At 69.8% G+C, this 55895-nt stretch carries 54 protein-coding genes (2 of these 54 only partly in view); 26 read left to right on the top strand and 28 right to left on the bottom strand.

Annotation, left to right across the window (positions count from 1 at the left end; translation table 11 throughout):
• Positions 1-169: the start of a sterol carrier family protein gene (locus K0817_RS18150; protein ID WP_219983082.1), read on the bottom strand. The gene continues 200 nt to the left of window position 1, outside the view; only the first 169 of its 369 coding nucleotides appear in the window; the start codon lies at positions 167-169; its stop codon lies off the left edge, out of view.
• Positions 170-213: 44 nt separating this feature from the next.
• Between K0817_RS18150 and purD the strand changes: the two genes are divergently transcribed.
• The 4 genes from purD to K0817_RS18130 all read left to right on the top strand — a co-directional run bounded on the left by purD (position 214) and on the right by K0817_RS18130 (position 4102).
• Positions 214-1488, top strand: a complete 1275-nt coding sequence (gene purD, locus K0817_RS18145) for a phosphoribosylamine--glycine ligase (RefSeq protein WP_219983081.1) — start codon at positions 214-216, stop codon at positions 1486-1488.
• A gap of 87 nt (positions 1489-1575) precedes the next feature.
• Entirely contained in the window at positions 1576-2325 is a 750-nt protein-coding gene (locus K0817_RS18140; protein ID WP_219983080.1) for a DUF2306 domain-containing protein, read from the top strand.
• Positions 2322-3452, top strand: a complete 1131-nt coding sequence (locus K0817_RS18135; RefSeq protein ID WP_219983079.1) for a sensor histidine kinase — start codon at positions 2322-2324, stop codon at positions 3450-3452. Before K0817_RS18140 ends, K0817_RS18135 begins: the two co-directional genes overlap by 4 nt.
• Positions 3449-4102 carry a response regulator transcription factor gene (locus K0817_RS18130; RefSeq protein WP_219983078.1) on the top strand — a complete coding sequence of 218 codons (654 nt, stop codon included), beginning with the start codon at positions 3449-3451 and terminating at the stop codon, positions 4100-4102. Before K0817_RS18135 ends, K0817_RS18130 begins: the two co-directional genes overlap by 4 nt.
• Before the next feature lie 52 nt (positions 4103-4154).
• Here K0817_RS18130 and K0817_RS18125 read toward each other — a convergent pair whose 3' ends face one another.
• Positions 4155-4313 carry a hypothetical protein gene (locus tag K0817_RS18125; protein ID WP_219983077.1) on the bottom strand — a complete coding sequence of 53 codons (159 nt, stop codon included), beginning with the start codon at positions 4311-4313 and terminating at the stop codon, positions 4155-4157.
• Between the two features lie 110 nt (positions 4314-4423).
• Between K0817_RS18125 and K0817_RS18120 the strand changes: the two genes are divergently transcribed.
• The gene (locus K0817_RS18120; protein WP_219983076.1) at positions 4424-5389 is read left to right on the top strand and encodes a phosphoribosylaminoimidazolesuccinocarboxamide synthase; all 966 of its coding nucleotides are present in this window, start codon (positions 4424-4426) and stop codon (positions 5387-5389) included.
• A 107-nt stretch (positions 5390-5496) separates the two neighbouring features.
• On the opposite strand, the gene K0817_RS18115 is transcribed toward K0817_RS18120, so the two are convergent.
• Positions 5497-5679 (bottom strand): hypothetical protein, encoded by a 183-nt coding sequence (locus K0817_RS18115; RefSeq protein WP_219983075.1) that lies wholly within the window; start codon positions 5677-5679, stop codon positions 5497-5499.
• 248 nt (positions 5680-5927) lie between these two features.
• On the opposite strand from K0817_RS18115, the gene K0817_RS18110 reads away from it, so the two are divergent.
• Positions 5928-6404 (top strand): hypothetical protein, encoded by a 477-nt coding sequence (locus tag K0817_RS18110; RefSeq protein WP_253735495.1) that lies wholly within the window; start codon positions 5928-5930, stop codon positions 6402-6404.
• Between the two features lie 109 nt (positions 6405-6513).
• Here K0817_RS18110 and K0817_RS18105 read toward each other — a convergent pair whose 3' ends face one another.
• The 4 genes from K0817_RS18105 to K0817_RS18090 form a co-directional block, all read right to left on the bottom strand.
• Positions 6514-7263 (bottom strand): cytochrome c biogenesis CcdA family protein, encoded by a 750-nt coding sequence (locus tag K0817_RS18105; RefSeq protein ID WP_219983073.1) that lies wholly within the window; start codon positions 7261-7263, stop codon positions 6514-6516.
• Positions 7263-7799 (bottom strand): thioredoxin family protein, encoded by a 537-nt coding sequence (locus K0817_RS18100; RefSeq protein ID WP_219983072.1) that lies wholly within the window; start codon positions 7797-7799, stop codon positions 7263-7265. Before K0817_RS18100 ends, K0817_RS18105 begins: the two co-directional genes overlap by 1 nt.
• An 89-nt stretch (positions 7800-7888) precedes the next feature.
• Positions 7889-9466, bottom strand: coding sequence for a hypothetical protein (locus K0817_RS18095; RefSeq protein WP_219983071.1), 1578 nt, complete (start codon positions 9464-9466; stop codon positions 7889-7891).
• The gene (locus K0817_RS18090; RefSeq protein ID WP_301340067.1) at positions 9448-10284 is read right to left on the bottom strand and encodes an ABC transporter ATP-binding protein; all 837 of its coding nucleotides are present in this window, start codon (positions 10282-10284) and stop codon (positions 9448-9450) included. The genes K0817_RS18095 and K0817_RS18090 overlap by 19 nt, the downstream gene beginning before the upstream one ends.
• A 44-nt stretch (positions 10285-10328) precedes the next feature.
• On the opposite strand from K0817_RS18090, the gene K0817_RS18085 reads away from it, so the two are divergent.
• Together K0817_RS18085 and K0817_RS18080 are read left to right on the top strand one after the other, a co-directional pair.
• Complete coding sequence (locus tag K0817_RS18085) at positions 10329-10883, top strand: DUF6264 family protein (RefSeq protein ID WP_301340066.1); 555 nt, start codon at positions 10329-10331, stop codon at positions 10881-10883.
• A 142-nt stretch (positions 10884-11025) separates the two neighbouring features.
• Positions 11026-12357 carry a uracil-xanthine permease family protein gene (locus K0817_RS18080; RefSeq protein ID WP_219983069.1) on the top strand — a complete coding sequence of 444 codons (1332 nt, stop codon included), beginning with the start codon at positions 11026-11028 and terminating at the stop codon, positions 12355-12357.
• A gap of 162 nt (positions 12358-12519) precedes the next feature.
• On the opposite strand, the gene K0817_RS18075 is transcribed toward K0817_RS18080, so the two are convergent.
• From K0817_RS18075 to K0817_RS18055, 5 genes are all read right to left on the bottom strand, one after another.
• Complete coding sequence (locus K0817_RS18075; RefSeq protein ID WP_219983068.1) at positions 12520-13533, bottom strand: LacI family DNA-binding transcriptional regulator; 1014 nt, start codon at positions 13531-13533, stop codon at positions 12520-12522.
• A gap of 19 nt (positions 13534-13552) precedes the next feature.
• Positions 13553-15016, bottom strand: a complete 1464-nt coding sequence (locus K0817_RS18070; protein WP_253735493.1) for a glycoside hydrolase family 1 protein — start codon at positions 15014-15016, stop codon at positions 13553-13555.
• 40 nt (positions 15017-15056) lie between these two features.
• On the bottom strand, positions 15057-15968 hold the full coding sequence (locus tag K0817_RS18065) for a carbohydrate ABC transporter permease (protein WP_219983066.1): 912 nt from the start codon (positions 15966-15968) through the stop codon (positions 15057-15059).
• Positions 15965-16993 (bottom strand): carbohydrate ABC transporter permease, encoded by a 1029-nt coding sequence (locus K0817_RS18060; RefSeq protein ID WP_219983065.1) that lies wholly within the window; start codon positions 16991-16993, stop codon positions 15965-15967. Before K0817_RS18060 ends, K0817_RS18065 begins: the two co-directional genes overlap by 4 nt.
• A 131-nt stretch (positions 16994-17124) precedes the next feature.
• Entirely contained in the window at positions 17125-18396 is a 1272-nt protein-coding gene (locus tag K0817_RS18055) for an ABC transporter substrate-binding protein (RefSeq protein ID WP_219983064.1), read from the bottom strand.
• A 270-nt stretch (positions 18397-18666) separates the two neighbouring features.
• On the opposite strand from K0817_RS18055, the gene purS reads away from it, so the two are divergent.
• On the top strand, positions 18667-18915 hold the full coding sequence (gene purS / locus K0817_RS18050; protein WP_219983063.1) for a phosphoribosylformylglycinamidine synthase subunit PurS: 249 nt from the start codon (positions 18667-18669) through the stop codon (positions 18913-18915).
• Positions 18912-19619: a phosphoribosylformylglycinamidine synthase subunit PurQ gene (gene purQ / locus K0817_RS18045; RefSeq protein WP_219983062.1), complete on the top strand. Its 708-nt coding sequence runs from the start codon at positions 18912-18914 to the stop codon at positions 19617-19619. The genes purS and purQ overlap by 4 nt, the downstream gene beginning before the upstream one ends.
• 42 nt (positions 19620-19661) lie before the next feature.
• Here the strand turns inward: purQ and K0817_RS18040 are convergent, their stop codons facing one another.
• Complete coding sequence (locus tag K0817_RS18040; RefSeq protein ID WP_219983061.1) at positions 19662-20093, bottom strand: DUF1761 domain-containing protein; 432 nt, start codon at positions 20091-20093, stop codon at positions 19662-19664.
• A gap of 64 nt (positions 20094-20157) precedes the next feature.
• Between K0817_RS18040 and K0817_RS18035 the strand changes: the two genes are divergently transcribed.
• Positions 20158-21090 carry a 2-hydroxyacid dehydrogenase gene (locus K0817_RS18035; protein ID WP_219983060.1) on the top strand — a complete coding sequence of 311 codons (933 nt, stop codon included), beginning with the start codon at positions 20158-20160 and terminating at the stop codon, positions 21088-21090.
• Positions 21091-21112: 22 nt separating this feature from the next.
• Here the strand turns inward: K0817_RS18035 and K0817_RS18030 are convergent, their stop codons facing one another.
• The 6 genes from K0817_RS18030 to K0817_RS18005 all read right to left on the bottom strand — a co-directional run bounded on the left by K0817_RS18030 (position 21113) and on the right by K0817_RS18005 (position 30323).
• The gene (locus K0817_RS18030; protein WP_219983059.1) at positions 21113-22210 is read right to left on the bottom strand and encodes an NAD(P)-dependent alcohol dehydrogenase; all 1098 of its coding nucleotides are present in this window, start codon (positions 22208-22210) and stop codon (positions 21113-21115) included.
• 8 nt (positions 22211-22218) lie between these two features.
• A complete protein-coding gene (locus K0817_RS18025; protein ID WP_219983058.1) occupies positions 22219-23718 on the bottom strand; it encodes an aldehyde dehydrogenase in 1500 nt (499 codons plus the stop codon).
• 70 nt (positions 23719-23788) lie between these two features.
• A complete protein-coding gene (locus K0817_RS18020) occupies positions 23789-24508 on the bottom strand; it encodes an alpha/beta hydrolase (protein WP_219983057.1) in 720 nt (239 codons plus the stop codon).
• A gap of 132 nt (positions 24509-24640) precedes the next feature.
• The gene (locus K0817_RS18015) at positions 24641-26893 is read right to left on the bottom strand and encodes a LuxR C-terminal-related transcriptional regulator (protein WP_253735510.1); all 2253 of its coding nucleotides are present in this window, start codon (positions 26891-26893) and stop codon (positions 24641-24643) included.
• A 203-nt stretch (positions 26894-27096) separates the two neighbouring features.
• Positions 27097-29613, bottom strand: coding sequence for a phosphatase PAP2 family protein (locus K0817_RS18010; protein ID WP_219983055.1), 2517 nt, complete (start codon positions 29611-29613; stop codon positions 27097-27099).
• A gap of 191 nt (positions 29614-29804) precedes the next feature.
• A complete protein-coding gene (locus K0817_RS18005; RefSeq protein ID WP_219983054.1) occupies positions 29805-30323 on the bottom strand; it encodes an adenine phosphoribosyltransferase in 519 nt (172 codons plus the stop codon).
• Between the two features lie 62 nt (positions 30324-30385).
• On the opposite strand from K0817_RS18005, the gene K0817_RS18000 reads away from it, so the two are divergent.
• From K0817_RS18000 to K0817_RS17990, 3 genes are all read left to right on the top strand, one after another.
• Positions 30386-32068: a glycoside hydrolase family 13 protein gene (locus tag K0817_RS18000; protein WP_219983053.1), complete on the top strand. Its 1683-nt coding sequence runs from the start codon at positions 30386-30388 to the stop codon at positions 32066-32068.
• Positions 32069-32110: 42 nt separating this feature from the next.
• On the top strand, positions 32111-33130 hold the full coding sequence (locus K0817_RS17995; RefSeq protein ID WP_219983052.1) for a LacI family DNA-binding transcriptional regulator: 1020 nt from the start codon (positions 32111-32113) through the stop codon (positions 33128-33130).
• Between the two features lie 215 nt (positions 33131-33345).
• Entirely contained in the window at positions 33346-34596 is a 1251-nt protein-coding gene (locus tag K0817_RS17990) for an amidohydrolase (protein ID WP_219983051.1), read from the top strand.
• 139 nt (positions 34597-34735) lie between these two features.
• On the opposite strand, the gene K0817_RS17985 is transcribed toward K0817_RS17990, so the two are convergent.
• On the bottom strand, positions 34736-35800 hold the full coding sequence (locus K0817_RS17985; RefSeq protein ID WP_219983050.1) for a VanZ family protein: 1065 nt from the start codon (positions 35798-35800) through the stop codon (positions 34736-34738).
• Between the two features lie 119 nt (positions 35801-35919).
• Here K0817_RS17985 and K0817_RS17980 point away from each other — a divergent pair, with 119 nt between their 5' ends.
• Positions 35920-37203 carry a SufS family cysteine desulfurase gene (locus K0817_RS17980; protein ID WP_219983049.1) on the top strand — a complete coding sequence of 428 codons (1284 nt, stop codon included), beginning with the start codon at positions 35920-35922 and terminating at the stop codon, positions 37201-37203.
• Positions 37200-37652 (top strand): Fe-S cluster assembly sulfur transfer protein SufU, encoded by a 453-nt coding sequence (sufU, locus tag K0817_RS17975; RefSeq protein WP_219983048.1) that lies wholly within the window; start codon positions 37200-37202, stop codon positions 37650-37652. Before K0817_RS17980 ends, sufU begins: the two co-directional genes overlap by 4 nt.
• 26 nt (positions 37653-37678) lie before the next feature.
• On the opposite strand, the gene K0817_RS17970 is transcribed toward sufU, so the two are convergent.
• The 4 genes from K0817_RS17970 to K0817_RS17955 all read right to left on the bottom strand — a co-directional run bounded on the left by K0817_RS17970 (position 37679) and on the right by K0817_RS17955 (position 40909).
• Positions 37679-38461, bottom strand: a complete 783-nt coding sequence (locus K0817_RS17970; RefSeq protein WP_219983047.1) for an ABC transporter permease — start codon at positions 38459-38461, stop codon at positions 37679-37681.
• Positions 38458-39408 carry an ATP-binding cassette domain-containing protein gene (locus K0817_RS17965; RefSeq protein WP_219983046.1) on the bottom strand — a complete coding sequence of 317 codons (951 nt, stop codon included), beginning with the start codon at positions 39406-39408 and terminating at the stop codon, positions 38458-38460. The genes K0817_RS17970 and K0817_RS17965 overlap by 4 nt, the downstream gene beginning before the upstream one ends.
• Positions 39409-39497: 89 nt before the next feature.
• The gene (locus K0817_RS17960) at positions 39498-40373 is read right to left on the bottom strand and encodes a DUF4097 family beta strand repeat-containing protein (RefSeq protein WP_253735492.1); all 876 of its coding nucleotides are present in this window, start codon (positions 40371-40373) and stop codon (positions 39498-39500) included.
• Positions 40361-40909, bottom strand: a complete 549-nt coding sequence (locus K0817_RS17955; RefSeq protein WP_253735491.1) for a toxin-antitoxin system HicB family antitoxin — start codon at positions 40907-40909, stop codon at positions 40361-40363. The genes K0817_RS17960 and K0817_RS17955 overlap by 13 nt, the downstream gene beginning before the upstream one ends.
• 210 nt (positions 40910-41119) lie before the next feature.
• Between K0817_RS17955 and K0817_RS17950 the strand changes: the two genes are divergently transcribed.
• The 7 genes from K0817_RS17950 to K0817_RS17920 all read left to right on the top strand — a co-directional run bounded on the left by K0817_RS17950 (position 41120) and on the right by K0817_RS17920 (position 49158).
• Positions 41120-41260 carry a hypothetical protein gene (locus K0817_RS17950; RefSeq protein ID WP_219983043.1) on the top strand — a complete coding sequence of 47 codons (141 nt, stop codon included), beginning with the start codon at positions 41120-41122 and terminating at the stop codon, positions 41258-41260.
• Positions 41257-41346: a potassium-transporting ATPase subunit F gene (locus K0817_RS17945; RefSeq protein ID WP_219983042.1), complete on the top strand. Its 90-nt coding sequence runs from the start codon at positions 41257-41259 to the stop codon at positions 41344-41346. The genes K0817_RS17950 and K0817_RS17945 overlap by 4 nt, the downstream gene beginning before the upstream one ends.
• Positions 41346-43028: a potassium-transporting ATPase subunit KdpA gene (kdpA, locus tag K0817_RS17940; RefSeq protein ID WP_219983041.1), complete on the top strand. Its 1683-nt coding sequence runs from the start codon at positions 41346-41348 to the stop codon at positions 43026-43028. Before K0817_RS17945 ends, kdpA begins: the two co-directional genes overlap by 1 nt.
• A 3-nt stretch (positions 43029-43031) precedes the next feature.
• Positions 43032-45233: a potassium-transporting ATPase subunit KdpB gene (gene kdpB / locus K0817_RS17935; protein WP_219983040.1), complete on the top strand. Its 2202-nt coding sequence runs from the start codon at positions 43032-43034 to the stop codon at positions 45231-45233.
• A 22-nt stretch (positions 45234-45255) separates the two neighbouring features.
• Positions 45256-45870 carry a potassium-transporting ATPase subunit KdpC gene (gene kdpC / locus K0817_RS17930; protein ID WP_219983039.1) on the top strand — a complete coding sequence of 205 codons (615 nt, stop codon included), beginning with the start codon at positions 45256-45258 and terminating at the stop codon, positions 45868-45870.
• Between the two features lie 97 nt (positions 45871-45967).
• Positions 45968-48487, top strand: a complete 2520-nt coding sequence (locus K0817_RS17925) for an ATP-binding protein (RefSeq protein WP_219983038.1) — start codon at positions 45968-45970, stop codon at positions 48485-48487.
• Complete coding sequence (locus tag K0817_RS17920) at positions 48484-49158, top strand: response regulator (RefSeq protein ID WP_219983037.1); 675 nt, start codon at positions 48484-48486, stop codon at positions 49156-49158. Before K0817_RS17925 ends, K0817_RS17920 begins: the two co-directional genes overlap by 4 nt.
• A gap of 27 nt (positions 49159-49185) precedes the next feature.
• On the opposite strand, the gene K0817_RS17915 is transcribed toward K0817_RS17920, so the two are convergent.
• From K0817_RS17915 to K0817_RS17905, 3 genes are all read right to left on the bottom strand, one after another.
• On the bottom strand, positions 49186-50082 hold the full coding sequence (locus tag K0817_RS17915; RefSeq protein WP_219983036.1) for a TerC family protein: 897 nt from the start codon (positions 50080-50082) through the stop codon (positions 49186-49188).
• Positions 50083-50152: 70 nt separating this feature from the next.
• On the bottom strand, positions 50153-51133 hold the full coding sequence (locus tag K0817_RS17910) for an SRPBCC family protein (RefSeq protein ID WP_219983035.1): 981 nt from the start codon (positions 51131-51133) through the stop codon (positions 50153-50155).
• Between the two features lie 2 nt (positions 51134-51135).
• Positions 51136-51528: a metalloregulator ArsR/SmtB family transcription factor gene (locus K0817_RS17905; RefSeq protein ID WP_219983034.1), complete on the bottom strand. Its 393-nt coding sequence runs from the start codon at positions 51526-51528 to the stop codon at positions 51136-51138.
• A 271-nt stretch (positions 51529-51799) separates the two neighbouring features.
• Between K0817_RS17905 and K0817_RS17900 the strand changes: the two genes are divergently transcribed.
• On the top strand, positions 51800-52849 hold the full coding sequence (locus K0817_RS17900) for a S66 peptidase family protein (RefSeq protein ID WP_219983033.1): 1050 nt from the start codon (positions 51800-51802) through the stop codon (positions 52847-52849).
• Positions 52850-52895: 46 nt separating this feature from the next.
• Here K0817_RS17900 and K0817_RS18640 read toward each other — a convergent pair whose 3' ends face one another.
• Complete coding sequence (locus K0817_RS18640) at positions 52896-53153, bottom strand: substrate-binding domain-containing protein (protein WP_308211919.1); 258 nt, start codon at positions 53151-53153, stop codon at positions 52896-52898.
• A gap of 134 nt (positions 53154-53287) precedes the next feature.
• Between K0817_RS18640 and K0817_RS17890 the strand changes: the two genes are divergently transcribed.
• On the top strand, positions 53288-54493 hold the full coding sequence (locus K0817_RS17890; RefSeq protein ID WP_219983032.1) for an MFS transporter: 1206 nt from the start codon (positions 53288-53290) through the stop codon (positions 54491-54493).
• 43 nt (positions 54494-54536) lie between these two features.
• On the top strand, positions 54537-55895 hold the 5' portion of the coding sequence (purL, locus tag K0817_RS17885; RefSeq protein WP_253735490.1) for a phosphoribosylformylglycinamidine synthase subunit PurL. 990 nt of this gene lie beyond the right edge of the window; the window shows 1359 of its 2349 coding nt (coding positions 1-1359); it begins with the start codon at positions 54537-54539; its stop codon lies beyond the right edge, outside the window.

The raw sequence follows: 55895 nt of genomic DNA, 5'->3' as shown, positions 1-55895 counted from the left end.
GCACCCGCACCTCGACCGAGTTGCCCGGCGCCTTCTCGGCCAGCAGCTGCAGCAGGTACCGCACCGCGGTCGCGTTGTCGGTGCGGGCGGGGGTGACGGATGCCTCCGCCGCCGCACGCACCGCGCTCAGGGCCGAGCGGCCGTCGTCGGTCGATATTTTGCGCGCCACGCTCCCACGGTACGCCCGGGGTGACGCTGGGTAGGCTGGGCCGGGTGAAGATCCTGGTCCTCGGCTCGGGCGCGCGTGAGCACGCCATCATCCTCGCGCTGCGTGCGGAGGAGGCGGAGCACGAGATCTTCGCCGCCCCCGGAAACGCCGGCATCGCGCAGCATGCGCAGCTGGTCGCACTCGACGCCGAAGACCCGGCGGCGGTCACGAGTTTCGCGAACGAGAACCACATCGACCTCGTCGTGATCGGGCCGGAGGCCCCGTTGGTCGCGGGCGTGGCCGACGCCGTGCGGGAACGCGGCATCCCCGTGTTCGGTCCCGGCAAGGCCGCGGCGCAGCTCGAGGGTTCGAAGGCGTTCGCCAAGCGGATCATGGATGCCGCCGGTGTACCGACCGGACGGGCCGTGCGTGCCGCGAGCCGAGCAGAGGTCGAGGCGGCGTTCGACGAACTCGGTGCCCCGCACGTCGTGAAGGCGGACGGACTGGCAGCGGGCAAGGGCGTCATCGTCACCGACGACCGCGACGCGGCGCTCGCCCACGCCGAGGCCTATCTGCCGCTCGGCTCGGTGCTCGTCGAGGAGTTCCTCGCCGGTCCAGAAGTGTCGCTGTTCTTCTTGAGCGACGGCGACCACGTCGTGCCCCTCAGTCCCGCCCAGGACTACAAGCGCCTGCTCGACGGCGATGAAGGACCCAACACCGGTGGCATGGGCGCGTACTCGCCGCTGCCGTGGCTCTCGGAGCGGTTCGGCGGCGAGGACGAGTTCGTCGAGCTCGTCACCCGCGAGATCGCCGAGCCCGTCATCCGGCAGCTGGATGCCGAGGGCACGCCCTTCATCGGACTGCTGTACGCCGGCCTCATCCTCACCGATGCCGGGGTCAAGGTGATCGAGTTCAACGCGCGCTTCGGCGACCCCGAGACACAGGTCGTGCTGCCGCGGCTGGTCGACCCGCTGTCGGAGCTGCTGCTGGCCGCGGCATCCGGTCATCTCGAGGATCGGCCGCGCCCGGCGTTCGCCGAGGCCGTCGCGGTGACGGTGGTGCTCGCGAGCGAGGGCTACCCGGCGGCGCCGGTGACCGGCCGTTCCCTGACCGGACTGCACGCCGCGGATGCGGTCGACGGCGTGCACCTGGCGCATGCCGCCACCGCCGAGACCGACGGCGGGCTCGTCGCCACGGGCGGCCGCGTGCTCAGTGTGGTCGCACTCGGGACGACGTTCGCCGAGGCACGTGATCGCGCATACCGCGCAGTGGGCGAGATCGGCCTGGAGGGCGGCCAGCACCGCACCGACATCGCGGCGCGGGTGGTCGCGGAGCGCTGAGGCACCGCCGACACTCATCCGATCGGATGATGCGATTCCGGCCGCCCGGCCGAAGCCCCGGAATCGATCGGTCACGAGCATGGAGACATGGCTCAGACATCCCCGGAGGCGGACGCGAACGCGCCCCTGACCCGGCCTCACAGCCCGGCACGACCCCGACGCGGCCGCAGGGCGGAGTGGCTCGCACCCGCCGGCCTCATCGCTCTCAGCCTGGTCCCGATCCTGGCGGGAGCGATGCGGGTCACCAGCCTGACTGTCGGCGCGGACGTCACGCCGGAGAACGTCCGCTTCTTCGATTCCCCCGTGCCGGTGATCCTCCATATCGTCGGCTCCAGCGTGTACCTGGTGCTGGGGGCGCTGCAGTTCGCGCCGTCCCTGCGGCGGCGGCGCTGGCACCGCATCGCCGGGCGCATCCTCGTACCCGCCGGTCTCATTTCTGCACTGTCGGGACTGTGGATGACGATCTTCTACGCGATACCCGAGGCGATGAACGGTCCGGCACTCATCGTCATGCGACTGGTGTTCAGCACAGCGATGGCGGCGGCGATCGTCGTGGCCGTCGTCGCGATCCGGCGCGGCGATGTGTCCTCCCACAGTGCGTGGATGACGCGTGCCTACGCGATCGGCCTGGCGGCCGGGACGCAGGTGTTCACGTTCCTGCCCTGGACACTGGCCTTCGGGGCGCCGGGCCAGGCGATGCACTCGGTGCTGATGGGGCTCGGCTGGGCCATCAATCTGACGGTCGCCGAGATCGTCATCCGCCGGCGGGCGCGCCCCCGCTCGCGTCGCGCCGTCGGGCGTCCGGCCCGCGGCCACGCGCCTATCATGAGGGCATGACGAGCCCGGTCCGCGCGCTCTGGGACGCGCCTCCGGCCTCACCGGCCCCGCCGCGACGGGTCTGGCGCGACTGGGCGCTCGTCGGCGCGCTGGCACCGCTGATCCTGGTCGAGGCATCCGTCCGCCCCGACGTGGCATGGCGCTGGGTGTGGGCGGCGGTGCTGATCGCCCTCCTGCCGACGCTGCTGTGGCGGCGCGTGCGCCCCCTCACCATGATCGCGATCGCGTTCGCCATCGGCGCCGCGGCGGGAGTGGCCACGGGCAGCGACTCGCAGCTGTTCGCCACGGCGTACCTGCTCGTCCTGCCCTATGCGGTCTTCCGCTGGGGCTCGGGCCGCGCGATGGTGCTCGGTGGAGCGCTCGTGGCCGGCGGCATCCTCGTGTCGCTGACCGGCGCCCCTCCGCTCGGAGACGTCATCGGCGGGATCGCCGTTGCGGTCGCGACGGCGGCGCTGGCTCTGGCGTTCCGGTGGCGGGCCGGATCCCGGGCTCGGGAACTCGACCATGTGCGCCTGCGCGAGCGGGAACACCTCGCGCGCGATCTGCACGACACCGTCGCGCACCACGTGTCGGCCATCGCCGTCCAGGCTCAGGCAGGCACGGCGGTGGCGTCGGTGGATCCGGATGCCGCAGCCGAGGCGCTGCGCGCGATCGAGAGCGAGGCGACCCGCACGCTGCTCGAGATGCGGGCGATGGTGGGCGTTCTGCGCCGGCCGGGCGGCGAGACCGAACTCGCTCCGACGCCCGGGTTCACCGAGCTGCGCCGGCTCGAACGCTCCGGCGGCTCCGGTCCGGCCGTCGCCGTGCGCGTCGCGGGTGACACCGCGACCGTGCCGGCACCGGTCGCTGCAGTGGTGTTCCGGCTCGCCCAGGAGGCGGTCACCAACGCGCGGCGTCATGCGCGGAATGCGACCCGCGTGGACGTGGTGGTGCGTATCGAGGCGGACGGTGTACGGCTGGACGCACACGACGACGGGCTGGGCGCTGCATCCGCCCCGCCCGGCTTCGGCATCGTCGGCATGCGCGAACGTGCGGCGCTCCTCGGCGGCACCCTGGAAGCGGGCCCGGCGCCAGGGGGCGGCTGGCTGGTCGCGGCGTGGCTGCCGCGCAGGGAGCGGGCGACGTGACAGTGCGCGTGCTGATCGCGGACGATCAGGATCTGGTGCGAACGGGCCTGCGGATGATCCTCGACCTGCAGCCCGACATCGAGGTGGTTGCTGAGGCCGCCGACGGAGCCGCAGCCGTACGCCTCGCGCGAAGCATGCGCCCGGATGTCTGCCTCGTCGACATCCGGATGCCCGAGATGGACGGCCTGCAGGTGACGCGGGAGCTCGCCGGCCCAGGAGTGGCCGACCCGCTGCCGGTCGTCGTGATCACGACGTTCGACCTGGACGAGTACGTGTACGGCGCCCTGCGGGCCGGCGCGCGCGGCTTCCTCCTCAAGGACGCCGGTCCCGTGCTGCTCGGCGAGGCGGTACGGTCCGCCGCGCGCGGCGACGCGCTGATCGACCCGAACGTGACGGTGCGGCTGATCGAGACGTTCGCCGGGTCGGCCGGCGAAGGCCCCGCGCAGCCATCCAGCCCGCTCACCGGCCGCGAGGAGCAGGTGCTGGCCGCCGCGGCCCGGGGTCTCGGCAACACCGAGATCGGCCACGAACTGCATATCTCGCTCGGCACGGTGAAAACCCACGTGGCGAGCATCATGTCCAAGATCGGGGCGCGAAACCGCGTCGAGCTCGCGATCTGGGCCCACGAGCGAGGTCGCGCTCGGCGCTGACGCCGCGATCGTCCGATCACGGCGTCAGCGCCGGCGGATCGAGTCGGCGTCGTCAGGTCTGGCGGCGGATGAAGCGCATCAGCCAGGCGATCACGGCGATGACGATGATCACCAGGCCGATCCACAGCAGGAACTGCACCGCTTCGACGAGCACGCCGAACAGAAGAAGCACGATTCCGATGATGAGCAGGGTCACTGCGAGTGCGGTCATGGCTCCATGCTGGCGTAGCAGCACTGCGTGCTCCACTGGGTTGACAGACGGTCGCGATCGCGCAAAAGGGGGGCACGGTTGCACCCACGCGCCTCCGGGATAATGGGCGGGTGACGGACGCGAACCCCACTGCCCTCGACCTGCCCGGCTGGCGCCATGTCTACTCGGGCAAGGTGCGGGATCTGTACGTCCCCGCCGACACGGCCGATGACGCGCGTCCTGAGCGCATGCTCGTGGTGGCGAGCGACCGCGTGAGCGCATTCGACCACGTGCTGGAGCCCGGAATCCCGGGCAAAGGCGTGCTGCTGACCACGCTCAGCCTGTGGTGGTTCGATCGGCTCGCCGGCGCGGACGGCGGGCGCGGCATCCCGAACCATCTCGCCGCGTCGCACGTGCTGAACCTCGGAGTTGATGGCGAGGCCAACACCGCCGACGACGTGCAGAACCTGATTCCGGATGCCGTCACTGGGCGCGCCATGGTGGTGAAGAGCCTCGACATGCAGCCCATCGAGTGTGTCGTGCGCGGGTATCTCACCGGGTCGGGGTGGGCGGAGTACCGCGAGAACGGCACGGTCTGCGGCATCCCGCTGCCCGCCGGCCTGTCGAACGGCGACCGCCTTCCCGAGCCCATCTACACGCCCGCGTTCAAGGCGCCGATGGGCGAGCACGACGAGAACATCTCGTTCGAGCGCACCGTCGAGCTGGTGGGCGCCGAGCGCGCGGAAGAGCTGCGGGCCCTCTCGCTCGAGATCTACGCGCGAGCGGCGCGCACCGCCGAAGCCCGCGGCGTGATCCTGGCCGACACCAAGTTCGAGTTCGGCCTCGACGAGAACGGCGTCATGACCCTGGCCGACGAGGTGCTCACGAGCGATTCGTCGCGGTATTGGGATGCCGCGGCATGGTCGTCGGGCACGACGCCCGAGGAGCGCATGGCGAGCTTCGACAAGCAGATCGTGCGCGATTGGCTCGCCGCGAACTGGGACAAGAAGGGCGAGCCGCCGACGCTGCCGCAGGGCGTCGTCGAGCGCACCGCCGCGCGGTACCGCGAGCTGCTGGACCTGCTGACCTCCGCCTGACGCGGGGGCGCGAGGAAGCCACCCTTCGGCATGCTGCAGAGCCGCATGTCGAGGCGATCGCTCAACGCCCGCGCATCTCGCTCTGCACGCACGACGTCGGTCGTGAGCTACTCGCGCGATCTGCGACCCGCGATGCGTCCGGCGAGAAGCGCCAGGGCGAGCATCCCAAGCGTGAAGATGACCCAGCCCACGATGGTGACACGCGAGAGGACCACCGCTGAGCCGCCAGGGGTGAAGGTCGCATTCGCCAGCGGCTGGTAGGCGAACCAGCCGAAGGAGGCGACCCCCATCGGAGTGAGCAGTCCGATCGCGATCGGGTCGCACCTGCAACAGCGATCAGTGCCGCGCCCGCCATAGGAGTGCCGCTCGCCTACTTCTGCCAGCCATACGTCGACACTAGCTAGAGGCGGACGTCGAGCCGCCACCGGGCGGACCCCGGTCAGCTGCAACGCCGCTGGCGTCTGCCCACGAGGGTTCTTAGCTTAGAAGTGGCCGCTCGGTTGGCATCCGGCCCCGAGCGTCGAAGCTAAGGGAGCCAATGAGCTTACGCGCCCACCGTCTCGCTCTTGTCGTCGTCTCATCGCTTGCTCTCTGTGGATGCTCTGCAGCGACCAACCGCGAGGCGACGCCGCCGTCGGCCGAAGGAGTGATCGAGCTGGCCGTGTCCGAGACGTGCATTGAGGGGTCGGATCCGCAGTGCACCGCCGTCGGCGGCGATCACGTCATCGTTCCGTCTGAGTTCAAGCGAGCGGCTGTCGAGGATGCGGTGGTCAGCGATTCGCAAGAACAGAATGCTGTCGACGTCACCTTCACTTCTGAAGGGGCAGCGGTCGTCAATGAACTCACTAGTCGAGCAGCTCAGACCGGCGGCGAATCGCGCCTCTTGTTCAAGATCGGCGAGGAGGTTCGTGCCGCGGTTGTGGTGATGGAACCTCTCGACGGCGACCGAGTGACCATTGCACTCTCGCCGGAAGAAGACCCCTTAGAGGTCGTCGACCTGATTCGCGGCACCTGATCTCTGGCACGCAGCGGAGGAATCTGGTCGAGCTACCGCGGAACCTGCCAAAGGCTCGACGTCTGGACTTCCCGCTGACGCCTGCCCGCGGCACCCGTGGTCGCGCTCGTCAACCGAGGAGCATGTGCTCGAGGTTCTCGATCGGGCCGTACCAGCCCTGTTCGAGCACCCATGCCTGCAGCAGCCGATCCCAGCCGAGGGCCACGCCGAGTCCGACGAGGATGAGCAGACCGCCGACCACCCGGCGGAACACGCCGTGCGGGTCGGAGAGCCAGCCCAGGCGACGCACCAGCGCCGTGCCCGCCAGCGCGATCCCGAGCAGCGCCAGCGCGAGGCCGATCGCATAGGCCGAGACATAGAGCACCCCGGCGGCGAAGCTCGCCGGCAGCACCGTCGCGACGATCAAGGCGTACGTCGGGCTGCAGCTGCTGAAGGCGGGGCCGAGCGCCGCGCCCACCGCGATGTCGCCGGCGAGTCCGCCACGGCGATAGCCGCGATCGAGCAGGCGTCCGCCGCCGGCCTGCCATCCGGCGGCGACGGTGACCCGCTCCCACAGCCCCGGAAACAGCATGGCGACACCGAGCACGGCGACGATCGTGCCCGACGCGACCTGCCACACCCAGGCCGGCACGCCCAGCAGCGCCGTGGTCGCCTTGAGAAGGAGCGTGAACACCACCACCGAGATGGCGAGGGATGCCGCGATCACGAGCGGCCGGAACCATTGACGCTCGGCCAGCCGCGCCGTCGCCCCGGCACGCACGGCGGTTCCCCCGACGATCACCGGAAGAAGGGGAAGCACGCACGGCGCCAGCACCGTGAGCACTCCGGCGGCGAACGAGACGAGCGTCAGGGCGAGCATCAGCGGGTGAGTCCGAGACCGTCCAGGCCCGACTCGAGGGTGGGCTCGTCGTACGCGACGAAGACTGCCGTGGGGTCTGCAGCATCGTCGAGCGCGACGAGGGTGGTCTGGATCGTCACCCCGTACCGCTGACGCAGGTCCTGCCGGGAGTCGTAGTCCACCTTGAGCACGGTGACGCCATCAGGCACCCCGGAAGCGAGGATGTCGGCTTCGAGCGCGCGGCACTGCGGGCACCACGGCGCGTGGAAGAACAGCACGCGCGTACCCTCCGCCGCGGCGAGCTCGGCGTCGCCGTACTCGACGTACGCGCCCGGCGTCATCTCGCCGTCGTTCGCGGCCTGGTCGTCGGCGGGCATGCTGGGCTCCGGCGTCGCCGCATCGCTCGGCGCCGATCGGGATTCGGACGGCGCCGCCTGCGGCGTCTCGGCGGGGACGACCGGCGCCTCACCGCCGCCGAGCGACAGGGCGACCGCCGCGGCCACTCCCAGGGCCACCACCCCGCCGACGACGATCCCGACCACCGTGGCGCGCTTCATGTCCCCATCCTGCGCCCGTGCCCTCACGCGGCGGGAGCGGAAACGATGACGGTTCGGTGACGAAGTCGGTCAGGTGCTCGTCGTGATCCTCAGGCGTTCTTCATCGCCTTCAGACGCGCGAGGAGGACGGGGCCGGTGCGGTTGAGCATGTTCCCGCCGACGAGGACGCCCACGGCGAGCACCACCGTCCCGAGCACGATGCCGCCCGCGAAGGCGATCCAGCTCAGCACGGCGTTGTGCGTGAAGAACCCGATCGCGCCCACGATCACCGCGGGCGCCGACAGCAGGAGCGCCGCCAGCCAGATGCCGAAGAAGGCGAGCCCCTGCAGGAACGTCGAGCCCGGCACGCGCTTGAACGGGTTGTCGCCGGATGCCGCCACCGGCACGACGAGCTGCGCCGAGGTGACCGCGCACACGCCGTAGCAGACGAAGAGGATCGCGATCGACATGCCCAGGATGCCGGGGAACTGCTGCCACTGCCCCGAGAACGCGAACGGCAGGATCGCGGCGAGCAGCACGAGCGGCAATGCCACCGCCGCTGCGGCGAACGTGCGGCCGATCCGATCGGCGCGGCCCGAGGCGCCGGTGATCAGTTCGGTGCCGAACGCCGTCCCGTCGTACGAGATGTCGGCGTACACCACGATCCCGATCACGAAGGCGATGATCGGAGCCGAGAACGCGAGCGCCACGAACGGGTCGCCGTCGCGCGCGTAGAACCACAGCACCAGCGGCACCAGCGGCGCGCCCACGAGCTGCCGCAAGTACCGCGGGTCGCGCGTCCAGTACGTCAGCGCCCGCGCGAAGATCGCTCCCGCCGCCCCGGTGCGCACCCGGCCGAACCAGCCGAGCGCGCCCGGCTTCACCGCCGCAGCCGACGAGTGCCGCGGCCGCACGAGCGAGCGGGCGAGCGCCTTGCGCCACAGCAGCCACAGCACCGCGAGTGTCGCAAGCGCGATCAGCAGCTTGGCCGCCGCGGCGATCAGGTCACCGGCTGCGGCATCCGCAGGCACGGCCCACGCTGCTCCGAGCGGCGTCCAGCCGAGCACCGGCAAGATGTCCAGGAGCGCTCCGCCGCCCGCCGAGAGCCCCGTCGCGACGGCGGCGATGATGGGCCCGGCGAGGATGAGCGGGATGAAGATGAGGATGCCCGAGACCTCGCGGAAGCGCCGGCCGCTGCCGAAGCCCGAGGCGAGCGTCGCCACGGTGCGTGAGGCGACGACCGCCGTCAGAACGGCCAGCGGTGCGCTCACGACCCACGCCACGATCGCCGCGGGCCAGTGCACCCACGTCGCAATGGTCGCGAGGGTCGCCGCCGACGTGACGATTCCGGGGATGCCGCAGACACCCGCGAGGGTCAGTGCGACCATCATGCGCGCCTGCGACATCGGGAACACGACGAGGCGGTCGGGGTCGAGCGTCGTGTCGACGCCGAACGCGATGAGCGGGACGACCGCCCAGGCGAGTGTCACCAACGACCCCGCACCGACGATCACATTGGCGGCGAGGGCGAGATCGCCAAAGCCGAGGAAGACCAGCCCCACCACGATCGCGACCAGCAGGCCCAGCCCGTACAGCGCACCGAACACGAACCCGACCAGCTGCCAGGGACTGCGCATCAGCTGATTGCCGAGAACGCGGAACCGCAGCCTCAGGAGCGTCGCAACCATTCCGGCCCCTCCGTGTGGCGACGGCCCCCGACGAGCTCGACGAAGCGGTCCTGCAGCGACTCGCCGCCCCGCACGTCGTCCACCGTCCCGGCCACCAGCAGTCGCCCGGCAGCCACGATCGCGACGTGATCGCACATGCGCTGGACGAGGTCCATCGAGTGGCTCGAGACGATCACCGTTCCGCCGCCGGCGACGTACCCGGTGAGGATGTCCTGGATGTTCGCCGCAGACACCGGATCCACCGATTCGAACGGCTCGTCCAGCACCAGCAGTCGCGGGGCGTGCACGAGCGCGCACGCGAGCGCGATCTTCTTGGTCATTCCGGCCGAATAGTCGACGACCATGGTGCCCGCGGCATCCGTCATGTCCATCAGGGCGAGCAGATCGGCGGTGCGCTGCGCGATCTCGTCGTGGCTCAACCCGAAGAGCAGCCCGTTGTAGGTCACCAGCTGCTCGCCGGTGAGCCGGTCGAAGAGCTTCACGCCGTCAGCGAGGTTGCCGAGCATGGCCTTGGCCGTGACCGGGTCGCGCCACACGTCGACGCCGTGCACGAGGGCTTGTCCGGCATCCGGTGCCAGCAGTCCCGTGGCCATCGACAGGGTCGTGGTCTTGCCGGCGCCGTTGGGTCCGACCAGACCGAAGAACGACCCGGTCGGCACGCGCAGGCTGAGGTCGGCCACGGCGACCTTCTCGCCGAAGCGCTTGTGAAGGCCGCGCAGCTCGAGCGCCGCTGTGCCCGGGCCGGCCGTGCCGGGAGCGGCGACAGGCGGCACAGACGGCCCGGGATTCGCTGATTCGGTCACGTCTCTCCGTCGCATCGGGGTCTGGCGGGGCGCACCTTGGCCCGCACCCACCCTCTCGGATGCCGCTTGCCCGAGCAACTCGGCGCCCGAATCCCAGGGTGTCGTCGCGGGGCGGTGGCCGTTGCCCCCGACCTCACCGCGGCATAATCGGAGCAGTCGGCCGCACATGTCCAAGAGCTCCACCCACAGGGCGGCGAGGCGATCGCCGGATGAAGGAGAGTGTCATGACCGACGATGCCACGATGTCTGTGAGCGCCTCAGAGCCCCGGCGCCCCGCGATCACAGGGGCGTCACGGGTCGCCGACATCATCGTCTCGGTGGTTCTGATGCTGGCGGGGGCTGCCATCGTCGGGACCTTGGCGTTCTTCGCACCGTTCAACGTCATGCTCTCCGATACCTGCGGCACCGATGACTGCAATCTGGAGCTGTTCGGCGCCGCCTTGTACGCGGGGTGGTTCTTGCCGCCGATGGTGTACCTCGCAGCACTGGTGTGGGCGGTTGTCCGGATGACCCAGCGTCGGTGGTCGTGGTGGATTCCGCTCGCCGGATTGGTGGTCGCGCTCATCGTGTGGCAGGTCGCCTCGAATGTGATGGTCTCCAGCGTAGGAGGCTAGCGTCTTCCGACCGCGACCGTTCCGAAGGCAGGGACACGCGGGCTCCCCAGGCTCTCGGATGGCGCTTGCCCGAGGCGACGAGGCCCCCGGCTGCGGACCGCTATCGTGATTTCGCACCGTCACCCGAGCGCAAGGAGCGCGCATGCCACTGTGGACCCTTCACGGCAACGGCCGGACCGTCGAGCCGGGCGAGGTGGTGGCACCGGGTGAGCGCCTGAACTGGCCCGCCACGGTCGCGATCGGCGCGCAGCACGTCGTCGCGATGTTCGGCGCGACGTTCCTCGTGCCCGTGATCACCGGCTTCCCCGTGCCCACGACGCTGCTGTTCTCCGGCATCGGCACGCTGCTGTTCCTGATCATCACGCGCAACAAGCTGCCCAGCTACCTCGGTTCGTCGTTCGCGTTCATCGCGCCCGTGACGGCGGCGACCGCGTCGCAGGGCATGGGCTCGGCACTGGCCGGCATCGTCGCTGTCGGCATCCTGCTGGCCGCCGTCGGGTTCATCGTGCAATTCGCCGGCCTGGGCTGGATCGACAGACTCATGCCGCCCGTGGTCGCCGGGGCGATCGTCGCGCTCATCGGCTTCAATCTGGCGCCCGTCGCCTGGAGCAACTTCCAGCAGCAGCCGGGCACGGCGACCATCACACTGGTCGCGGTGATCCTCTTCAGCGTGCTGTTCCGCGGCTTCCTCGGCCGCATCTCGATCTTCCTCGGCGTGATCGTCGGATACGCGGCGGCGCTGCTCTTCGGCCAAGTCGACTTCACCGCCGTGGACGAGGCGGCGTGGGTGGGATTGCCCGAGTTCCACATCGCCGACTTCGCCTCGCCCGGCACGTGGGGCGTCATCGCGATGTTCCTGCCGGTCGTGCTGGTGCTCATCGCCGAGAACGTCGGCCACGTGCGGGGTGTCGCGACGATGACGGATGCCTCGGTCAACCAGCACACCGGGCGGGCGCTCATCGCCGACGGTGCGGCCACGACGCTGGCCGGCTTCTTCGGCGGCTCGGGCACCACCACCTACGGCGAGAACATCGGCGTGATGGCCGCCACCCGCGTGTACTCCACCGCGGCGTACTGGGTCGCCGGCGTCGTCGCGATCCTCCTCGCGATGTCGCCCAAGGTCGGCGCGATCTTCAACTCGATCCCCGCCGGCGTCCTCGGCGGCGTCACCACGGCGCTGTACGGGCTGATCGGCATCATCGGCATCAAGATCTGGGTCGACAACCGCGTGGACTTCTCGCGCCCCGTCAACCAGTACACCGGCGCGGTCGCCCTCGTGATCGCGATCGCCGGCTTCACGATGCAGTGGGGGGACTTCCAGCTCGGCGCGATCGTGATCGGCGCGGCCGCGGCGCTGCTGATCTACCACCTCGGCAACGCCGTGGCCCGCTGGCGCAAGACCGGGGCCGACGACGGCGGGCCGATCCCGGCCGTGGGCCCGCTGGGCGGCGACCCGCAGGACGGTCCTCGCTGACGTTGCCACCGCCAGCCTTCCCGCGCAGCCCAGGCCCGGCCATGTCCCACTTTCACACCGCTATGTCCCGATTTCGGGCGCAAGACCGGCGCTAAGCGACGGCAATCGGGACACGGTTCGTCGACGCGAGGAAGAATGACGGATGCCGCGGCATCCGTGCGGTCAGACCGACTCGCGGACCACCAGCTCGGTCTCGAGGATCGTGACGTGACGCGGATGCCGCCCCGCGAGCAGTTCGAGCAGGACCGATGCCATCCGTTCGCCCTGCGAGTAGGACGGCTGGCGGACGGTGGTCAGCTGAGGTGAGACGGATGTCGCCACCGGCGAGTCGTCGAAGCCCACGAGAGCGATGTCGTCGGGCACCCGCAGCCCGGCGGCGGCGAGAACCGACATCGCGCCCCGAGCCATGAGGTCGCTCGCGACGAAGATCGCGTCGGGACGCTCGCCCGACTCGAGGATGCGTCGCATGGCGTCAGCGCCGCCGTCGGCGGTGAAGTTCCCGTCCTCGACGACGCCTTCGGTCAGCCCCCACGCCGCGACCGCATCGCGGTAGCCCTGCAGCCGGTCGATGCCCGCGGGCATGTCGAGCGGGCCGGTGATGGTGCCGATGCGGCGGCGGCCGCTCTCGATCAGGTAGACGGTGGCGTCGTAGGCGCCTCGCACGTTGTCGACGTCGACGTAGTAGTCGCGTTCGCGCTCGCGCACCGGGCGTCCGCCGTAGACGACGGGCACGACGCTGGCGATGCGGTCGATGAACGTGTCGCTGGTGTGGTGCGACACCACGATCGCCCCGTCGACCGCTCCGCTGCGCACATAGCTGGTCGTCTTGTCGCCGGGGTCGTCGCTGGCGATGAAGAGGTTGAGCACGTAGTCGGACCGGCTCAGCCGCGCGTTGATGCCCGACACGATCGCCGCGAAGAACGGGTCACCGAAGAACCGCGTGGTGTCTTCGGGAACGATCAGGGCGATCGCGTGGGTCTGCCGGCTGGCGAGCGAACGGGCGGCGCGATTGGGCACGTAGTTGAGCTCGGCGATAGCGCGCTTGACCGACTCGAGCGCCTCCGGAGAGACGGCGCTCGAGCCGTTGACGACCCGCGAGACCGTCGACCGCGAGACGCCCGCTGCCGCGGCGACCTCCTCGATCGTGACGGCGCCGCGGTGTGCGTCCGTGTCCATCCCCGTGCTCCTCCTCGCGCTACGAGTTCGCCGGCCCGGAGGGCTCGATCGCTCGTGCGCCGATGATGCGACTGTATTCGCGTCCGCTGTCCTTCACGGTGCGAACCTGCGTGTCGTAATCGACCCGCACGATGCCGAAGCGCTTCTCGTACCCCCACGCCCACTCGAAGTTGTCGAGCAGCGACCAGTAGAAGTATCCCCGCACATCGGCACCGGCATCCACCGCGTCCAGGATCGCGCCCAGGTGGTCACGCACGAAGTCGACCCGGTCGTGGTCGTGCACGCGCGGCTCGCCGTCGACGACGAGCTCGTCGTCGAAGGCGGCCCCGTTCTCGGTGACGTAGAGCACCGTGCCGGCCGGCTGCGCGTACTCGTCCCACACGCGGGTCAGCAGGCGGGTGAGGCCCTCCGGCTGCACCTCCCAGTTCATCGGCGTGCGCGGCAGGCCTCGTTCGTGCCAGAAGATGCCCTCGTGCGAGGGGTACGGCGATGCGCCCGGCCGGTCGGTCGGGGCGTCGCCGGGCTTGGGCGGGTTCAGCGGCGGCGTTCCCCCGACGAGCTCACCGTGGTAGTAGTTCACGCCGAGCGAGTCGATCGGAGTGGAGATCGCCTCGAGGTCGCCAGGCTGCACCGCGGCTTCCCACGCGGTCATGGCCGCAGCATCCACCTTCCGGATGTCCGCCACGATGTCGGCGGGGTACTCGCCCCGGAAGACCGGGTCGAGGAACCAGCGGTTGAACTGGCCGTCGATGCGGCGCGCGGCGTCGAGGTCGGCAGGGGCGTTCGGATCGGCGGGGTCTGCCACCGTGAGGTTCAGCGTGATGCCGAGTGTGAGCGACTCGTCGCGTGCACGCAGCTCGCGCACCGTCTGACCGTGCGCGAGCAGCAGGTGGTGCGCCGCGAGCACGCCCTCTTCGACGCTGTAGTGGCCCGGCGCGTGGAGCCCGGCCGTGTAGCTGAGGAACGACGAGCACCACGGCTCGTTGAGCGTCGTCCACACGTTCACCCGGTCGCCGAGGGCATCGTGCAGATCGAGCGCGTACTCGGTGAACTTCTCGGCGGTGTCGCGGTTCGTCCAGCCGCCCTGCTCCTGTAGCGCCTGCGGCAGATCCCAGTGGTAGAGCGTCAACCACGGCAGGATGCCGGCGCCGAGCAGCTCGTCGACCAGGCGCTTGTAGAAGTCGACCCCCTGCGCATTGAGGGCGCCGCCGTCGGGTCGAACCCGCGACCACGACGTCGAGAAGCGATACGTCTGCAGGCCCATGTCTTTCATGAGGGCCACATCATCGCGATAACGGTGGTAGTGGTCGCACGCCACATCGCCGTTGTCGGCGTTGATGACGGCACCCGGCACGCGGCAGAACGCGTCCCAGATCGAGTCGCGGCGGCCGTCTTCGCGCGCAGCGCCTTCGATCTGGAAGGCGGCGGTGGCGGCCCCGAACAGGAAGTTCGAGGGGAACGGGCGCGAAGGCGCAGTCGTCATGAGGGCAGAGTCCTCTCGGGATGCGATGGTCATCTGTCTATCAGCCCTTGACCGCGCCGGCCATGATGCCACTGACCAGCTGCCGGCCCGCGAAGGCGAACAGCAGGATCAACGGGATCGTCGCCAGCAGCACTCCCGCGAGCACGATCGAGTAGTCGACGAAGTAGTTCGACTGCAGGAGCGAGAGGGCCACCGGCAGGGTGGGACTCTGCCGGTCGAGCACGATGAACGGCCAGAAGAACTGATTCCACGCCCCCACGAAGGTGAAGAGGAACAGCATGGCGGCCGCTGGACGGGCGGCGGTCACGCCCACCGTCCAGAACGTCCGGATCATGGAGGCGCCGTCGACCCGCGCCGCCTCGATCAGCTCGTCGGGCACCGTCTGCTGCAGGTACTGCGTCATCCAGAACACGCCGAACGCGCTGGTGAGCGCGGGGATGATGATGGCGCCGATCTGGCCCGTCCAGCCGAGGTCGGAGAACAGGATGTACAGGGGCACGACGCCGAGCTGCATCGGCACCGCCATGGTCGCCACCACGAAGGCCAGCAGCCACTTCCCGCCGGGGAAGCGGAGCTTGGCGAACGCCCAGCCCGCCAGCGTGGAGAAGAGCACGACGGATGCCGCGATCACGGTCGAGCTGAACAGTGAGTTCCACAGCGCGAGCCAGAAGTTCACGGCGGGGTCGCTCATGACCGACAGCGCGTTGTCGATGAAGTTGCCGCCGGGAAGCCACGACATATCCGAGTCGTTGATGGTCGAGGCATCCCCGGATCCGATGAGGAACGACCAGTAGAAGGGGAAGATCGCGGAGGCCACGACCACGCCGAGTCCGACGTACACCCAGACCCCGGCGCGGAGGCCCCGGATCTTGACGGTGCCCCGCCTGCGGCGACCGGCGTTCGGGATGTTCTCCTCGGCGACGGCGAGGGGCGGCGTGCTTATGGCGCTCACTGCGGGGCTCCCTTCCGGCGGCGACGAGGTCTGAGGACGCCACGGCCGCCCTCGTCTCGCACGAGGCTGCGGGTGATGACGAGGTTGATCAGGCCGATCGCGAGGATGATGACGAACAGAATCCAGGCCAGCGCGGCGGCGCGCCCGAAGTTGAACTCGCCCCAGCCGATGTTGTAGAGGTACAGGGTGATCGTCAGCCATTGGTTCGCTGCACCACCGCGCCCGAACGTGTCGAACATCCTGGGCTCGTCGAAGATCTGAAGCCCGCCGATCGTCGAGGTGATGATGACGAAGATCAGGGTCGGCCGCAGCGAGGGGAGCGTGATGCTCCAGAACTGACGGAAGGCATTCGCGCCGTCGACGGTCGCGGCCTCGTAGTACTCGCGGGGCACGGCCTGCATGGCGGCCAGCAGGATGAGTGCGTTGTATCCGGTCCAGCGGAAGTTGACCATCGTCGCGATGGCGACGTGGCTCCAGAACGGGTCCTTGTGCCACTGGATGGGGCTCAGCCCGAGGTCGGTGAGGATGTTGTTCACCAGACCGTGGTTGTCGCCGAACATGTTGCTGAAGATCAGGGCGACGGCGACCGGTGCCATCACATACGGCAGCAGCACGCTCATCCGCCAGAACGTCTTGGCGCGGATGTTGCGGTCGAGCATCGCGGCGATGAACATCGCGAGGATCAGCTGCGGCACCGAGGAGAGCAGGAAGATGCTGAAGGTGTTGCGAAGGGCGACCCAGAAGTCCGCCTGCGACAGGATCCAGATGTACTGGTCGAGGCCGACGAAGGTTCCCGAGTTGCGGACGAGGTCCCACTCCTGGAACGAGATGACTGCCGTGTACACGATCGGGAAGAGTCCGACGATCGCGAACAGGATGAAGAACGGCGAGATGTAGAGGTAGGGCGAGACCTTCAGATCCCAGCGACTCAGGCGGTGGGAGAAGGACAGCACGCGTGGCTGGCGATCGGTGGCGGGCCGGTCTACCGGTCCGGATGCCGTCGGGCGGGTGGCGGTCGATGTCACCGGTGGCTCCGATTCGGGTGTCGAGGGGGGGCGGGGAGGCGGAGTGCGCGCAGCCGGGGGGTTCCGCGCGCACTCCGCTCCTGTGTGGGATCGCAACCCGGCGAGAGGTCGCGATCGTCAATGTCAGCCGGTCAGAACGCCTCGATCTCGGCGACGTAGGTGTCCCACGACGTCTGCGGGTCCTCGACTCCGTCGAACACACGGGTGATGGCATCCTGCAGCGCGGTGTTGTACTTGAAGTAGTCCGCGCTCTTGTACGGCGTCACCGTGATGGCATCGGATCGATCCGCGAAGATCGTGCCGGTGGGCGCGTCAGCGAAGAACTCGTTCGTCGAGTCCGTGATCGACGGGGCACTCTGCGCGTCGACCGCGCTCGGGTAGGCGCCGACGTTGACGAAGGTCTTCTCCTGCTGCTCCGGAGCGGTGAGCCAGTCCGCGAGCTTGAGAGCCTCGTCGACGTTCTTGCCGTTGGCCGGAACGGTCAGGTACGACCCGCCCCAGTTGCCGCCACCGTTCGGGAACGCATTGGCGATCTCCCAGCCGGTGACGTCGGGCGCGTTGCCCGAGATGATGCCGAGCATCCACGGCGGGCACAGCATCGCGGCGAACTCACCGTTGGCCATGGAGGCGTTCCAGTCGTCCGACCACTGGCCCGAGTAGGCCGAGTTCGGGATGCCTCGCTCGACGATGAGGTTGTATGCCGCCTCGACCTCGGGGTTGGTCGCTGCGACGACGGTGCCGTCGGGCTCGTCGTACGGGAACTCGATCTGGTTGACGACGCCCTGGAACGCGGAGTTCGCGGCGTCGAGCATCGGCTTGCCCGTGGCGGCCTTGTACTGGTCGGCGAGGTCGAAGAACGTGTTCCAGTCGCCGTCGATCGCCGCGGCGACCTCGTCCGGCGTCGCGGGAAGGCCGGCGGCGGCGAACAGGTCGGCGCGGTAGCACACCGCCTGCGGACCGATGTCGGTGCCGAAGCCCACGAGACGTCCGTCGCCGTCGGTGGCGGCTTCCTCCTTCCAGTCGACCCAGCGGCCCTTGGCGCTGTCGGGCACCTCGGCGAGCAGGTCGGAGTACTGCATGGCCTCGGCGAACCAGTCCACCTCGACGGCCTCGATGTCGGCGAGGCCCTCTTTGCCCAGCTTCGAGAAGAAGTTGGCGCGGGCGTCGTCGGTGATCGCGGCGCGGTTGTGAACGATCTTGATGTCCGGGTTCTCGTCCATGTACTCCTGAAGGAGCTCATCGTCGTATCCGAAGTCATTGAACGTTGCCAGGGTCAGCGTGATCTGGCCGTCTTCGCCGGCGTCGTCGTTGCCGGCGTTGCCGGCGCAGCCGGCGAGGACGACGGCCGAGGCCGAGAATGCGGCGATTGCCACAGCGCTTCTGCGGAAGGCGCGTGCGTTCACTGTCACTCCTTTGTGTTGTCAGGATTGGTGTGTTGCAGGGTTTCCGACCGCGGACAGGCGCCGCGGTCGGACTCGTGGGAGCGGTCCCACCGATTGAGACGCAACGCTATGGGATCGCTCCCAAGAATGTCAAGGGAGCGCTCCCATGGCGTGGTCACGGTTCGATCACGAGGTGGAGGCACGGGACCCCGGGGCTCCGGACAGCGGGAGGATGCCGGAGCCGTAGACTGGGATCAACCCCTGCCCGCGACATCCATCCGGAGCTGTCTGATGCCCACCATCGTCGTCGACGTCATGCCCAAGGCCGAGCTTCTGGACCCGCAGGGGAAGGCTGTCACCGGAGCCCTCTCGCGACTGGGCGTCGACGCCTTCAGCGCGGTGCGCATCGGCAAGCGGTTCGAGCTGACCGTCGAGGGCGAGGTCGACGACGAGGTGCTCGCGACCGCCCGCCGCATCGCCGACGAGATCCTCTCGAACGCGGTGATCGAGGACGTCGTGGCCGTCGAGGTGGTCGAATGACCGCCCGCATCGGCGTCATCACGTTCCCCGGGTCGCTCGACGACCGCGACGCGCAGCGCGCGATCCGCGTGGCCGGAGGCGAGCCGGTCGCCCTGTGGCACGGCTCCCACGACCTCGAGGGCGTGGACGCGCTGGTGCTGCCCGGTGGCTTCAGCTACGGCGACTACCTTCGCGCCGGCGCCATCGCCGCGCTGGCACCGATCATGAGGGAGGTGACGGATGCCGCGGCCAAGGGCATGCCGATCCTCGGGATCTGCAACGGCTTCCAGATGCTCGTCGAGGCCCGGCTGCTGCCGGGCGGCCTGATCCGCAACGCCCACCAGCAGTTCATTCGCCGCGACCAGCGCCTGCGCGTCGAGAACAGCGACACCGCGTGGACCTCGGATTTCAGCACTGACCAGGAGATCGTCATCCCGCTGAAGAACGCCGACGGCGGGTACATCGCCTCAGAGTCGGAGCTGGACCGTCTCGAAGGCGAGGGGCTCGTCGCCTTCCGCTACCTCGGCGTGAACCCGAACGGGTCACTGCGCGATATCGCCGGTCTCACCAACGAGCGTGGGAATGTCGTCGGCCTCATGCCGCACCCCGAGCACGCGGTGGAGCCGGGCTTCGGCCCCGACACCTCGGTCGCGATGCGGTCCGGCGTCGACGGCCTGTCGTTCTTCACCTCGGCCGTCGCCGCGGTGGTCGCGCAAGCCGCCTGACGCGTTTCGTCTCGCTTCGCTCGCTCAACGAGCGCGTTGGGTTCAGACGGTGCCCGCGGGCGGCCAGACGCCGATGATCACGGCCATGACCACGAGCGTCACGAGCTCGTGCGCGATGTTCAGGACGGTGAGCGAGCTGGGCCGCCCTTCGAACGCATCGTGGGTGATGAAGCGGGCGGCCGTGAAGCCCGCCCACAGGATCACCGCGGTGCCGAGAGCCGCGAGCAGGTAGCCGCCGCCGTAGAAGTGCCACGCGATGGACGATGCGCCGGCAAGCACCCACGCCGTGATGAAGCTCACGATCAGCGTGACCACGATCGGGATCACCGCGCTCGCACCGGTCCGGTCCATGTCGACGTTCGCGAGCCTCGCCCAGCGCGTGCCGAACACCTTCGGCGTGTACCAGATCGAGCCGACGAGCATACTCGAGGCCATGGCCAGCAGCACCGCCCAGTAGTTGATCTCGGGAACCATCTCCGCCTCCTTGCGTCCGGTTGCCCGAACTCTAGCCCCCGGCGACCCCGGTAGCGTGGATGCCGTGAGCAGCGGCATCCGGAATCTCGTCGTCAGCGTCCCCACCGAGCAGCTGGCGGCCGATCTCGGCCCCGTGCCTGACGGGGTCGAGGTCGTGGTCTGGCCGATGGATGCCGAGGCCCCTCGCGACCGGTTCGACATGGTCGTGCCGCCGTACATGTCGATGGCGCGCGTGCTCGCGCGGCTCGAGGGCGTCGAGGTGGGCCTGGTGCAGGGTCAGTCGATCGGATACGACGGCGTCGCGGACGTGCTGCCCGAGGGCCTGGTGTTCGCCAATGCCGCGTCGGTGCACGAGACCTCGACCGCCGAGCTCGCGGTCGGACTCGCGCTCGCGGCGCAGCGTCATCTCGACGCGTTCGCTGTCGACACCGCGGCCGGCCGCTGGGCGCCGGTCTTCGCCGAGAGTCTCGCCGACCGGCGCGTCCTGCTGCTGGGCTACGGCGGCGTCGGCAAGGCGGTGGCGGCTCGGCTGTCCGGTTTCGAGGTGCACCTCACCGCCGTGGCTTCACAGGCACGCGAGGAAGACGGGATGCGGGTGCACAGCGTCGACGAGCTGCCCGAGCTGTTGCCCAGGGCCGAGATCGTCATCGTGTCACTGCCGGGTGGCGCGCGCACCCGCCGACTCGTCGACGACGCCTTCCTGGCCGCGCTGCCCGACGGCGCCCTGGTGGTCAACGTAGGCCGCGGCACTGTCGTCGACACCGAAGCGCTGGTGGATCATGTCGGGCGTGGGCGCATCCGTGCCGCGCTGGACGTCACCGATCCCGAGCCGCTGCCCGAGGGGCATCCGCTCTGGAGCCTTCCCGGGGTGCTGATCTCGCCCCACGTCGGCGGCGCTTCCACCGCGATGTCGCCGCGCATCGCGCGCCTGGTGCGCACCCAGATCGAGAGGCTGGCCGCCGGCGAGCCACCGATCAACGTGGTGCTCGGCGGCTGACCGACGCGGCCGATCGCCGTGCTCAGAACACGATGACGGGCTTCACGGTGCGGCCTTGGTGCATGTCGTCGGCGGCCTGTGCGATCTCGTCGAGCGAGTAGCGCTTCTCGAGCCTCTCGAGCGGGAGCTTTCCCTCGGCGTGCAAGGCGATCAGACGGGGGATCAGGTCAGCCGGGTCGGTGTCGCCCATCGTGACCCCTCGAAGCACTTTTCCGGTCAGCATCCCCTGGATGTCGACGGGAATCTCCGTGCCGGGAGGAGGTGCGCCACACACGAGCACCGTGCCACGCACCGCGGCCGCGTCGATGGCTCCGCGCGCGACCTTCGGGCTGCCCGTGGTGTCGAAGCTGAGGTCGACCCCGCCGCCACCGGTCAAGGCGGCCAGGCGCTCGGCGACGTTCTCGGTGCCCGCGTTGATCGTCGCGGTCGCGCCGAGCTCCTCGGCGAGGCGCAGCCGTTCGTCGACGAGATCGATCGCGATCAGCTGGGTCGGCCTGCGCTGCGCCGCGGCGATGACGGCCGACAGCCCGACGGCCCCGGCCCCGTAGACGGCGACGACGTCGCCCTCACCGGGATCGAGCACGTTCCACATCGATCCGAAGCCGGTGAGCACTCCGCATCCGAGGGGCGCGAGCACCGTGAGGTCGGCCTCCGGGTCGACCTTGACGGCCGACCGCTCGTCGGCGATGGCGTACTGCGCGAACGACGACTGTCCGAAGAAGTGGCTCGCGACGTGTTCGCCGCCTCGCGTCACGTCGCCGGAACCGTCGGGGCGCAGCATCCCGAGCAGATTCCGCGGCAACCAGGTCTCGCAGTAGGCGGGGTGGCCGGAGGAGCAGGCCGGGCACGACCCGCACGAGGTGAAGCTCAGCAGCACCTTGTCTCCGGCGACGAGACCGGTGACGCCCTCGCCGACACGGTCCACGACGCCGGCCCCCTCGTGGCCGATGATCCCCGGCGAAGGGAAGGGGATGCCGCCGGCGATCACGCCGAGGTCGGTATGGCACAGGCCTGAGGCCACGAGCTTGACGAGCACCTCGCCCGGCCCCGGATCGGCGAACTCGACATCGCTGACGACCAGTTCTCCGGCCTCGAGAACGGCCGCACGGCCGCCCGTCATACCGCCCGTCACTGGGCGGGCCCCTGCTCGAGGTTGAACACGATCGAGTGCGAGCGCTGATACGAGGCCATCGCCTCGGGTCCACCCTCGCGTCCCCAGCCCGAGTCCTTGACCCCGCCGAACGGGGTCGCGGGGTCGAGCAGGGCCCAGCCGTTCACCCACGTGATCCCGGCCTCGAGTCGCGCGGCGACGCGGTGGGCCTTGGCCAGGTCCGACGTCTGAATCCCGCTCGCGAGACCATAGCGAGTGGAGTTCGCGAGCTGGATCGCCTCGTCCTCGGTGTCGAAGGGCTGCACCGTGAGCACCGGCCCGAAGACCTCCTCCGACACCGCCTCGGCGTCGGCGCCGAGGTCGGCCAGCACCGTCGGGCGGTAGTAGAACCCGTCGCGTTCGGCCTTCTCTCCGCCCGTGACGACGCGGGCGCCGGCGGCCTTCGCCCTCTCGACCATGGCGGCGACCTTCTCGAGCTGGTTCGCACTCGCGAGCGGCCCGATCACGGTCTCGGGATCGGTGATGTCGCCGAAGGGCACATGCGGCACCGCATCGGCGAGGATGCTGAGCACGACGTCGTAGATCGGGCGCTCGACGAGCAGCCGGGGTCCGGCCATGCAGAACTGCCCGGAGTTGAACACGAACGCCGAGATGACGGTGTGCATCGCTGTGTTCAGGTCGGCGTCGGCGAAGAGGATGTTCGCGGCGTTGCCGCCGAGTTCTGCGGTGAACGACTTCAGGGTGCTGCCCGCGAGCTGCGCCGCGTGGGCGCCGATCTCGGTCGAGCCGGTGAACGCGACCTTGTCGACGTCCGGATGAGCGACGAGGTGGTCGCCGATCACGGCGCCCGAGCCCGTCACGACGTTGAAGACTCCGTCCGGCACGCCGGCCTCCTGGAGAATCTCCGCCATCACCAGCGCGCTCAGCGGGGTGTCGCTCGCAGGCTTGTGAACGATCGTGTTGCCGGCGATCAGTGCGGGGGCGATCTTCGAGCTCGACAGGATCAGCGGGAAGTTGAACGGCGTGATCGCGGCGACGACGCCGATCGGCTCCTTCTTGACGTAGACGTGCGCGTTGCCGGTGGTCTCGCGCACAGCACCGTCGAGGTGGTGCCCGAGGCTCGCGTAGTACTCGTACAGCTCGGCGGCATTGTTGACGTCGACGACCCGGGCGAACGTGATCGGCTTTCCGACGTCGGTGCTCTCGGCGCGGGCGAGCTCGTCGGCGCGCTCTCGCATGAGCGAGTACGCGCGCTGCAGGACGCGCGCGCGTTCGCGGCTGGACAGCCCCGACCACACGCCCGAGTCGAACGCGGCGCGCGCGGCTGCGACCGCGGCATCGACGTCCGTGGTCGTCGCCTTCGCGACGTCGGTGAGCTTGCGCCCGGTAGCGGGGGCGGTCACGTCCATGCGGCCGCCGTCCGAGGCATCCCGCCACTGCCCGCCGATGAAGAGTCGTCCCGGCGGGAAGGCTGTGGTGGATGAGGATGCCGTGGCCGACGTCTCGGTGATGGTCATGGTGGTGCTCTTCTCTTCGTTGAGGGTTCGGGGTTGAGGGGTTCGGGTCTGTCGGGTGCCGGTGCGGCGTTCAGGTCGCGACCGGCGCGAGGGTCGCGAGACGCTCGAGCAGCTCGGCGAAGCCGGCCGGATCCTCTTGGAACGGGGCATGTCCGTGCGGAAGACGGATGATCTCGGCACCGCTTCGCACGGCGAGCGACTCCTGGAAGGCGGGCTCGACGACGGCGTCGTTCTCGGTGAGGAGGTAGGTCGTGGGCTTCGCCCGCCACGCGACGCGAGAGACCTGGTCTCCGAACGAGGCGAGCGACTGGGGCCGGAAGAGATCCGCGAGCTGCTCGGATGCCTCGCGGGGAACGCCCGGGGGCATGTCGGCGGCGATCAGCTCGACGCGCTCCTCACGGGTGCGACCCATCGTCAGCTGGTGGTCGGAGATGCCCCACACGCCGGGAAGGGATCCGCCCATCACGCTGAGCACGCTCTCGCCTGCGTCGAGCGCGAACGCCGCCACATAGACGATGCGCTCGACGGCGGGATGATCCCCCGCCTCGGTCACGGGTACGCCGCCGTACGAGTGCGCCACGAGCACGACCGGCCCGGCGGCGCGGTCGATCGCGGCGGTGATGGCCGCGGCATCCCCCTGCATGCTCCCGGTGCTGCCGGTCGACGGAAGATCGACTGCATCGACCTCCCAGCCGCGTTCGCGGAGGATCGCGACGAGCGGGTCGAACTCCCATGCGCCCACCCAGGCGCCGTGGACGAGGATGATTCGGGGACGGATTCGCGCAGTCATCGGGGTTTCCTGCCTCTTCGGAGGAGCTGCGCACAGCTTCGCGATCGCGAAGCCGACGGTGCGCATCTGCTCGGTCGACGTCGGTGTCTTCCCCAGGCTGCCCGCGCGCGCCGGCCGCCGGTATCCGTAGGACTACGTAACCTGCGCCCCTGACGCGAAGGTCGCCTCGTACCACGCCGCGATCTGAGCGCGCGACGAGAAGCCGAGTTTGCCCAGGATCCGCTGCACATGCGTGTCGACGGTGCGCACCGAGAGCACGAGTTCGGTGGCGATGTCGCGATTGCTCATGCCTCGATGAATGCGCATCGCCACCTCGCGCTCGCGCGCACTGAGGCCACCCGACAGTGGCACCTTCGGATCGAGTGCCAACGTGCGCACCTCGTCGAGATCGAGATCTGCGCCCACAGCGAGCAGCCGGCCGAATCGCTGCGGACCGAGCCTGCGGCGCAGCTCGTCGACGCACCGATCGTGGTGGGCTGCCAGCTGTGGTCCGTGCGCCGTGATCGCCGACCCGATGAGCCGCCAGCGCGCCTCGGCCGCCCCCAGCAGGACCGCCGCCCGATCCGTGAGGCCGCGCGCCGTGTCGATCCAGCTGAGCACCTCGAGCATGAGGCACTCGCCAACGGGATCATCGAATCCGCGATCTGTGACTATGGGGTCCCGCGCGAACCGCTCGGCGGCATCCAGGTCGCCCTCGACGAACGCGGCCAGGGAGAGTGACCACAGCGCGTGCGCACGCATCCAGGTCTCTCCGACGGACTCGGAGTAGGAGAGGGCATCCTCGGCGGCGCGGGATGCCTCCGGCTCACGCAGATGGCTCAGTGCCGTGGTCAGCTGGAACTGGGCGAGGAGGGCCTCTTCGGGATGCCCACACTCGCGGGCGGCGAGGATGGATGCCTCGAACTCGCCCACGGCATCCTGGGGGCGGCCCGAGAACATGGCGTGCGTGCCGCGCCAGCGATGGATCTCGACGCTGATCGTCGCGGCCCGGTCGGCCGGCAGCGAGGCATCCGGCATCCGGCTGTCCGCGTCGGCGAGTCGCGCCGCCGCCTCGTCGAGGTCACCCTGCAGCAGGCATAGCCAGGCCGCGTCGACGAGGGCTGCCACCCGGTGCATGGCAGAGCCGCCCGGCAGCGCGAGGACGCGGCTCGCCCAGCCGCGTCCCTCCGGGATGAATCCGCCCACCGCCCAGTGATAGCGCAGGTCCGAGAACAGAGCGAGCGCGGTATCGGCGTCGGTCGTGGTGGCCAGGGTGAGAGCGGAGTGCAGCTCGGCCCGGTCGGCGCGAAGCCGCGCCAGGACCGCGGACTGGCCCGGCCCGTACCAGTCCACGCGCGAACCCGCCGCCACGGCGGCGAAGTGCTCGAGGTGGCGCCGGGTCAGCGACGGGGACCGTCCCTCCTCGTCGGCGCGCTCTCGTCCGTAGCTGCGAATCGTCTCCAGCATGCGGAAGCGACCGGTTTCGTGATCCGCCTCGACGACGGACTGCGCCACGAGCTCGTCGAGCGGATCGACGACGTCGTCGATCGTGTAGCCCCCGACTGCCGCTGCGGCGGCGAGGTCGAAGGATCCCGAGAAGACCGCCAGCGCACACCAGAGCTCCCGCTGGTCGGCCGAGCACAGGTCGTAGCTCCAGTCCACCACCGCACGCAGCGTGCGCTGTCGTTCGACGGTGCTTCGCGAACCGCTGCGCAGCAGGGTGAACCGGGACGACAGGCCGCTCACGAGCTCGGCCATCGAGAGGGTGCGCAGTCGGGTGGCTGCGAGCTCGATCGCCAGGGGCAGGCCGTCGAGCGACCGGCACAGCTCGGCGGCGGCATCCGAGTCCGTCGTCTGCAGTTCGAAGCCCGCGTCGGCGGCCCGCGCCCGGGCCACCAGGAGTGACACCGCTTCAGAGGGTCCCTGCGGGGCCGCCTCCATCGACAGCGGGGGCACCGCGAACACCAGCTCGCCGTCGATCTCGAGCGGACGACGGCTGGTGGCCACCACTGTGAGCTGCGGAAGTGCGAGAAGCAGCTGATCGGCGAACGCGGCGGCCGAATCGATGATCTGCTCGCAGTTGTCGAGCACCAGGACGGCGGGTGTGTCACCGAGGGCGGCGGTGATGACCTGGAGCGGATCGCGCGCCGACTGATCCGCGAGGGGAAGGGCGCGCACGACCGCCAGCGGAAGACGCGACGGGTCGTGCACGGATTCCAGTGGCACGAACCAGCAGGCGATCCCCTCGCGGTCGGCGTACTGGTTCGCCGCGCGCATGGCGAGGCGCGTCTTGCCCGCACCGCCGACGCCCGTGAGCGTGACGAGCGAAGAAGTGCGCAGCAGCGCGTCGAGGGCCTCCAGCTCGCGATGGCGGCCGACGAACGCGCTCCGCGGTTCTCTGATCATCACGACTCCAGGCGACGTCGCCTACGCGGGCGCTGCTGCACTCCGGGTGCTCGATTATCGCAGGGATCGCGATGCTCAGCGGCTCCGGGTCGTCAAAGGGTCAGCCGGTGTTCAATAGCCGACCCGGGCACCGCGGCTATCGCGGTGCCCGGGTCGGGTCAGGGTCGGGTCCGAGTCGGCGCCGGACTCTGCTCAGTCGCTCGTCACGAGCGGCGCGTGCGCGAGACGCGGCGGCCCACCAGCAGTCCTGCGCCCACGGTGAGGAGGCCGAGGGCGGCGAGCCCGGCGAGCGGCGACACCGAGGCGCCGGTCACAGCCAGCGCGCCGGACGCTGCCGCAGACACCGTGAGAGCGGCCGTGGCCGAGACCGCGCTCTGCCGCCCGGTCACGACGATCGAGTGCGTACCAGCGGTGGTGTCGGCCGGGATCGTCACGACGACGCTGAATTCGCCCGAGGCGGCGACCACAGCGGTGCCGACCGTGACGGGTGCCGAGTGCAGCACGACGTCGACGGTCTCGCCCGGGGTGAAGCCTGCTCCCGAGACGGCGATCCGCTCCCCGGCGGAGGCGGTCGTCTCGCTCAACGAGACCGCGGCTTTCACGACACCGGATGCGGCCACCGTGCGAGACTGCGGCGCGTAGCCCTCCTTGGCGCCGGTGACGGCGACGCTCAGGAGGTGCCCGACGTCGGCCGAGCCGAGCTCGTACGTGGCCGCGGTCGCGCCCTCGACGAGCTCCTCGCCGCGGAACCACTGGTACGAGAACGAGACGGGGGCGGGGCTCCACTGCCCGGGCGCGACCGTGAGGGTCTCGCCCGCGAGCGGGATGCCGTCGATCGACGGCTGGCCCGGGGTCAGCGCGCCCGGGCCGGGCGTGGAGTTCACCAGGTGCAGGGCGCCGCCTCGAACCTCGATAGCGGGGTTGTAGCCCGCGGGCAGACCTTGCACATCGACAGACGTGAACTGGTCGTTCTCGCCCAGCGAGCCGAAGGTCGCCAGGACAACGTCGTCGGCGGGCACGACGCCGTCGGCGAAGGCGACCGTCAGCGTGCCGTCCAGCTCGCCCTCGCCCGCCACCTGGAAAGCGGGGCTCGTGCCGTCGACCGTCAGTGCGAGCGCACTGCCGGGCTCGAGAGCGAGATCGCCCCCGATCACGACGGGCTCGCCCGCCGTCTCGGAGAGGACGCCGTCACCGACCGACACATCGCCCGCGCCGAGCGCCGTCGCGGACGCGGCGACGAGAGATCCGCCCTCGACTGCGGTGCCACCGGTGAACGAGTTGGCGCCGCTCAGGGTGAGCGAGCCGGTGCCCGACTTGGTGAGCGAACCTTCGCCCTCGATGTCGTTGCGCCACGTGTCGGCCGCGCTGAAGCCGCCGTCTGCGGCGTCCATGTCGACAGCCACGTCGGTCGCGAAAGCGCTGTACCCATCGGCGGCGGCATAGAGGTTCAGCCGGCCCCAGCCCTCAGCGTCGTCGAGTAGCGCGTAGCCCGACTCGAGGCCCGTGGAATGCAGCACCCACCGGCGCTGCTCGTCGGTGAGGTAAGGCAGGCGCGACTCGATCAGCACTTCGGCGCCCTTGGGGACGACCACCGGGAGCCCGGCCTCGCCGGTGCGGGGCAGCCCATAGGTGAGGCGCTCCACGTACAGCTGCTCGTTGCTTGCCGCGTCGGCGTACGGATCCTCGGCCGCGGGCGTCGTCGCCAGGAGTTCCCGCGCGTTCTCGCGCGCCGCCGCCATGGCCTCGGTGTTGGCGGGATTGCTGAGCGCGCCGGCAGAGACCGCGGTCGACATCATCCGGCCACCGATGACATCGGCCGGCGAGTGCATGCCGGCGACGATGCGGCTGTGCCCGATCTCGGAGGCGCTGGTCAGCAGCTCCTGGAAGCGTTCGGGGACCGCGTAGGCCAGGGCGTAGCTGGCGAGCCACGCCGCGTTGGTGTGCCCGCTCGGGTAACCGCCGTCGGTCAGCGGCGTCGTGCTCTTGACCGCCTCGAGCGCAGGGACGACTAGGACCTCGTCACTCCAGCGCCACGGTCGGGCGTAGTTGTAGTAGCCCTTCGACGGGTTCGTGGACGCCGAGGAGCCGCGGAAGACGTTGACGAGGTTGACGATGTCGCCGTACGTGGAGTCCACATCGGCCCACGTGCCGTTGGCATTGCCGCCGTCGCTGTACTTCTGCACCGGTGCGTCGGCGGGCACCTCGTCGGGGATGGTCGTGCCGGCGTTCGTGCCCGCTCTGAACTCGGCGGCATACGGACCGAGACCCTGGATGGCGGAGTAGTTCTGGTTGCGGCGGTCGTAGATGTACGCCGCGTCGGCCTGCTCGTCGGTGCGCGTCTGGGTGATCTCGGCGGACTCCGCGATGTTCGCGGCGTGGAAGTCGGGGTCGAGGATCGTTCCCAGGCTCTCGGGGATGAGCGAGCCGTCGGTGCGGTACTCGGGGGTCGGCGTCGCTTCGGGCGTCCAGTACTGCAGCATTTCGGTCAGCGCACCGATCGCGGCGTTGGTGTCGGGTGTCGTGTTGGCCGTCGTGTTGGTCGCCCATGCGTCGACGAAGTGCCGCCCCCACGCATCAGGCTGCGGCGCGATCGAGTCGCCCGGCGCCGCGTGGGCGGCGGGCACGACGGCGCCGCAGGCGATCGCGGCCACCACAGCGGTGGCGGTGACGGCGGCGGCGCGCTTGCGCACACCGCTCCGGTCGGGACGGGGAGATGTCATCGAGGTTCCTCTGTGCTCGGAGGCCCGCGGACCGCGAGCCTGGGAGAGTACATCGACCCCGGCTTGACGACCGGGGTTGGGGCCGTGAACGGCAGATGAACGCCGAAATATCGGCGACGTCGGCCCCAGACTAGGGCTTCGCGTCAGCATCCGGCGGGAATGACGGAAAGCGTGTTCCGGCCGTGCGAACCTCAGGCGGTGAAGACCGTGTGCACGTCGCCCACGGCGTCGCGCCCGCCGAGTCCTTCGAGTTCCATCAGCACGGCGGTGCCCACGACCGTGCCGCCGAGGGTCTCGACCAGCTCGTGCGCGGCGCGGAGGGTGCCGCCGGTGGCCAGGACGTCGTCGACCAGCAGCACCCGGGCGCCGCCGGCGATGTCGTCATGCGCCTCGATCGTCGCCGTGCCGTACTCGAGCACGTACGAGACGGATGCTGCGGGCCGGGGCAGCTTGCCGGCCTTGCGGATCGGCACCAGACCCGCGCCCGCCTCCATCGCCGCCGCGCCGGCCAGCAGGAATCCGCGAGCCTCGACCCCGGCGACGACGTCGAACGACCCCTCGAACGGGGCGATCATGGCGTGGATGACGGTGCGCAGGGCACGGGCATCCGCAAGCAACGGCGTGATGTCGCGGAACAGCACGCCGGGTTCCGGATAGTCCGGGATCGTCCCGATGAGCGATTCGGCGCGGATGAGGGCTTCGGACGGCACTGGCCCACTGTACGCCGCGCGACGGCGAGTGGTCGTGTAAGCGCTTGCAGTACACTGGCGCGATGACTTCCGCAGAGACCGCAGAGCGCACGGATGCGTTCCTCGCCCCCATCGGCGGCGAATGGTGGCGCACCGCCGTGATCTATCAGATCTACCCCCGCTCGTTCGCCGACGCATCCGGCGACGGCATCGGCGACCTGCCCGGCATCACGTCGCACCTCGACGATCTGGCATCGCTGGGCATCGACGCCATCTGGCTGAGCCCGTTCCAGCGCTCGCCGCAGAAGGATGCCGGCTACGACGTCAGCGACTACTGCGATGTGGACCCGCTCTTCGGCACCCTGGCCGACTTCGACACGATGCTCGCGGCGGCGCATGCCCGTGGCATCCGGGTCATCGTCGATCTCGTTCCGAACCACTCCTCCGACCAGCACGAATGGTTCCAGGAGGCGCTGGCCGCCGCGCCCGGCAGCCCCGAGCGCGCGCGGTACATGTTCCGCGACGGCAAGGGCGAGCACGGCGAACTGCCTCCGAACAACTGGGACTCCGTCTTCGGCGGTCCCGCCTGGACGCGCGTCGTCGAGGCCGATGGCACCCCGGGCCAGTGGTACCTGCACCTGTTCGACTCGTCGCAGCCCGACTTCGACTGGTCCAACGAAGAGGTGCGCGAGGAGTTCCGCCGCATTCTGCGCTTCTGGCTCGACCGCGGCGTCGACGGCTTCCGCGTCGACGTCGCCCACGGCCTGGTCAAGGCCGAAGGGCTTCCCGATTACATCCCCGACCCCGAGACGGGGTCCATGGGCGGCGAAGAGGAGAACGTGCCGTACTGGGGCCAGGAGGGCGTGCACGAGGTGTACCGCGACTGGCGCACGATCATGCAGGAGTACGAGGGCGACCGCGCGCTCGCGGCCGAGGCGTGGCTGCCGACCGCCGACCGCACCGCGCAGTGGGTGCGCTCGGACGAGATGCACCAGGCCTTCAACTTCCCCTACCTCCAGACCGAGTGGAACGCCGGCGAGCTGCGCGAGGTCATCGCCGAGTCGCTGCGTGCGTTCGGCGGCGTCGGTGCTCCCGCGACGTGGGTGCTGTCCAACCACGACGTCGTGCGCCACGCATCACGTCTGGCGCTGACCGCCGAGAACCCGCAGGGCCACGGCATCGGCCCGGACTCCCCCGGCAAGCCCATCGCCGACGTCGGTCTGCGCCGCGCACGCGCCGCGACGACCCTCATGCTGGCGCTGCCTGGCTCGGCCTACCTCTATCAGGGCGAGGAGCTCGGGCTGCCCGAGGTCATCGACATCCCCGGCGACGCCCGGCAGGACCCGACATGGTTCCGCACGAACGGCGAGCGGTACGGACGCGACGGCTGCCGCGTGCCGATTCCGTGGACGACGGATGCCCCGGCCTACGGTTTCAGCCCGTCCGGTGCGTCGTGGCTGCCACAGCCCGCCGAGTGGGGGAAGCTCGCCCGCGAGGCCCAGGCCGGCGTGCCGGGCTCGACGCTGGAGCTGTACCGCCTGCTGCTCGCCGAGCGGCGAGCGCGCGACCTCGGCGCGGGGACGCTCGAGTGGATCGACGGATTCGGACCGGATGCCGTGGCATTCCGCAACGGGAATGTCACCGTCGTGGCGAACACCGGTGCCGCGTCGATCGCGCTGCCGGACGGTATCGTGATCGCGTCGAGCGGTCCCGCCGACGGCCGCGAGCTGCCGGTGGACACGACGGTGTGGCTCGCGAACGACTGAGCGGCGCGGAGTCCGGCTCCGAACGCGTGAGAGGGTGACGACGTGGTCAGCATCGATGAGGTGGCCCGCGCGGCGGGCGTCTCGACCGCGACCGTCTCGCGCGCGCTGAGCGGGCGCGGCCACGTCTCGGTCGCCGCGAAGGCCAAGGTCGAGGCGGCGGCGAAGGGGCTCGGATACGTCGTCTCGGCATCGGCGTCGAGTCTCGCGTCGGGCCGCACCCGCAACATCGGGGTGCTCGTGCCGTTCCTCGACCGCTGGTTCTTCTCGACGGTGCTCAGCGGCATCGCGTCCGCACTCATGCGCCGCGGCTACGACATCACGCTGTACAGCCTCACCGCCGACCGCGACGAGCGCCACGATGTGTTCGACACGTTCCTGCGTCGCCAGCGGGTGGACGGCGTCATCGCGATCTCGATCGAGCTCGGCGAGGAAGAGACCGGGCGTCTGCTCGAACTCGACCTGCCGGTGATCGCCATCGGAGGGCCCAATCCGCGCCTCACGACTCTGACCGTCGACGACGTCGCCGTGGCGCGTCTGGCGACCGAGCACCTGCTGGCCCTCGGCCACCGCGAGATCGCCCACATCGGGGCGAGCCCCGAGTTCGACATCGACTTCCACATCCCGACCCACCGGCGGCAGGGTTTCGAGCAGGCGCTGTCGGATGCCGGCATCGAAGTGAAGCCGTCACTGTTCGAGCCGGCCGACTTCACGATCGAGGGCGGCTTCCGCGCTGCCAGACAGCTGCTGGGAAAGCCGGGCGGCCGGCCGACCGCCATCTTCGCGGCATCCGACGAGATGGCCATCGGCGCGCTGCTGGCGGCCCGTGAACTCGGCTACCGCGTGCCCGAGGATCTCTCCGTCGTCGGCATCGACGGCCACGAGCTCGGCGAGTTCTTCCGGCTCACGACGGTCGACCAGTTTCCGCTCGGGCAGGGCGAGCGCGCCGCCGATGCGATCCTCGCGGCCCTGGAGTCCACGGAGGCCGAGGCTCCGACGCACCGGCCCGGCGAACTCCCGTACGAGCTCATCGTGCGCGGATCCAGCGCCCGCCTCCCCAGCTGACAAAGCCCACGGCCCCCGTCGGCGACCCCCACCACTTCGTGCGAGAACACCAGCCCGTGGCGTGACACCCCGAGCCCCGGCATCCGTCACCGGCGCGTCGCCGTCACCGACTGGTGTTTTCGCACAGCACTCGCGACCTGCCGGAGCCGGCCGGCACCCGTCGCGCCGGGCAATCGGGGCCGACGCGAAACCCGGGCATGGATAGGCTCGACCGCATGACGATCGACCTCGAGGCTCTCTACATCGACCTGCACCGGCATCCGGAACTTTCCTTCCAGGAGACGCGGACGGCCGGGGTGATCGCGAAGCACCTGGAGGAGCTCGGCATCGAGTTCGAGGAGGGTATCGGCCGCACCGGTGTCGTCGGCGTGATCCGCAACCCTTCGGCGGGCTCGGCGGAGTCCGGCGACGGGCCGGTCGTGTGGCTGCGCGCCGACATGGACGCGCTGCCGGTCGAGGAGCGCACCGGCCTCGATTACGCCAGCACCGCGCACGGCCTGGACCCGAACGGCACGGACGTCCCCGTGATGCACGCGTGCGGGCACGACATGCACGTCGCCGCGCTGCTCGGCGCCCTCGAGCGGCTCGTCGCCACCAAGGAGCAGTGGTCGGGCACGATCGTCGCCGTCTTCCAGCCCGCCGAGGAGTACGGCGCCGGGTCGCAGGCCATGATCGCCGATGGTGTGCTCGACCGGTTCCCGCGACCCGACATCGTGCTCGGCCAGCACGTCACGCCGCTCCCCGCGGGCACCATCGGCGTGCGCAGCGGAACTCAGATGGCGGCATCCGACGGCCTCACCGTCACCCTGCTGGGTCGGGGCGGACACGGCTCTCGACCCCAGGCGACCATCGACCCCGTCGTGATGGCGGCCGCGACCGTCATGCGCCTGCAGACCATCGTGTCGCGCGAGATCGACCCCCGTGACGTCGCGGTGGTCACCGTCGGCTCGATCCACGCGGGCCTGAAGAACAACATCATCCCCGCCGAGGCGAAGCTCGAGCTGAGCCTGCGCTATCCCGACGACGAGGCCCGCGCCGTCGTACTCGAGAAGGTGGAGCGCATCGTGCGCGCCGAGGCGCAGGCCTCGGGGGCCGAAGATCCGCCTGTCATCGTGACCGACCACTCGCTGCCCCCGACCATCAACGACGTCGAAGCGACGGCCCGCCTGACCCTCGCCTTCGACACCGCGTTCGGCGCCGGCACCGTGATGGATCCGGGCATGTTCACCGGCAGCGAGGATGTCTCTTGGTTCGCGCGGGAGTCGGGTGCACCCCTGGTCTTCTGGTTCTGGGGCGGCGCCGATCCCGAGGCGTTCGCGGCGGCGCAGGCCGCCGGCACGGTCGAGCGCGACATCCCCACCAATCATTCGCCCTACTTCGCCCCGGTCCTGCAGCCCACGCTCAACCAGGGCGTCGAAACACTCGTCGTCGCCGCACGCGAGTTCCTGGCCGTGCCCACGGCCTGACGGGTGACGGATGCTGGACCCACCGGCATCCGCTCCCCTCCCGCGCTCACAGACATCGCAGATTCGCGCGAGGTACGCAGCGAATCGGCCGACTTCTGCGAGATTGGTTTGATTCTGCGAAGTCTGTGAGCGGCCGCAGTCAGGGCTCGACGCGCGGTTCGCGGGCGTCGACGAGGCGCTGACCCGACATGAGGCCGGGCAGGCCGCGCCGGTCGGGCGTCGTGAGCACCAGCACCGCGGACCCGACGGCGAACACGGCCGCGACCAGGCCCCACGCGCCCGGAAGGGCGAGCAGCACGAGATAACCGCCGATCCCGCCGGCGAAGCGCAGCGGCCGCGCCAGCGCGGGCGGCAGCGGGCCACCCGTGAAGCGCAGCTGCACGGCGATGTCGCCGATCGTGCGGCCGGTCACGAGCACCACGATCAGCCAGACCACGATCGCCGTGGCGCTGCCGACGATCCCGGCGGCCGTGCCGTCCTGTACCGCCGCGTCCGCGCCGAGAACGTACAGGACCACCTGAAATTTCACCCCCGCCGCCACGCCGGTGATCCAGGCCGCAAGCACGTCGCACGCCATCGCGAGGTACCGCCTGCCGCTCGTGACCGGGCGCGGTTCCTCCGCGTCGGCGAAGCGCGGCGTCCCCCAGTGGCGCCGCGGCACCAGCAACGCCAGCACCGAGCCGAGCAGCGCGCCCACGGTGTTCGCGAGCAGGTCATCGACGTCGAAGACGCGATACGCGCACGGATAGAGCCACCAGACTCCGGTGAGCTGGGTCGTCTCGACCAGCGCCGAGACGCCGAGGCCCACGAGAAGAGCGAACAGGATGCCGCGGCCGCCGAGCACGCGCAGGAAGAAGCCGAGCGGCACGAACAGCAGCACGTTGAGCAGCAGCTGCAGCACGGCCGGATCGTTCAGCGCGCCACGCCCCGGCCGGCCGGTGGTGCCGCGGAGGTCGTCGATGAATGCGAACGGATCGAGATTGACCCCGGCACACCGGATGGTTTCGGGGTCGGGCAGCGGGAGGAGGGTGTACGTCCAGATCGCCATGAGGTACACCAGTGTGGCGACCCACAGCGCGAAGCGCCCGAGGCCGAAACCGCCCCTCCGCCGATAGCTGAGCGCTACGAACGGCACGAACAGCAGCACCCCGACGACGACGCCCAGGGTCACGGCGAGCGCGCCGCGGAAGATCTGCTCGTCCACGCCTCCGATCTTCCCAGAGGCCCCGCTACGACACCCAGGGGCGGGACGCGATGATCGGGCGTGCAACCGCAGGCACGCGCGAGCGCCCGGGGCGCCGGCATCCCGCGTAGCCTTAACACGTGACTTCCCCCGCCCCCGTTCTCGATCTCGCCGCGATCCGCGCGGACTTCCCGCTGCTCGGCGAGCGCGTGAACGGGCATCCCCTCGTGTATCTGGACTCGGGAGCCACGAGCCAGAAGCCGCAGGCGGTCATCGACGCCGAGGTCGCCTTCCTGACCCGCTCGAACTCCGCGGTGCACCGGGGCGCCCACACGCTGGCCGCCGAGGCCACGGAGCTCTTCGAGGACGCACGCGCCACCGTCGCGGGCTTCGTGGGAGCCCCACCGGAGCAGCTGGTCTGGACCAGCGGCGCGACCGCGGGCCTGAACCTCGTGGCGTATGCGATCGGCAACGCCTCGATCGGCCGCGGAGCCCCGGCGAGTGCCCGCTTCGCCCTCACCTCCGGCGACGAGATCGTCGTGACCGAGACCGAGCACCACGCGAACCTCATCCCGTGGCAGGAACTCGCCGCCCGCACCGGCGCCGTGCTGCGCCACATCCCCGTTCGCGAAGACGGAACCCTCGAGACGGATGCCGCAGCCGCCCTCATCGGCGAGCGCACACGCGTCGTCGCCTTCCCGCACGTCTCGAACGTGCTGGGCATCGTCAATCCGGTCGCCGATCTCGTCGCCCTGGCGCAGCGCGTCGGCGCGCTCACGGTGCTGGACGCGTGTCAGTCCGCCCCGCACCTGCCACTCGACCTGCCGGCGCTGGGCGTCGACCTCGCCGTCTTCTCGGGACACAAGGTTCTCGGCCCGTACGGCATCGGCGGCCTCTACGGCCGCTCCGACGTGCTCGAGGCGCTGCCCCCGTTCCTCACCGGCGGATCGATGATCACCACCGTCACCCTCGACGAGGCGCAGTACCTTCCGCCGCCGCAGCGGTTCGAGGCCGGCACGCAGCCGGTGTCGCAGGCGATCGGCCTCGCGGCCGCGGTGCGCTACCTCGACGGCGTCGGGATGGCCGCCGTGCACGCGCACGAGAAGGCGCTCGAAACCCGGATGGGCGAGGGACTGCGGGCGATCCCCGGCATCCGTCTGCTCGGCGATGCGGCCGGCGTGGAGCGCGTGGGCCTGTGGGCGTTCGAGGTCGAGGGGGTGCACGCGCACGATGTCGGGCAGTTCCTCGACGCGCGGGGCGTCGCCGTCCGGGTCGGGCATCACTGCGCCCAGCCGCTGCACCGCCGGTTCGGGCTGACCGCGTCGGTACGGGCATCCGCCGCCCTCTACAACACCCCCGACGACGTCGACACGTTCCTCGACGCCCTGTCGGGTGTGCGCGCGTTCTTCGGAGCCGGTTCATGAGCGGTCTCGAGTCGCTGTACCAAGAGCTGATCCTCGATCACTCGAAGCGACCGCAGGGCAAGGGGCTCGCCGAGGAAGCCGGCCGCACCGCCACCTCGCACCAGCGCAACCCGATCTGCGGCGACGAGATCACACTGCGGGTACGTCTGGCCGACGACGGCTCCGAGGTCACCGACGTCACGTGGGAGGGCGCCGGCTGCTCGATCTCGCAGGCGTCGGCGTCGATGCTCGCCGCGCTGGTCGCCGAGGAGAACGGGATGCCCAGGGCTGAGGCATCCGCCCTCATCGACGGCTTCCGCGAGGCCTTGCGCTCGCGCGGTGAGATCCCACTGGACGAAGAGGTGTTCGGCGACGCCGCCGCGCTGTCGGGTGTGTCGAAGTTCACCGCGCGCGTGAAGTGCGCGATGCTCGCGTGGGTCGCATTCGAGGACGCCCTGGCCCGCGCCTGAACGCGAGCAAGAGCGTCACCCGGCGCCTACCGCACCGACTTGCGCTCGTAGAGGTGGCGCGCCCACAGCCAGCTCGCGGCGGCGATGCCGACGCTCCACGCGAGGGTGAGCCAGCCGTTCATGCCGAGCGGCGTGGCGAACAGCAGCGCGCGCACGGTCTCGGTGAACGGAGTGAACGGCTGCACGTCGGCGAATGTCTGCAGCCATAGCGGCATCGACTCGGTGGGCACGAAGCCGCTCCCGAGCAGCGGCAGCATCATGATCGGCATGGGCAGGTTGCTGGCGCTCTCGATACCCTTCGCGTAGACCCCGAACGCGACGCCGAGCCAGCACATCGAGAACGCGACGAGCACCAGCACCGCCACCGCGCCCACCCACCCCCAGAACGGCGCCGGCGCGCGGAAGCCCATGAGCACGGCCACGCCCAGCACGACGAGCACGGCGAGCACCATCTGGAGCAGGTTGCCGATCACGTGGCCGCCGAGGACGGCGGAACGCGCGATGTCCATCGTGCGGAAGCGGGCGATGATGCCCTCGGTCAGGTCCTGCGCCACCGAGATCGCCGGACCGCTGACGGCCCCCGCGACGGTGAACAGCAGGATGCCGGGAACGACGTACTCGAGATACGACGCGGCATCCGCACCCGGAAGCCCGGCGCCGAGCGTGCCGCCGAGCACGTAGACGAATAGCACGAGGAACACCACCGGGATCGCGATGAAGTACATGATCACGGGGTAGCGCAACGCATGTACCAGATTTCGCCGCGACATCGTGAGCGAATCCGACAGAACCTGTACGAAGGCGCTCATCGCGCCACCTCCTCGGGGGTCTCGGCCGCGGCGCGGCCGGTCAGGGCGAAGAACACGTCATCCAGGTCGGGGGTGTGGATGCTGAGGGTCCGCGCCTCGATTCGGTGACGGTCCAGCCGCTCCATGACCGCCCGCAGCGAGCCGAAGCCGCCGTCGCTGGGCACGTCGATCGCGAGCGCCCGGTCATCGCGTGTCGCTTCGGCGAACGCGGCGGCCGCGGCATCCATCGCACGTTCGTCCTCGAATTCGAGACGGATGCGGCCGCCCGGCACGAGTCGCTTGAGCTCGGCCGGCGTGCCGTCGGCGACGAGAGTGCCGTGGTCGAGCACCGCGATGCGGTCGGCGAGTTCGTCGGCCTCGTCGAGATACTGCGTCGTGAGCAGGATCGTCGTGCCCTCCGCGACGAGTTCGCGCACGATCGACCACATCTCGGCGCGGCTGCGAGGGTCCAGGCCCGTCGTCGGCTCGTCGAGGAACACGATCTGAGGACGCGAGATGAGCGTCATGGCGAGGTCGAGCCGGCGTCGCATGCCGCCTGAGTAGGTCGCGAGCGGCTTGCGGGCCGCCTCGACGAGGTCGAATCGCTCGAGCAGCGCGGCGACGCGGGCACGGCCCTCGCGTCGCGGGAGATGACGCAGGTCAGCCACGAGCCGCAGGTTCTCCTCGCCGCTCATCAGTGAGTCGACGGCCGAGAACTGCCCGGTGACGCCGATCGCCGCACGCACCGCCTTGGCCTCGCGCACGACATCGTGACCGGCGACGTACGCGCTGCCGGCATCGGGCCGGAGTAGCGTCGAGAGGATGTGGACCGTCGTGGTCTTGCCGGCGCCGTTCGGGCCTAACAGTGCGAAGACCGTGCCCGGCGAGACCTCCAGATCCACGCCGTCGAGCACGACCTGGCCGCCGAACGACTTGCGAAGCCCCGTGGTGCTGATCGCAGGAGTCATAGGTGTTTCTTCCCTTCTCGTTCTTCTTGTTCGGAGGCATGGCCGATCACCGCCCAGCGGTCGCCGGGCGGGTGGACGGATGCCGGAGGTCAGCCGCCCGCGGCGGCTCCGGGCTGCGTGCGGTGGACGGTGATGTCGCCGTAGCCGGCGCGCACGTGAAGCTCCTGTGCGCCCTCGCCCTCGCTCGGCGCGTGGGCCGCGGCGAGTTCGTTGCGCACGACGCCGTGCTGACTTGAAGCATCGAGCCAGACGGCCGTCCCGACGCGCACCCCAAGCGTGATGGCGCCGTACGAGGCCTCCACGCGGGCTGTGCCGCCGTGGAGGTCGCTCACCCGTACGGGCCCGTAGGCCGAACGGACCGTCAACGCCGGACCGGGGTCGCCGAGGTGCACCACGCCGCTGGACGTGGCGATGTCGGCAGCGCCGGAGATCTCGCCGACCTCGATGCCAGCATCCGATCCCTTCAGGCGCAGCTTGCCGTCCACGTGCCCGAGTCGCGCACGCCCCGACTTGATGGTGACGTCGGCGTCGCCGCGGATCTGCTGCACGCGCAGCTCGCCGTGACCCAGGCCCAGGTCGGCGCGGCCGGTGCGGTCCAGCGTGGCGTCACCGTAGTCGAGCGCGATCCGGGTCGTCCCCACGGTGCCTGCGACTCGCAGCGATCCGTACTTGAGCGAGATCGAGGTGTCGGATCCTTCGGGCACGCGTACCGCGACGTCGACGAAGTCACCAGGCCCGAACAGGTTCAGCCGGAACGGGCCCACGATCCGCACATCTGCACCGGTCTGGGTGAGGCGAACGGCCTCGGCGGCGCTGCGATCACCGGCGCGGTGCGGATTGGCGGCCGTCACCTCGACGCTGACGTCGTCACGCGGCTCGGCAACGACGTCGATGTGGCCCATCTGCAGTTCGATGCGCAGCGCAACCGGACCCGAGACCGGGATCACTCCCATCAGCGCACCCATCCTGTGTACGAGGAGGCTCGCGTCACCGTCGGTTGCGGTGTCGGCTCCAGCGCGGCGGTGACCGCTCGCACGAACCACGTGTTGAGCGAGACCCCCTCGACGGCCGCTGCACTCTCGGCGCGTGCCTTGAGCGCGTCCGACAACCGGACGGTCGTGCGCGACGTGGCCCCGTCATCGCCATCATCCGCGCCTGTGGGCGTGCCCGCGAGGGCGGCCTCGGCCACCGCCATGGCGTCGGACCCGCCGCCGGCGGCGGACGCGGTCGCGGCGTCGGGCTCCGTCACGGGCTCCGTCACGGGCCGCGACACCACGAAGTCCACCTCGCGTCCGCGCAGTCGCACGTCGACCGAGCCGGGCGCGAGTTCGCGCGTGATCTCGCCCGCCGCCTCCGAAAGCGCCTCGAGGATCGCCAGCCGCACGGCCGGCTCGAGTGCCGCCGCGAGCCGGCCGGCCAGCTCCTGCGCCTCGGCGGAGCCGGCGGATGCTGCAGCCGCGAGTTGGCGCTGAAGTTCTTCGACATGCGTGGCGATCTGCATGACACCATGGTGACACCAGCACGACACCACGTCAAGCGCGGTCTGCCGACGCGTTGAGACACCGTGAGGGCGGGAAGGTTCGCCGCATGGATTCCGTGAGGGTGCCGCGACCGTCCGCGACGGCGGAGTTGCATCGACTCGAGCCCGCTCCGGTGGGCGCCCCACCGCAGCCTGCGGCAGGGATCACTCGAAGCCACCCGTGGAGTCCCAGTGCTGGATGTCATCTACCTCGTCACGACGCTGGCGCTCTTCGCGCTCGTCGGACTGCTCGCCAAGGGGGTCGAGAAGCTCGGACCACCGGCCCGCGCCGCGGCCGCACACGAAGCGAGGGGCGGGGAGGAGCGCCGATGATCGCCCTCTCAGTGATCGCCGGCCTGCTCGGGCTCGCCGCGGTGGTCTACCTCGTCGTCGCCCTCGTGAAGCCGGAGAAGTTCTGATGGATGCCGCAACCATCGGGCTCGGCATCCTTCAGGCCGCCACGGTGCTCCTGATCCTCGCGCTGCTCTACCGGCCGCTCGGCGACTGGATCGCCCTCACCTACACGACCGACCGGGACTGGCGCGTCGAGCGCGGCGTGTACCGGGTGCTCGGCGTCGACCCGGCCTCGGAGCAGACCTGGCAGTCCTACGCGCGCGGCGTGCTGCCCTTCTCGCTCATCGGCGTCCTCTTCGTCTACGCGCTGCAGCGGTTCCAGGGGATTCTGCCCGTCTCACTCGGTCTCCCCGCCGTTCCGGAAGGACTCGCGTTCAACACCGCCGTCTCGTTCGTGACGAACACGAATTGGCAGTCGTACTCGCCCGAGCTCACGCTGGGCTACACGGTGCAGCTCGCGGGGCTCGCCGTGCAGAACTTCGTGTCCGCGGCCGTCGGAATCGCCGTGGCCGTGGCGCTCGTGCGCGGGTTCGCCCGCCGCGGCTCGGCGACGATCGGCAACTTCTGGGTCGATCTGGTGCGCGGCATAACGCGCCTGCTGCTGCCCCTGGCCGTCGTGTCCGCCGTCGCCCTCATGGCCGGCGGTGTCGTGCAGAACTTCGCGGGCTTCACCGACATCACGACGATCACCGGCGGCACCCAGTCGATCCCTGGCGGCCCGGTCGCCTCACAGGAGGCCATCAAGCTGCTCGGCACGAACGGCGGCGGGTTCTTCAACGCCAACTCGGCACATCCCTTCGAGAACCCGACGCCGTGGACCAACGTGCTCGAGATCCTGCTGCTGCTCGCGATCCCGGTCGCGATGCCCCGCGCGTTCGGGCGCATGGTCGGCGACGACCGCCAGGGCTACGCGATCCTCGCGGTCATGGCCACCATCGCCGTCGTGTCCATCGCCGCGGCGACCTGGCTGGAGGCGCTGGGGCTCGGTTCGGCACCGCAGCTGGCGGGCGGCGCGATGGAGGGCAAGGAGCAGCGCTACGGCATCTTCGGCTCGACGCTGTTCGCCGGCGCCACGACGCTCACCAGCACGGGCGCGGTCAACTCGATGCACGACTCGTACACCGCGCTGGGCGGCATGATCCCGATGGTCAACATGATGCTCGGCGAGATCGCGCCGGGCGGAGTCGGCTCGGGCCTGTACGGCATGCTCGTGCTCGCCGTCATCGGGGTGTTCGTGGGCGGACTGTTGATCGGACGCACCCCGGAGTACCTCGGCAAGAAGGTCGGCCCTACGCAGATCAAGCTCGCGAGCTTCTACATCCTCGTCACGCCGGTGCTCGTGCTGGCAGGCACCGCGCTGAGCTTCGGCATCCCGGCGATCCGCGCCGACGTCGAGGCCACGTCGATCTGGAACCCGGGCGTGCACGGCCTCGGCGAGGTGCTCTACGCGTTCACGTCGGCGTCGAACAACAACGGTTCGGCCTTCGCGGGTCTCACGGCGAACACGCCGTGGCTGAACACCGCGCTCGGCGTCGCGATGCTGCTCGGCCGGTTCATCCCGATCGTGCTGGTGCTCGCTCTCGCCGGCTCTCTTGCGGCTCAGACGACGCGCCCCGCCACGACGGGCACGCTTCCCACGCATGGTCTGCAGTTCGTCGGCCTCCTCGCCGTCGTCTCGGTCGTCATCACCGCACTCACCTATTTCCCCGTTCTCACGCTGGGTCCCCTGGCGGAAGGGCTCGTCTGACTCATGTCCCTCACCACTCCCACCCGTCCACCGCTCCCCTCGGCTCCTCAGCCGGCGCGCGAGCACGCTCGCCGCACGACTCGTGCGTTCGGCTGGGAGCAGCTGATGCAGGCGCTCCCGGGCGCCGTGCGCAAACTCAACCCGGCCGCCCTGTGGCGCAACCCCGTCATGTTCCTGGTGTGGGTCGGCGCCGCGCTCACCACCGTGATCGCGATCGCCGAGCCGTTCCTCGGCGGGGCGGGCGACTCCGGCGGCACGCCGGTGCCGTTCGGCTTCACATGGGGCATCGCGAGCTGGCTCTGGCTCACGGTGCTGTTCGCGAACGTGGCCGAATCGGTGGCCGAGGGCCGAGGCAAGGCGCAGGCGGCCACGCTGCGCAAGACTCGCACGTCGACCATGGCCCGTCGCGTCCTGCAGTACGACGAGACTCAGGATGCCGCGGCCACGCTGGCCGACACCGGCGAGGTCTCCTCGTCCGACCTGAAGCTCGGCGACATCGTGATCGTGTCGGCGGGCGAACTCATCCCCGGCGACGGTGACATCATCCATGGCATCGCGATGGTCGACGAGTCGGCGATCACCGGCGAGTCGGCCCCCGTCGTCCGCGAGTCCGGCGGCGACCGCTCGGCCGTCACCGGCGGCACACGGGTGCTCTCGGACCGCATCGTGGTGCGCATCACCTCGAAGCCGGGCGAGACCTTCGTCGACCGTATGATCGCCCTCGTCGAAGGCGCGAGCCGCCAGAAGACCCCCAACGAGATCGCCCTCGGCATCCTGCTCGCCAGCCTGTCGATCGTGTTCGTCGTCGTCGTGATGACGCTGAACCCGATCGCCTCTTACGCCGCCGCGCCGGTGAGCATCCCGGTGCTCGTGGCCCTTCTGATCTGCCTCATCCCGACGACCATCGGCGCGCTGCTGTCGGCGATCGGCATCGCCGGCATGGACCGCCTCGTACAGGCCAACGTCCTGGCGATGTCGGGCCGCGCCGTGGAGGCCGCCGGCGACGTGACCACGCTGCTCCTCGACAAGACCGGCACCATCACATATGGCAACCGGCGCGCGTCCGAATTCGTCACGATGCCCGGGGTCGGCGAAGACGAACTCGCACGTGCCGCCTCGCTGTCGTCGCTGGCCGACCCCACTCCCGAAGGTGTCTCGGTGTTCGAACTTGCCGGGCTCCGCGGCATCCGGACCGAGCCTGCGCACGACGCGGTCGCCGTGCCGTTCACGGCGCAGACCCGCATGAGCGGCGTCGACCTCGCCGACGGCACGCAGGTGCGAAAGGGCGCGGGATCCGCGGTGCTCGCGTGGCTCGAGGCATCCGGTGCCCTCCTCACGGCCGAGACGCGCACGCAGCTGACGAGCGCGACGGATGCCATCGCCCAATCCGGCGGCACCCCGCTGGTCGTCGCTGTTCTGGAAGGCGCTGTTCCGGAAGGCGCTGTTCCGGAAGGCGCGGCTCGGAGCCGGCTGCTCGGCGTGATTCACCTCAAAGACATCGTCAAGGACGGCCTGCGCGAGCGGTTCGACGAGCTGCGCACGATGGGCATCCGCACCGTCATGATCACCGGCGACAACCCGCTCACGGCTGCGGCCATCGCGAAGGAGGCGGGCGTCGACGACTACCTCGCCGAGGCGACGCCCGAAGACAAGCTTGCGCTCATCAAGCGGGAGCAGGCGGGCGGCAACCTCGTCGCGATGACCGGCGACGGCACGAACGACGCTCCGGCGCTCGCACAGGCCGACGTCGGCGTCGCGATGAACACGGGCACGTCGGCGGCGAAGGAGGCCGGCAACATGGTCGACCTCGACAGCGACCCGACCAAGCTCATCGACATCGTCCGGATCGGCAAGCAGCTGCTCATCACGCGCGGCGCGCTCACGACGTTCTCACTCGCCAACGACATCGCCAAGTACTTCGCGATCGTCCCGGCGATGTTCATGGGCGTGTTCCCGAAGCTCGCGGCGTTGAACGTCATGCAGCTCAGCTCTCCGGCATCCGCCGTCATGAGCGCGATCATCTTCAACGCCATCGTGATCGTGTTCCTCATCCCGCTCGCCCTGCGGGGCGTGAAATACCGGGCGGCGAGCGCGTCGCAGGTGCTCAGCCGCAACCTGCTCGTCTACGGCCTCGGCGGCGTCATCGCGCCATTCATCGGCATCAAGCTCATCGACCTCGTCGTGAGCCTCATCCCCGGCTTCTGAAGGTTCCGAAGGAGACATCGACATGTCCACCACCGCCCGCGCCACCGTGCGCACCACCGGTGTCGCCGTGCGAGCGCTGCTCGTCTTCACGCTCGTCCTCGGCGTCGGTTACACGCTTCTCGTCACGGCGCTCGGCCAGATCGCCCTGCCCTGGCAGGCGGACGGCTCGCGCGTGACGGATGCGTCCGGCGAGACCGTCGGATCCGCTCTCATCGGGCAGTCCTTCGATGACCCCGACGGCAACGCCTTTCCCGAGTACTTCCAGTCTCGACCCTCGGCGGCGGGTGACGGATACGACGGCGGCGCGTCGGGCGGCTCGAACCTGGGCCCCGAGAACGCCGACCTCGTCACGGCGATCGAAGAGCGGCAGGCTGCCATCGCCGAACTCGAGGGCGTCGACCCGGCCCAGGTCCCGGCCGACGCGGTGACCGCCTCGGGTTCGGGCCTGGATCCTCACATCAGCCCGGCGTACGCGAAGCTGCAGGCACCGCGCGTCGCCGAGGAGCGCGGACTCGACGTCGCCGAGGTGCGCGCCCTGGTCGACGCGCACACGCAGCAGCGCGATCTCGGCTTCCTCGGCGAGCCGCGCGTGAACGTGCTCGAGCTCAACCTCGCGCTCGACGCGCTGGACCGATGACCCCGCCCCCTCTCCGCTTGCCTGTCGCAATGGGACTGGCGCGACCCGGCAGGTCGTGGCCGGCGAGCGCATCCGGAACAACGAATAGGGTGACGACATGAAGCGCGGCAAGCTGCGGGTGCTGCTCGGGGCCGCACCGGGGGTGGGCAAGACCTACGAGATGCTCGAAGAGGGCCGGCGCCTGCGCGAGGACGGCCGTGACGTCGTGATCGCCGTCGTCGAGACCCACGGGCGCGCCGCGACCGCGGCACTGGCCGAGGGTCTGCCGGTCGTGCCCCGCGGGACGATCATGCACCGCGGCGTGGAGCTCAGCGAGATGGATCTCGACGGCGTGCTGCAGCGGCATCCGTCCATCGCGCTCGTGGACGAGCTCGCGCACTCCAACGCGCCCGGCTCGCGTCATGCCAAGCGCTGGCAGGACGTCGCCGAACTGCTCGACGCGGGCATCGACGTCATCACGACCGTGAACGTCCAGCACATCGAGTCGCTCGGCGGAGTCGTCGAGCAGATCACCGGTCTGCCGCAGCGAGAGACGGTCCCGGATGCCGTGGTCCGCGGGGCGGACCAGGTCGAGGTCGTCGACCTCGCTCCCGAATCGCTGCGCGATCGGCTGTCGGCGGGCGTGGTGTACCCGGCGGAGCGGGTCGACGCCGCCCTCTCGAACTATTTCCGGCTGGGCAATCTCACCGCGCTTCGCGAGCTCGCCCTGCTGTGGCTCGCTGACGAAGTCGACAGTGCCCTGAAGTCCTACCGCGCCGAGCACGGCATCGAAGGCACCTGGCAGGCGCGTGAGCGCGTCGTGGTGGCGCTCACCGGCGGCCCCGAGGGCGAGACCCTCGTGCGCCGCGGGGCGCGGATCGCCGCCCGTGCGGCAGGGGGCGAACTGCTCGCCGTGCACGTGTCGAGTCAGGACGGACTGCGGGATGCCGCACCCGGCGCGCTTGCCAACCAGAGAGCTCTGGTCGAGTCGCTGGGCGGCACGTATCACCAGGTCGTCGAAGACGACGTGCCCCGCGCGCTCGTGGAGTTCGCCCGGTCGGTCGACGCGACGCAGCTGGTGATCGGGGTCAGCCGCCGCGGCAGGCTCGCCGCCGCTCTCACGGGCCCGGGAATCGGCGCGACCGTGATCCGCGAGTCCGGCGACATCGACGTGCACATCGTGTCGCACGCAGCGGCGGGCGGGCGCTTCGCCCTGCCCCGCCTGACCGGCGGCGCCCTCAGCGTGAAGCGGCGCGTGCTGGGGTTCGCACTCGCTCTCGTCGGCGGACCGCTGCTCACCTGGCTGCTCGTGGCCATCCGCAGCGAAGAGACGATCACGAGCGACGTGCTGGCCTACCAGCTGCTCGTCGTGCTGGTCGCGCTGGTGGGCGGCATCTGGCCGGCGGTGTTCGCCGCGGTGATGTCGGGATTCACGCTGAACTTCTTCTTCGTCCAGCCTTTCCACACCGTGACGATCTCGGATCCGCGCAACGCGTGGGCGCTCGCCCTGTACGTCGTGATCGCAGTGCTCGTGAGCTTCATCGTCGACCGCGCCGCGCGCGCCGCGCGCGCCGCGACCCGTTCGGCGGCCGAGTCCGAGCTGCTCGCGACCGTCGCTGGCAGCGTCCTGCGGGGCCAAGGTGCGGTACCGGCGCTGGTGGCGCGCACGCGCGAGGCGTTCGGGATGTCGGGGGTACGGCTGGTCACCGCCTCCGGCGAGGTCATCGCCACCGACGGTGAACCGGTGCGCGACGATCGTCACCTCGTGACGCCGATCGGGGCGCGTGCCCGCCTCGAACTGCACGGGCCTGAGCTCGACACGTCGGAGCGCCGGCTGCTCGACGTGGTCGTGGCCCAGCTCGACGCCGCCCTCCAGCAGGACGAGCTGCACGAGGCCGCCCGCGCGGCCGAGATGCTCGCCGAGACCGACCAGGTGCGCAGCGCCCTGCTGTCGGCGGTCAGCCACGACCTGCGCCGGCCGCTCGCCGCCGCGGTCGCCGCCGTCGGCGGACTGCGCGCCGCCGGAGCCCAGTTGTCGAGCGAGGATCGCGGCGAGCTGCTCTCGACCGCCGAGGAGTCGCTCATCACACTGTCGACACTCGTGACAGACCTGCTGGACGTGAGCCGCATCGAGGCGGGCGTACTCGCCGTGTCGCTCGCCCCGCTCGATGCCGACGAGATCGTGCTGGCCGCGGTCGACGAGCTGGGAGCAGGTCCGGAGGCGGTCGAGCTCGCACTGGATCCCGGCCTTCCTGCCGTCCGCGCCGACGCGGTCCTGCTGCAGCGCGTGCTGGTCAATGTGCTCGCCAACGCACTGCGTCACACGCCGGACGGTTCGCGCGTGCGGATAGCGACGAGCCGCCTGGGCGGGACTGTCCAGGTGCGCGTCGTCGACCGTGGCCCGGGAGTCTCGCCCGAACGCCGCGAGGAGATGTTCGCGCCCTTCCAGCGGCTCGGCGACATCGACAACACCACGGGTCTGGGCCTCGGTCTGGCCCTGTCGAAGGGGTTCACCGAGGGCATGGGCGGTACGCTCACGCCCGAGGACACTCCCGGCGGAGGTCTCACCATGGTCGTCTCGCTCCCGGTGGCGGACGCCACGGCCGACGCCGCCGACCAGGACGGAGCAACCGCGTGAAGGTGCTGATCGCCGACGACGATCCGCAGCTCGTGCGCGCCCTGCGCATCACCCTCGCCGCCCACGGCTACGAGGTGGTGGCGGCCCCCGACGGGCCTTCGGCGGTCGCTCTGGCGGCGAAGGAGCACCCCGACATCGTGATGGTGGACCTGGGGATGCCGCGCCTGGACGGCGTCGGCGTGATCCAGGCACTGCGGGGCTGGTCGACGGCTCCGATCATCGTGGTCTCGGGCCGGACCGGGTCAGCCGACAAGGTCGAAGCGCTGGACGCAGGGGCCGACGACTACGTCACCAAGCCGTTCCAGATCGACGAGCTGCTCGCACGACTGCGAGCGCTCGCGCGACGGGCGACCGGAGCATCCGATGAACCGGTCGTGACGTTCTCCGATGTCACGATCGACCTGGCGGCCAAGTCGGTGACCCGTCACGGCGAACGCGTGCACCTGACGCCCACGGAATGGCGCATCCTCGAGTTCCTGGCCCGCAACCCGGGCTCGCTCGTGACGCGCCAGGCGCTGCTCAAAGACATCTGGGGCACCGAGCAGGTGGCCGACACCGGCTACCTCCGGCTGTACGTGTCGCAGCTGCGCAAGAAGCTCGAGCCCGACCCCGCCCACCCGGCGCACCTGCTCACCGAGGCCGGCATGGGCTACCGCCTCGTCCTGGACTGACTCGTCCTGGACTGAGGCGCAGGCGGATCAGCCGAGGCCCTGGCGCTCGTCGGCGGCCTCGGGCGCTGCATCGCCCGCCACGGGCTTGCGCGAGAGCCCGACCGAGCCGGCACCCTTCGACAGCGCCGCGTGGACGGCGACCGACTCGTCAACGTCGGGGTACTGCGGCCGCAGCTGCACGGCGGACCGTCGCTTCTGCTCGCGCTTGGCCTTGCGCGCCGAGTACGTGAGGTTGAGCGCCTCGACGAGGATCGCGAAGGCCATCGGGCCGTAGATGAACGCCTTGTCGATGTGGAAGCCGAACCCTTCGGCGACGAGGAACGCGCCGATGAGAAGGAGGAACGACAGCGCCAGCATCTTCACCGTGGGGTGCTTGTTGACGAAGTTGAAGATGAATCGGGCGGCGAACAGCATGATGCCGAACGACAGCACCACGACCGTGATGATCACGACGAGGTTCTCGGTCATGCCGACGGCAGTGATGACCGAGTCCAGGGAGAACACCAGGTCGAGGGCGAGGATCTGCGCGATGACCGACCCGAACGTGACGGCCTTGCGCCCGTTGCCGCCGTGCTCCTCCTCGGCCCCCTCGAGCTTGTGGTGGATCTCTGTGACGGCCTTGTAGATCAGGAACAGCCCACCCGCGATGAGGATGAGGTCCTTCCACGAGAATCCCATCCCGAAGATCTCGAAGATGTCTTCCTTGAGCGTGATGATCCATCCCGCGAAGAGCACCAGGACGACGCGCATCACCATCGCGAGGGTGAGGCCCAGGTTGCGCGCTTTCGCCTGCTGCTCCTTGGGGAGTTTCGAGGCAAGGATCGAGATGAAGATGACGTTGTCGACGCCGAGCACCACCTCCAGGACGAACAGCGTCACGAAGACGGCGATCAGGTCGGGCGTGAAGGCAAAGGAGAAGTCCACGGGTCAAGAATACGGACGAAGATCCGGATGCCTCGGCGAGAGGCATCCGGATCTTGATCGTCGCCGAGAATCAGACGGCCGCGAGCACACCTTCCAGGCGGGCGTAGCTGGATTCCATGCCCTCGGTCATGCCGGTGGCCAGGACGATGTCGCGGGTCTCCTTGTCGGGGTACTCGATGAGGAGGGTGATGAGCGTCGCGCCGTCCTCCTCGTCGAGGTTCAGGTCGTTGAGCGTGGACGGATAGTCGGTGCCCGTCATGTGCTCGGTCGTCACGGCGCGGCGGGGCGCCTCGATCAGGAGCGTCTCGCCGTCGAACCCGAAGCGCTCGCCCTCGACGCCCTCGCCGGGCTCCCACACGTAGCGGTACTTCGCACCGACTTCGGGGGCGACCTCGCACTCGACCAGGCTCCAGCCGTCGGGGCCGAGCATCCACTTCTTGAGCAGCTCCGGCTCGTGGTGCGCGCGCCACACCAGATCGATCGGCCCTTCGATGAGGCGCGTGGTGCGCACGTGGGTGTCGTCGAGGATCTCGGTCTGCGTGCCCTTGCCCTGCGCGTAGGCGCGCAGGCCTTCGAGCACCCGGTCGAGCTGGTTGATGGCCATCCGCGATCCCTCGACGGCGCCGAACTCGACGACCTGCTCGAGAGCGTCGGCCGAGGCGAAGTGCGAGACATTGACCATGCGCGATCCGGTGTCGGTCGGCTCGAACTGGAACACGACCCTCATGACGGGCGTGCCCTCGAGCGGCGCACCGTCCTCGTTGGCGAAGTTGTCGAGCACGGTGAATCCTCGCGGTCCGTCGATCTCGAGGAACTCCCACGAGCCGTACGACTTCTCACCCTGGGGGCTGGTCATGAAGTAGACCGCCCGCCCGCCGACGGTGAAGTCGAACGAGGGGAAAGTCGCCGGCCATCCGGGCGGGCCCCAGAATCGCTCGAGCTGGCGCGGCTCGGTGAATGCCTCCCAGAGCCGCTCGACCGGAGCGGCGAACTCCGCCGTGAGCGTCATGGTGAGGGACTCGGGGTCAGTGGTGATATCGGTGACGGGCATCGTCATTCTCCTTGTATGGGATCGGTGGATGTCGGGGACGGGGTGGAGCCGCCGCCGGCACGTGGCTGGGACAGCAGCTCGTCGAGCCGGTCGATGCGCGATCGCCAAAGCTCCTCATAGCGGGCGAGAAGTGCACGGGCTCGGGCGATCATGGCCGGATCCGCTCGGACGAGGCGTTCGCGGCCTTCGGCGCGCTTGACGATGAGTCCGGCCGCCTCGAGGACGGCAACGTGCTTCTGCACCGCGGCGAACGACATGTCGTAGTCGCCGGCGAGCGCCGAGACCGAATGCTCGCTCTCGATCGTGCGCCGGAGGATGTCGCGCCGCGTCGTCGCCGCGAGTGCGTGGAACACGCGGTCGATCTCGTCATCACTGAACTCCGTTTGTACAACCATTTGGTTGTACGTTATTCGCGCGTTGCTCGGCTGTCAAGACCGGATGGTCGTCGGGAAGGGGTTCTCATTGCCCCTGGTGGGCTTTCGCTGCACTGACGAGAGTTGAGAGTTGCCGATGCACCGGATGCACGGTCACGCCGAGACGCGTCGCTTCACCGAGCTCCTACGGCAGGGCGGGCCGCTGCTCGCCCGCAGCACGCCGGGCGATCCGTTCCGCTCTGACCTGGGCCTTACGAGCATTGCGGGGAGGGGGTTCTGGTCTAATCGTTGGATGACCGCGAAGTCGTTTGAAGCTGTTCCAAAAGCTCGTCGCGGTGATCGGGTCGCAGTGATCTCGCCAGCGTTCGCCGCTCCGGCAGTCTCTCTCGCCCTGCACGAGCAAGCAATGCGACGCCTGGCGGAGGCGACGGGGCTGATTCCGGTCGAGTACCCGACCACCCGGCAGCTTGGCGCAAGTGCGGAGGCCCGTGCCGCCGACGTCACCGAAGCGTTCGCGGACCCCACCATCCGCGGCGTGCTCGCCACGATCGGCGGCGACGACCAGGTGACCGTCATCCCGCATATCGACCCCGGGGTGCTCGCGGCGAACCCGAAGCCGTTCCTGGGCTACAGCGACAACACGAACCTGCACAACCTGCTCTGGAACCTCGGCGTGCCGAGCTTTTACGGAGGATCCACCCAGGTCCACCTCGGGCCTGGCCCGCATCTCGATGACGTCCATGTGCGGTCGCTGCGCGCGGCCCTGCTCGACGGCGGGACGCTCGAGCTCACAGAGCCCGGCGAGTCCGAGGACTTCGGGTGGCCGTGGGAGGATCCACGGTCTCTGCTGAACTTCGGTACACGTGAGGTCACCGAGCCCTGGACGTGGGCTGGACCGGAGAAGGCCGTATCTGGTCGCACCTGGGGCGGTTGCATCGAGGTCATCGACCAGATTGCCCTTGCAGGACGAATGCCCGACGTCGCCCATCTCGCCGGGGCGATCCTGCTGCTGGAGACCGGCGGGGAGGCACCGTCCGCCACCCAGGTCAAGAGATGGGTTCGTGCGCTCGGGGAGCGCGGGATCCTCGACGCGATCGCCGGTGTGCTCATTGCGCGCCCACCGGTCAGCGAATTGCGCTCACCGGTGCCGCCCGCATCCGAGCGATCCCGCCTGCGGGCAGCTCAACGGGACACAATCATCGAACTGATCACCCGGTACAACCCCGATGCGGTCGTATGCGCTGGCGTACCCTTCGGTCACACGCGCCCGCAGTGGATCGTCCCTCACGGAGGCGTCATCACCCTCGACGGAACCAACCGAACGGTCGTTGGCGAGTACTAGAGCTCGGAAGCCACGCCGTCATCCAATCGGCCAGGACCGTGAGGGCTCAAGAAGAGTCGCCGCGAACCAGCTCGAGAGGTCGCTGGCGAGAACGCGGTGGAAGCGGAATGTCCAGCTCGAGGTATGCGGCCAACTCCGCGACGGCCTGGTCGATGTACGCATCCATGTTGACGTCGATGCTGGAGATGCGGGGCGACACCAACTGCATGGCGGGGGTGTTGTCGACTCCGATGATCGCGACGTCGTCGGGAATCGCCAGCGTGAGGCGTCGGGCGACAGAGAGCTTCGAGGAGGAACGTGAGATGTCCGCGGCAGTGTGAATCCCGACGCGGCTCGAGCCATGTTCAAGAGCCAGGACTCACAGAGATATGCAACTGAACAGTTGCAATCCTGCGACAGCTGTGCAACTCTACAGTTGCACACATCCGAGGAGGAGCAATGACCGATCAGCACGCACCGGCTCGCACGACCCTCATCCTGGCCATCCTGTTCGCGGGAGCGTTCGTCATGGGCTGTGCCGAGATGCTCGTCGTGGGCATGATCGACCTCATCGCCGCCGACCTCGCCGTGTCGGTGTCGGCGGCAGGCGCACTGGTCACCGCCAACGCGCTCGGGCTCGCGATCGGCGGCCCGCTGCTCACCCTCGCGCTGACGCGCTTCGACCGACGGGCGGTGCTGCTCGCCTCGATCAGCGTGTTCGTCCTCGCGAACCTGGTGCCGGTGCTGACGACCGACTACACGCTGTTCGTCATCGCACGGGTCGTGATCGGCGGCGTTCAGGGCCTGTTCATCGCCGCCGCCATGGTGACAGCGACCAGCATCGTTCCTCCGCAGCGCGCCGGGCGCGCAATGGCGCTGATCATCGGCGGGTTCGCGATGTCGAGTGCGATCGGGATGCCACTGGGCACACTCCTCGGCCAGGCGATCGGCTGGCGCGGCTCATTCACCGGCGTCGTCGCGGTCGGGCTCGTCGTGCTGGTCGTCGCATTCCTGGTACTGCCTTCGGTTCCGGCATCCGGCGACCACCGGGCGCTCGGCCAGGCGCGCCACGCCTTCGCGCCGCGAGTGCTCGTCGTCCTCGGTGTGAGCCTGCTCACGTTCGCCGCGATGCTCTCGGCCATCACCTACTTGATCCCGTTCCTCGATGAGGTGACGGGCACCACCGGTGCCGTCGCGACGGCGTATCTGCTGATCTACGGAGTCGCGACCGCCATCGGGTCGTTCGCCGGAGGTCGCTTCGCCGACGCGAACGCCGCGCTCACGCTGATCGTCGGGGCCGCCGGCGTAGGACTGTCGCTCATCGTGCTCGTCTTGTTCGGGGCGAACCCGATCGCGGCGGGCGCCGCGGTCTTCGGTGTCGGATTGTTCGGCATGGCCACGGGCGCCTCCATCCAGCATCGCGTCGTCAGCCTCGCAGGTCCCGGTGCTCCGCTGGCCTCCTCGCTCCCCGCTTCCGCCGTCAACGCCGGCATCGCACTGGGCGCCTTCGCCGGCGGCGTCGCCCTCGACAGCGCCGGGGTCGCAGCCGCCGTCGTCACCGGAATCGCCCTGGCCGTGCTGGCCACCGCTGCCGCGTGGGCGACGAGCGCAGTCCGCCCGACGGCAACGCTCCCGACAGCCGATCCGGTACAGGTCGCCGACTAGACTGGTCGGGTCCGGCATCCCCTGATTTCTGGAGTGCAGCCGCGTGACCACCCCCATCGAGAACACCGCTCCGGCACGCCCGGCCGCCGACACCGTCGACAACGCCGCCGCCACTCCCGAGAAGGAGCAGCCTTACCCGGCACTCGGACTCAAGCCCGACGAATACGAGCGCATCCGCGAGATCCTAGGCCGCCGCCCCACCTCGGGCGAGCTGGCGATGTACTCGGTGATGTGGAGCGAGCACTGCTCGTACAAGTCCTCGAAGATCTACCTGCGCAAGTTCGGCGAAAAGGTCTCGGACGAGATGAAGACCCGCCTCATGGTGGGTATGGGCCAGAACGCCGGCGTCGTCGACATCGGCGAGGGCTGGGCGGTCACCTTCAAGGTCGAGTCGCACAACCACCCCAGCTACATCGAGCCGTTCCAGGGCGCCGCGACCGGCGTCGGCGGCATCGTGCGCGACATCATCTCGATGGGCGCACGGCCGGTCGCGATCATGGATCAGCTCCGCTTCGGCGCGATCGACCACCCCGACACCGCCCGGGTGGTGCACGGCGTGACCAGCGGCATCTCGTTCTACGGCAACTGCCTCGGTCTTCCGAACATCGGCGGCGAGACCGTGTTCGACGCGGTGTACCAGGGCAACCCCCTCGTCAACGCGCTCGCGGTCGGCGTGCTCCGCCACGAGGACCTCAAGCTCGCGAACGCATCGGGCGCCGGCAACAAGGTCGTGCTGTTCGGAGCCCGCACCGGCGGCGACGGCATCGGCGGAGCATCCATCCTCGCCTCCGACACGTTCGCCGACGGCGGCCCCACCAAGCGCCCGGCCGTGCAGGTGGGCGACCCGTTCGCCGAGAAGGTGCTCATCGAGTGCTGCCTCGAGCTGTACAAGCACGAGCTCGTCGAGGCCATCCAGGACCTCGGCGCCGCGGGCATCTCGTGCGCCACGTCGGAGCTGGCCGCCAACGGCGGTTCGGGCATGCGCGTCGACCTCGAGAACGTGCTGCTGCGCGACCCGACGCTCACGCCCGAAGAGATCCTCATGAGCGAGAGCCAGGAGCGCATGATGGCGATCGTGGCTCCCGAGAAGCTCGAGGCCTTCCTCGCCGTCACCGCCAAGTGGGATGTCGAGACCAGCGTGCTCGGCGAGGTCACCGGTGACGGGCGCCTGCAGATCTTCTGGCACGGCGAAGAGATCGTCAACGTCGACCCGTCGACCGTTGCCGTCGACGGCCCGGTCTACGAGCGCCCCGTCGCCTACCCGACCTGGATCGACGCGCTGCGCGAGGACTCGGCATCCGCTCTCCCCCGCGATCTCGACGCCGACACGCTGCGCCGCCAGTTCACGCAGCTGGTCGCCAGCCCCAACCTGGCCGACACGTCGTGGGTGACGAACCAGTAC

The sequence above is a fragment of the Microbacterium sp. HD4P20 genome (assembly GCF_019449275.2).
In the GTDB taxonomy this organism is placed as follows: Bacteria; Actinomycetota; Actinomycetes; order Actinomycetales; family Microbacteriaceae; genus Microbacterium.
The sequence above is the reverse complement of the archived record's forward strand: the minus strand, read 5'-3'. Positions and strand labels throughout refer to the sequence as shown.

Excerpts from the sequence above, each read along its gene's own strand:
- K0817_RS18020 (WP_219983057.1), bottom strand. The coding sequence starts at position 24,508 with ATGACTGCGCGAATCCGTCCCCGAATCATCCTCGTCCACGGCGCCTGG.
- K0817_RS17905 (WP_219983034.1), bottom strand. The coding sequence starts at position 51,528 with ATGGTTGTACAAACGGAGTTCAGTGATGACGAGATCGACCGCGTGTTC.
- kdpB (WP_219983040.1), top strand. The coding sequence starts at position 43,032 with ATGTCCCTCACCACTCCCACCCGTCCACCGCTCCCCTCGGCTCCTCAG.
- K0817_RS18025 (WP_219983058.1), bottom strand. The coding sequence starts at position 23,718 with ATGACCATCACCGAGACGTCGGCCACGGCATCCTCATCCACCACAGCC.
- K0817_RS17955 (WP_253735491.1), bottom strand. The coding sequence starts at position 40,909 with ATGCAGATCGCCACGCATGTCGAAGAACTTCAGCGCCAACTCGCGGCT.
- K0817_RS18110 (WP_253735495.1), top strand. The coding sequence starts at position 5,928 with ATGAGCTTACGCGCCCACCGTCTCGCTCTTGTCGTCGTCTCATCGCTT.
- sufU (WP_219983048.1), top strand. The coding sequence starts at position 37,200 with ATGAGCGGTCTCGAGTCGCTGTACCAAGAGCTGATCCTCGATCACTCG.
- K0817_RS17900 (WP_219983033.1), top strand. The coding sequence starts at position 51,800 with ATGACCGCGAAGTCGTTTGAAGCTGTTCCAAAAGCTCGTCGCGGTGAT.
- K0817_RS17925 (WP_219983038.1), top strand. The coding sequence starts at position 45,968 with ATGAAGCGCGGCAAGCTGCGGGTGCTGCTCGGGGCCGCACCGGGGGTG.
- K0817_RS18135 (WP_219983079.1), top strand. The coding sequence starts at position 2,322 with ATGACGAGCCCGGTCCGCGCGCTCTGGGACGCGCCTCCGGCCTCACCG.
- K0817_RS18030 (WP_219983059.1), bottom strand. The coding sequence starts at position 22,210 with ATGACGGGCGGCCGTGCGGCCGTTCTCGAGGCCGGAGAACTGGTCGTC.
- K0817_RS17910 (WP_219983035.1), bottom strand. The coding sequence starts at position 51,133 with ATGCCCGTCACCGATATCACCACTGACCCCGAGTCCCTCACCATGACG.
- kdpC (WP_219983039.1), top strand. The coding sequence starts at position 45,256 with ATGTCCACCACCGCCCGCGCCACCGTGCGCACCACCGGTGTCGCCGTG.
- K0817_RS17970 (WP_219983047.1), bottom strand. The coding sequence starts at position 38,461 with ATGAGCGCCTTCGTACAGGTTCTGTCGGATTCGCTCACGATGTCGCGG.
- K0817_RS17945 (WP_219983042.1), top strand. The coding sequence starts at position 41,257 with ATGATCGCCCTCTCAGTGATCGCCGGCCTGCTCGGGCTCGCCGCGGTG.
- K0817_RS18075 (WP_219983068.1), bottom strand. The coding sequence starts at position 13,533 with ATGGACACGGACGCACACCGCGGCGCCGTCACGATCGAGGAGGTCGCC.
- K0817_RS18000 (WP_219983053.1), top strand. The coding sequence starts at position 30,386 with ATGACTTCCGCAGAGACCGCAGAGCGCACGGATGCGTTCCTCGCCCCC.
- K0817_RS18095 (WP_219983071.1), bottom strand. The coding sequence starts at position 9,466 with ATGGTTGCGACGCTCCTGAGGCTGCGGTTCCGCGTTCTCGGCAATCAG.
- K0817_RS18105 (WP_219983073.1), bottom strand. The coding sequence starts at position 7,263 with ATGCTCGCCCTGACGCTCGTCTCGTTCGCCGCCGGAGTGCTCACGGTG.
- K0817_RS17960 (WP_253735492.1), bottom strand. The coding sequence starts at position 40,373 with ATGGGTGCGCTGATGGGAGTGATCCCGGTCTCGGGTCCGGTTGCGCTG.
- K0817_RS18090 (WP_301340067.1), bottom strand. The coding sequence starts at position 10,284 with ATGCGACGGAGAGACGTGACCGAATCAGCGAATCCCGGGCCGTCTGTG.
- purQ (WP_219983062.1), top strand. The coding sequence starts at position 18,912 with ATGACCGCCCGCATCGGCGTCATCACGTTCCCCGGGTCGCTCGACGAC.
- K0817_RS18115 (WP_219983075.1), bottom strand. The coding sequence starts at position 5,679 with ATGGGGGTCGCCTCCTTCGGCTGGTTCGCCTACCAGCCGCTGGCGAAT.
- K0817_RS18040 (WP_219983061.1), bottom strand. The coding sequence starts at position 20,093 with ATGGTTCCCGAGATCAACTACTGGGCGGTGCTGCTGGCCATGGCCTCG.
- K0817_RS18100 (WP_219983072.1), bottom strand. The coding sequence starts at position 7,799 with ATGAAGCGCGCCACGGTGGTCGGGATCGTCGTCGGCGGGGTGGTGGCC.
- K0817_RS18085 (WP_301340066.1), top strand. The coding sequence starts at position 10,329 with ATGCCGCTTGCCCGAGCAACTCGGCGCCCGAATCCCAGGGTGTCGTCG.
- K0817_RS17990 (WP_219983051.1), top strand. The coding sequence starts at position 33,346 with ATGACGATCGACCTCGAGGCTCTCTACATCGACCTGCACCGGCATCCG.
- K0817_RS18140 (WP_219983080.1), top strand. The coding sequence starts at position 1,576 with ATGGCTCAGACATCCCCGGAGGCGGACGCGAACGCGCCCCTGACCCGG.
- K0817_RS18015 (WP_253735510.1), bottom strand. The coding sequence starts at position 26,893 with ATGATCAGAGAACCGCGGAGCGCGTTCGTCGGCCGCCATCGCGAGCTG.
- K0817_RS18070 (WP_253735493.1), bottom strand. The coding sequence starts at position 15,016 with ATGACGACTGCGCCTTCGCGCCCGTTCCCCTCGAACTTCCTGTTCGGG.
- K0817_RS17890 (WP_219983032.1), top strand. The coding sequence starts at position 53,288 with ATGACCGATCAGCACGCACCGGCTCGCACGACCCTCATCCTGGCCATC.
- K0817_RS18125 (WP_219983077.1), bottom strand. The coding sequence starts at position 4,313 with ATGACCGCACTCGCAGTGACCCTGCTCATCATCGGAATCGTGCTTCTT.
- K0817_RS18010 (WP_219983055.1), bottom strand. The coding sequence starts at position 29,613 with ATGACATCTCCCCGTCCCGACCGGAGCGGTGTGCGCAAGCGCGCCGCC.
- purS (WP_219983063.1), top strand. The coding sequence starts at position 18,667 with ATGCCCACCATCGTCGTCGACGTCATGCCCAAGGCCGAGCTTCTGGAC.
- K0817_RS17965 (WP_219983046.1), bottom strand. The coding sequence starts at position 39,408 with ATGACTCCTGCGATCAGCACCACGGGGCTTCGCAAGTCGTTCGGCGGC.
- K0817_RS18080 (WP_219983069.1), top strand. The coding sequence starts at position 11,026 with ATGCCACTGTGGACCCTTCACGGCAACGGCCGGACCGTCGAGCCGGGC.
- kdpA (WP_219983041.1), top strand. The coding sequence starts at position 41,346 with ATGGATGCCGCAACCATCGGGCTCGGCATCCTTCAGGCCGCCACGGTG.